Raw genomic sequence first — 57,671 nt, forward strand, 5'->3', positions numbered from 1 at the left:
TCTGCGGGACGTGCCCGACGCCGGCCAGCATCAACAGTCGACTGTCCGGGATCACCCGGGCCACCTGGGCCGGTACCCGGACGTCGACCAGCCGGTCCTGGCCGCCGCCGATCACCAGCGTCGGCGCGGTGACCAGGCCGGCGATCCGCCACAGCGAGCCGGACCCCGGCAGGTACGCCCGGACGAAACTGCCGACCAGCCCGCGCAGCGTACGCAGGTAGGCCGCCGCGTAGTGCTCGGCGGTGTAGCGGATCCGGATCTCCTCGATCGCCTCCAGGCGGCGCTGGTCACAGATCCGGTCGGTGTCGGCGACACACGCCTCCATCACCTGCCGGGCCATCTCCTCCGGCGGCAACTGGGTCAGCCAGCGCGACGCGAACCGTTCCGCCCCGGGCACCGCCAGCAGCGGGACCAACCGGCCCTGGAGCGACCGGCGCGGGTCGAGGAACGGCATCGCCGGTGAGACCAGGGTCAGCGTACGGATCAGGTCGGGGCGGAGCCCGGCGACGCGTACCGAGACGGCTCCGCCGAGCGAGTTGCCGAAGAGGTGCACCGGCCCCCGACCGGAGTGTTCGATGTACCGGATCACCCGGTCGGCGAAGGCCGGAATGGTGTACTTCCGGGCCGGGTCGCTCCGCCCGAAGCCGGGCAGGTCGATCGCGTGCCCGTCGAGCCGGTCGGCGAGCAGGCCGGCGAGGTCGGTCCAGTTCTGGGCCGAGCCGCCCAGCCCGTGCACGTAGAGCGCCGGTTCGGCGCCCTCCCGGGTGGCGGGGGTCTCCCGGACGTAGGTGATCGAGCCGTCGATCCGTACGCCCCGGCCGGGCCAGGGCGGCGGCATCTCGTCCGGGGCGATCGACTCGTCCGCCGTCAGCAGCGCACGCTTCATCGGTCAAGTGTGCCGCCGGTACGACGATCGCGGGGCCGGGCCGAACCCGACCAGGCCGGAAGGGGTCCCCGGCGGAGGCATCGATCGGATGCCTCCGCCCCGGTTTGCTCCGTTTGCACCGCTGATCGGAGCCGCCCGCGATCGGTTCGGGTGAGCAACGCCTCAACGGCGTCGGGTCAGGTGAGCAACGCCTCAAGCCGGCGGTTGACCGCCGCCAGGGTGGCCCGGACCACCGCCTGTCGCGGGTCGCCGGAGACCAGTGCCGAGCCGGCGAGCTGCTCGACCCAGCCGTCGCAGACCAGCAGCACCACCACGGTGGCCACCTCGCAGCTGCCGAACGGCACCACCGCCGCGTGCTCGACGAAGCAGCGGCCCCGCTCGGTGACCCGGGTGGAGGCGCTGAGCAGCTCGTCGATGGCGGCGGCCGCAGCCACGGCACAGAGCCGCAGCACGTACCCGTCGACGGCGGGCCCGGTGGCCAGCCCGGCCGCCGGCTGCTTCCCGGCGGCGAGCCGTACCTCGACGGTGGCGTCCAGCCCGAAGGTGCTCACCTGCACGTGATCGATGATTACCCGGGGGCCGGGTGGCGAGCCCGGGTTGAGCGGCCGGGACGGCGCGGTCTCGGTGGTGGTCACCGGGCTGCCGGAGTAGGAGCTGCCGACCGTGCTGGAGTTGCCGGCGGTGCTGGAGCTGGCGCCGAGCGGGGACCCGCCCCGGCCGCCCTCCGGGGGCGCCACCGTCGCCGGCTCGCCGACGGTGGCCCGGCCCCGGTGACCCGGCGCCTGGTGCCGCCGACGCGGCTCCTCGGTCGCCGGCTCGGTCCGCGGTTCCGGCTCGGCCGGCGGCGCGTGCCGGGGCTGCGCCGGCCCGGGGCGGGTCGGCGCGGCGGTCCCGGCGAAGCCCGGCGGGGTCGGTGCCGGCCCGGTGGGCAGGTTCTGCGGGGCTGCGGCGAGCCCCATCCGTTCCTGGAGCAGCCGCGCCACGTGCCGGCTCACCTCGGCGGGATCGGCACCGTCGGCGAGATCCAGGCGCAGGCTGTGCGCCCCGGCCGGGGTGGTACGCAGCGAGGCGTCCCGTACCCCGGCGACTCCCCGGACCGCGTCCAGGATCGCGTTGACGTCGAAGCCGTCCGGTCGCTCGCGCAGCTGTGCCGCTCCGTCCTCCCGACGCAGATGGGTGGCGATCCGGGCCAGTTCGGGCGTCTCGGCGGGCGGCTCCACGGCGGGTGGCTCCGGCACGGTGGGCACGTCTGGCTCGGCCGGTACGCGTTGCGGCAACACGTCACCGGGGTCCGCCGGCCGGGCGGCGGGCGCGGGCTCCGCCGGAACCGGCTCCGGATAGCGGTACGGCGCACCGGGGTAGCTCGGCCCGGTCGGCAACGCCAGGGCCTCCCGCCGGTACGGGTAGCCGGTCGCCGGCCCGACCGGCGGGTAGCCGACCGGCTCGGCGGCCGGCGGATAGCCGGTCGGCTCCACGGCCGGTGCCGGGCCGGGCGGCCCGGCCGGGCGGCCGGCGGGATCGGCGCCCGGGGTGGGTCCGGCCGCCGGGTGATCGGTCGGTTCCACGGCCGGGTCCGACCCGGGTGGCGGGGCCGGCGGCTCGGCGCCCGGGCCCGACGGGGCCGGGCCGGCGGGGCCGGCAAGGTAGTGGGAGTGCTCCGGCCCGGGCGGACCGGAGAGTCCGCCGGGGCCCGGCAGGTAGCCCGGCGCCTCCGGCCCGGGCGGCAGGTAGGCCGGGTTCTCCGGCCCGCCCGGCAGGTAGCCGGGGTTCTCCGGCCCGGGCGCGGCCGGCCCGGCGTAGCCGGTGTGCTCGTTGGGCGTGGCGCGGCGGGTCACGGTCTCGGGCGCCGTCGGGGCGTTCCGGGTGGCCGCCGGACCCGCCGCGAAGCCCGGCCCGGTCAGCGGCGACAGGACGGCGCCCTCCCGGGCGATCGGCCCGGTGGGCGGTTCGGCGACCCGCTGCGCCGACTGGTCGGCCCAGCTCGGTGACCAGTGCTGCTCCCGTCCGCCGGGGTTCTCGGGTTCCCGGGGCGGCTCGGCCGGTGCGACGGCCTCGGCCGGGTACTGGCTCTCCGGGTGCCGGCCGCCCTCCGGCTCCGGCACCGGGGTGGCCGGGGCCCACGGCGGGGCCCAGCCGGACGACCAGTTCGCCGGCTCCTGGGCACGGAGGTCGGCCGGCGGGGCCGGTGCCGGCCCGCGCTCGTCCGCTTCGGCCGGACGCCAGCCCGGTGCCGCCGGTCCGGCCTGCTCCGGACCGGCCGGCGGGGCCGCGGAACGGTCCGGCTGCCGGGGTACGGCGGGCATCAGGGCGGTCATCTCGGTCACCGGCGGGTGGTCGTGCTCGGACGGCGACCGGAAGCCGCGACCGCGCTCGAAGTCCGCCGCGACCAGGTGCTCGGGTGACGTCGGGCCGCCGAGCTGCCCGGGGGTCCCGAGCGGCGGCCCGGAGACGGCGGCCGGTGGACCGGAGACGGCGGCCGGCGGGCCGGAGACGGCGGCCGGCGGGCCGGATGCCACCACCGGCGGTACCGGCGCGGCGCTGGGCGGTCCGGAGACCGCTGCCGGCGGCGCCGAGGTCGGATGCGGGTGGACCGGTTGCGCCGGTTCCCCCCAGCGTGGTGGCTGGCTGGCCGGCCCGATCCCGGCGCGTTCCGGCTCCCCGTAACCGGCCTCGCCGAAGGCGTGCCGGGCGGTACCGGACAGATCCGGCTCGGCCGGTGGCAGCGGCCCCGGCTGTCCCGGGTAGTCCGGGCCGGCGCCGCTCGGGAAGTCCGGTACGGCCGCCTGCCGGCCGGCCGGGTCGCCCCCCTCCGGCTCGTACGGGTAGCCGGGTCCGCCGCTCCAGCCGCGCTCCGGCTCGGGCGCCTCGCCGAGGTGCACGCCGTTGACCGGCTGCCGCAGCTCGCGGATCGGGATGCCGGGTGACGCCGGTAGCGGTCGGGGGCTGTAGGCGGCGTGGTCCCCCCAGCCGCGACTCGCCACCGGCTCGACCGCCTGGTGCCACGGCCGTCCGCTCGGATCGACGCCGGTCTCGGCGCCGGACCAGCCCGGGTCGGCCGCCCAGCCGTTGGCCGGGCGGGCCGGGTCACCGTGCGGACCTGCCCCGTTGCCGTGCTCTCCCGGTGTGGGGGCTCCGGGTTGCCCTGTTTCGTCCACCGTGCGCTCCTTGGTCGCCCCCGCTGAGGCTACCGTGTGGTGGCAGTGCCGATAAGTTACAGCGGCGGGCTAATTCGGCGGTCGAGTGATCGATCCCTGCTCCGGTCGGAATGAGGTCGAGGGCGTGCGAGGTGAAGCGGAGGTGACCATGACCCAGGTGGGAAACGGCGCGCAGACGGCCGGCCGCCCAACACGTCTGCCGCGCTCGGCACGGCGTAAGCAACTGCTGGCGGCGGCTCAGGAGGTGTTCGTCGCCCACGGGTACCACTCGGCCGCGATGGACGACATCGCCGAGCGGGCCGGTGTCTCCAAGCCCGTTCTCTACCAGCACTTTCCCGGGAAGTTGGAGCTCTATCTGGCGCTGCTGGACACGCACTGCGACGCGATCGTGGCGAAGGTCCGGGAGGCGATGGCCGCGACCACCGACAACAAGGAGCGGGTCAGCGGCGCCGTCCGGGCGTACTTCGACTTCGTCGACCACGAGAGCGGCGCGTTCCGGCTGGTGTTCGAGTCGGACCTGCGCAACGAGCCGGCCGTACGCGAGCGGGTCGAGCGGGTGGAGCAGGGCTGCATCGCCGCCATCACCGACACCATCATCTCGGACACCGGGGTGAGCCGGTCCCGGGCCGAACTGCTCGCCTCCGGGCTGGTCGGCGCGGCCGAGACCGCGGCCCAGTTCTGGCTCGCGGGCGGGCGGCAGGTGCCGAAGGCCGAGGCCGAGGCGCTGCTCACCGGCCTGTCCTGGCGGGGAATCGCGAGCTTTCCGTTGCAGGGCGAGTCAGCCTGAACGTAACCGGCGCGGATCGGATAGCCTTTCCGACGGCGGATCTTTCGCCCCGAACGAGGAGGCCACGTGGAGGTCAAGATCGGCGTGCAGTACGCGCCGCGCGAACTGGTCCTGGAGAGCGCGCAGACGCCGGCCGAGATCGAGCAGATCGTGACCGACGCCCTCAGCACCAACGACGGGACGCTGTCACTGACGGACGAGAAGGGCCGTCGGGTCATCGTGCCGGTCGGCAAGGTGGCCTACGTCGAGATCGCCGAGGCCTCGCCCCGCGCGGTCGGCTTCGTCGCCCGCTGAGCCGGACCCGCTGAGCGGCAGCCGTTGGCTCGGCGCGCTGAGCGGTAGCCGCAGCCCGACCGGCTGACCCGTAGCCGGGTCGGTCGTCCGGCCGGGCGGCGCCGGGTCAGTTGTTGAGCCCGGCCGCCGCCATCCGGGCGGTGTGCGCGGCGGTCAGCCGCTTGAACAGCGCCTGCACCCCCACCTGGTCGTCGAAACCGGTCGCGATCAGGGCGGTCAGCGCCGCCCGCTCGCCGGCGGTCCGTCCGGCCTGGGAGAGTCCCTCCCCGACCAGCCGCCGGGCCCACATGGAGAGCCGGTTCGCGACCTTCGGGTCGGCCTGGATGGCGAGCCGGATCTCCTGACCGGCGAACTCGTCGTACCGGGAGCCGTGCAGCACGTCGAGCACGAGTTGCCGGTCCGGCTCGGTCAGCAGCGCCGCCATCTCCCGGAGGAAGTCGTCCGCGATGGCGTCCCCGACGTACGCCTTGGTCAGCGCCTCCAGCCAGTCCTTCGGCTCGGTCGAGTCGTGGTACGACTGGAGCGCCGGCACGAACGGGGCCATCGCCTCGCCGGGCGGTACGCCGAGTTCGGTCAGCCGGTCGGCGAGCCGCCGGTAGTTGGCGATCTCGACCGCCGCCATTTCGCTCAAGACGGCACGTCTGGCCAGATCAGGCGCCAACCGGGCGTCGGCGGCCATCCGGTCGAAAGCCATCAGTTCGCCGTACGCGACCAGGCCGAGCAGGTCGACGACGGCGCCCGGTACGGCCGGTTGCCGGGCGGGGGACGGGACGGGGGCGGGCTCTGCGGGGGCGGACACGCCCGCAGGGTACCGCCGGACCACCCGCACCGGGCACCGCGCCGGCACCGGCACCCGCCAAGCCGGCCCGCGCTCACCGGTCGGTGACCCGGCGGATCGGATGTGTAACGGATGTCACATCGTCGGACCCCGGTCGCCGGTGGTGTCCCCGGACTGGAGACGTCGTTTGCCGGGCTCAGGTAGCATGGATCAGTTGCCGAAGGAGGCAGAGGTCCGGAGGGTCTCCACCATTACCGGAAATTCTGCTCTGCGGCGCGCGCGTGCGGCCCGGTCTTCTACTCGGCGTTCAGCCGTCGACCGTGTGGCCCGCGCCATACCAGAATCGCGCCCTACGGACGAACGGGGCGCACCACGAGAGGGCACCCCCACAACCACATGAGCGATCACATCGAAAACATCATGGCCGGCCAGGCACTGGCCGCCGACGCACCGGTCCGACCGGAGGCACCCACCTTCGCCGAACTCGGCGCCCGGCGGGAGACCGTCGAGGCGCTTGAGGCGGTCGGGATCACCCGCGCCTTCGCCATCCAGGAATACGCCCTGCCGATCGCGCTGCGCGGCACCGACCTGATCGGCCAGGCGCCGACCGGCACCGGCAAGACCCTCGGCTTCGGCGTACCGCTGCTGGAGCGGGTCTTCGCGCCCGGCGAGGGCAGCGACGGGCTGCCGCAGGCGCTGGTCGTCGTACCCACCCGGGAGCTGGGGCTCCAGGTGGCGAAGGACCTCGCCGCGGCGGGCAAGACCCGGGGCGTACGGGTGCTGCCGATCTACGGCGGCGTGGCGTACGAGCCGCAGGTCGAGGCGCTGCGCAAGGGCATCGAGATCCTGGTCGGTACGCCGGGTCGGCTGCTCGACCTGGCCAAGCAGAAGCAGCTCCGGCTGGACCGGGTGCACGCGCTCGTCCTGGACGAGGCGGACCGGATGCTCGACCTGGGCTTCCTGGACGACGTCGAGAAGATCCTGGCGATGCTGCCGGAGGACCGGCAGACGATGCTCTTCTCGGCCACCATGCCGGACCCGATCGTCGCGCTGTCCCGCCGGTTCCTCCGGCACCCGGTGACCATCCACGCCGGGCACACCGCCGAGACCGGGCCGTCGCCGCAGACCGAGCAGTTGGTCTACCGCACCCACTCGATGAACAAGGTCGAGATCGTCGCCCGGATCATGCAGGCGCGGGGACGCGGCCTGACGATGATCTTCACCCGTACCAAGCGGGCCGCCGACCGGGTCGCCGAGGATCTCGACTTCCGGGGCTTCGCGGTCGCGGCCGTGCACGGTGACCTGGGCCAGGGCGCCCGGGAGCGGGCGCTGCGGGCGTTCCGGGCCGGCAAGATCGACATTCTGGTCGCCACCGACGTGGCGGCCCGGGGACTGGACGTCACCGGCGTCACCCACGTGATCAACTACGACTGCCCGGAGGACCAGGACACCTACACGCACCGGATCGGCCGTACCGGTCGGGCCGGCGCCACGGGTGTCGCGGTGACCTTCGTCGACTGGGACGACATGCCCCGCTGGCGGATCATCGACAAGACCCTCGGGCTGGAGATGCCGGAGCCGCCGGAGACGTACCACACCTCCGCCCACCTCTACACGGACCTGGACATCCCGACCGACGTCGCCGGCACCCTGCCCTCCGCCGAGCGGACCCGGGCCGGACTCTCGGCCGAGGTCGAGGAGGATCTCGGTGGCCGGTCCCGGAGCACCGGTGGCCGACGCGGGCCGGGGCGCGGCGAGAGCGCCGGCCGGTCCCGCGACCGGCGTGGAGGCGGCAGCCGCAGCGCCGGCACCGCCGCCCCGACCGTGCCGGAGACCGAGGTCGGCGGCGAGGACGAGCCGCGCCGCCGGCAGCGGCGCCGGCGCCGGGCGGGCGAGGTCGTCACCGGCTCGCAGGGCACGCCGGAGACGGTCGAGGCCGGGGTGACCCCGACCGAGGCCGGCACCGGTGGCGGCGCGTCGACCGCGGTCGACGCCGACGGGTCCGCCAAGCCGCGCCGTCGGCGCCGCCGCAGCCGCCGGGGTTCCGGCGCCGGTGGCGACGCCCCCGCCGGCGAGTAGATGCCGCAACAGCTCGACGCGGCGCTCGCGCAGGTGCGGGCGCTGCTACTCGATCCCGGGTTGACCCGTGCCGTCGCCGCCGGGCGGCGGCGCGGGCAGCTCCCCACCGTGGTACGCGCCGAACTGCGCCCGGTCGCCCTCAAGTCGGGCGCCCGGCTCCAGATCGTCACCGACGACGGCGCCCGACCGTTCACCCGGAACGTCTCCCCCGGCCCGGAGGCGGACGCGGCGGTCGACGCGCTGCTGGCCGAACCCTTCGGCAACTGGCACGTCGAGACCGAGACCGCCACCCTGCAACTGCGGGTGACCAAGCGGGGCGAGGCACAACTGCACCGGGTCGCCGCGCAGCGGCCCGGGGCGGCGGTCGGCTCGCACGACCGGGTCCGGGAGCACCTGATCGACCCCGGTGACCCGCTCTTCGCCGAGATCGGCGGCAGCGCGGCCAAGCGGCGGCAGGTCGACGCGTTCCTGCGCGCCCTCGCCGCCACCCTGCCGGAGGAGCTGACCGGCCCGCTCCGGGTGGTCGACCTCGGCTGCGGCAACGCCTACCTCAGCTTCGCGGCGTACCGGTACCTCGCCGGGCGGGGCATCGAGGTGGAACTGGTCGGCGTGGACGTACGCGAGGACCAGCGGCGCCGCAACACCGCGCTCGCCGAGCGACTCGGCTACGCCGACCGGGTACGTTTCGTCGCCGGCACCATCGCAGAGGCGACCGTGGAACCCGCCCCCGACCTGGTGCTGGCGCTGCACGCCTGCGACACCGCGACCGACGAGGCGCTGGCCCGGGCGGTGCGCTGGGGTGCCCGCTGGATACTCGCCGCCCCGTGCTGCCACCACGACCTCGCCGCGCAACTGCGGGCACACCCGGCCCCGGGGCCGTACGACGCGCTGGTCCGGCAGGGCATCCTCCGGGAGCGCTTCGCCGACGTACTCACCGACGCGCTGCGGGCGGCGCTGCTCCGGCTGCACGGCTACCGGGTCGAGGTGGTGGAGTTCGTCGACTCGCAGCACACCCCGCGCAACCTGCTGCTCCGGGCCCGGCACACCGGCGCCGAGCCGACCGACCGGCAGCGCGACGACTACCGGGCACTGATCGGCGACTGGCAGCTCACGCCACGCTTGCAGACCCTGCTCGGTTCACCCTGACCCGCACCGCCCGCCCCGGCGACGGCCCCGGGCCGGGGCGCCGACCGGCGGTTCATCGGCCGTACCGGCGGAACTCTCCGGACGATCGGGTACCCGGGGCCGATGCCGGCCGACCGATGGTACGGGCGGGGTGGGTGCGATCAGTCGGGTTGCCGGACGGGCTCGCGGATTACTCTCGAAGGGCCACCCGAGGTCCGGGCGAAAGGGTTTTCCGCTGAGCATCGGTGCCGCACAGGACTCGCCGCAGGCGGCCTTCGCCCGCTTCGTCCGGCGGGCCATCGACGACGCCAAGAGCGAGCGCGGCTGGACCGTCAGCGACGTCGCCGCGCACACCGGCGTGGGCCGCTCGACCCTGTTCCGCTGGCTCGCCGGGGACTGGCAGGACTATCCGGAACTGGCCAAGGTTCGCGGATTCTGCACCGCCCTGGACGTACCCGTCGGGGTGGCCTTCCGGGCGCTCGGCCTGCCCGACGGCGAGCAGCCCGGCCCGCCCCGGCGGGACCGGATCGAGTCGCCGGTGGAGGCCGACCTCCGGGTGATCATGACCCGGCTCGCCGATCCCGGGGTACCGCCGGAGGAGAAGAAGCTGATCCGGGACATGCTGCGCTACCTCGCCCACCGGCAGGTCCGCCGCGCCGGCTGACCCGGTCGGCCCGTTCGGCCTCAGGGCACCGTCAGGGTGAACTCGGCCGTGTGCACCGCGCCGGCCACCTGGAAGTCGAGGTACATCCGGTACCGCCCGGAACTCGGGGCGGCGAGCCAGAACTTCACCGCCCCGCCCGCCAGCTCGGTCTCCGGGTGCACGTGCACGTAGCCCAGGTCGCCCTCGCGCAGCGCCACCAGGTGCCCGTACGCGCCGAGGTACGGCTCCAGGGCGGTGACCGGGTTGCCGCCCGCGAAGACCCGGAACAGCAGCGGCTGGCTGGCCCCGACCTGCGGAGTGCCCTCGTAGGTGACGGTGAACTTGTCGACCGTCGCCTCCCGGGCTGGCGACGGCAGCGGTCGGGGGGCGTAGTCGCCGGCGACCACTAGGTCCACCCCGAGGGTCAGCGGCAGCTGCCCGCCACTGGCGTCGAGCGCGGTGAAGTCGGCGTACGCCCGCCAGATGCCCGGCGACGGCAGGGTCAGCGGCACGCTCCAGGTGCCGTCGGGGGCCATCGTCGGATGCAGGTGCTGGTAGCCGCTGAGATCCCGACGGGCAATGATCATGTGCAGCGGCTTCTCGTGCACCACCGCGTACCCGGTCACCGGCTGGCGGTCCGGGCCGCGCACCTGGAACCGGAAGTCCTGGGCCCGGCCGGCGGTCAGGGTGGTGCTGGTCGGTGCCAGGGTGTAGCCGGCGGTGCTGACGCTCAGGCCGCCCGGCTCGGCACCGCCGCCCGGTCCGGCGGGCGCCCCGGCGGGATGCTCGTGCGGCCCCGTCCCCGGCGGATGCGTGTGGTCCCCGGCGCTGGTCGCGGGCGGCGCGCCACCGCCGGCCGCCGGAGTGTCGCCGCTGTTCACCCGGCCGAGTCCGAAGCCGGCCAGCAGGGCCAGCACCAGCCCGCCCACGGTCAGCGCGAGCCGCACGGTGCCCCGGTCCGGCACGGCCGACTCGACGGGGTCGGCGGCCGGTCGGCGGTCCCGGGCAGGCTCGGGCGCCGTCCGCCGGGCAGCGCCGGACGCCCTGGTCCGCTCGGTCTCCGGCGCCGCCGGCTGCTCACCCGTCACGACCGGCAGGTTACCGTCCCGCCCCGGCGGCGCGGCAGGGCCGGTCACCGACAAGTTCCGGAGAGCGACGCCCGTCACGGTACGAAACCCAGCGGCTTCGATGCGTGGCCTACGGTCGGCATCGATCGTTAGATAGATCGTGTCGACCACCGCATTGCCAGGGCGCGCCGCGGCCCTCGCCGCCGGGATGACCATGGCGTTGTCGCTCGCCCCCGCACCGGGGCGGGCCGCACCGGTCACCGATCCCGCCGAGCGGATCGCCAGCGCCGCCGAGCAGTTGGAGATCGTCGTCGAGCAGTACAACGACCTGCGCGAGGCGCTGCGGGAGACCCGGGCGAACAGCGCGGCGATCCACGCCGAGATGGCGCCGCTGGAGCGCGCGATCGAGGCGCACCGGACCGAGGCGAGCATGATCGCCGCGCGGGCGTACCGCACCGGCGACACCCACGTGCTCGGGGTGCTCGGCACCCTGCTCGGCGCCGCCACCCGGGAGAACCTGGTGGACCCGCTGCTCCTGCTCGACCGGCTGAGCCGGGAGCAGCACCGGGTGATCGCCGCGCTGACCGCCGCACACGACCGGCTGGCCGAGGCCCGGCGCACCGTCGAGGCGCTCGCCGCCCGGCAACGGGGCCAGGAGCGGCAGCTCGCCGCCCGGAAGCTGGCGATCGAGACCGAGCTGGCCCGACTCGCCCAACTGCCCGGACCCGACGAGCCGCCCGCCGGGGCCGTACCCCGGCTGCCGGAGCCGGTCACCGGGGCCGCCGGCAAGGCGGTGCGGTTCGCGTACGCCCAGCTCGGCAAGCCGTACCGGTGGGCCGGGGACGGCCCGGACGGGTACGACTGCTCCGGGCTCACCTCGGCCGCCTGGGCGGCTGCCGGGGTACGGCTGCCGCACAACGCGGCTCGGCAGTACCGGGCGGTGACCCGGATCAGCCGCGCCGCCCGGCAAGCCGGTGACCTGGTCTTCTACTACCGCGACCTGCACCACGTCGCGATCTACATCGGCGGCGGGAAGATCATCCACGCGCCGCGTACCGGCACCCGGATCCGGATCGACCGGGTCGACTACCAGCCGATCGTCGGGTACGGCCGACCCGGCTGAGCCGCCCACGCCGGCTGAGCGGCCGGAGGAACGGGTCGGAGGAGCACGCCGGAGGAGGGGTCAGCCGGCGACGGCGAGGGCGAACGGGAGCACCCCCGGGGCACCGGCCTGACGCAGCAGCCGGGCGACGACCGTCATGGTCCAGCCGGAGTCGACGAGGTCGTCGACCAGCAGCACCGGACCGGTCAGCCCGGCCAACGCCCCGACCAGCGGTTCCGGCAACTCGAAGGCGTCGTGCAGCGCGCGTACCCGCTGGGCGCTGTTGCCGCGCGGCCCGGCGCCGGCCGCCGCGCCGTCCCGGGGCGGCACCTCGCCGAGCAGCGGCAGCCGGCCCACCCGGGCGATCCGGTCGGCCAGCCCGTGCACCAGCCGGGGCCGGCGCCGCGAACCGACCGCGACCACGGCGACCGGGCGGGCCGGCCACGGATCGTCGCCGTGCGCCCACGCCTTCAACACCTCGACCACCGCGGTCGCCACGTCCTCCGGCAGCTCGCCGTCCGACGCCTCCGGCCCGGTCAACGCGCGCAGCCGGCCACCCCAGCCGAGGTCGGAGAGCCGCCCGACGGCCCGCCCCGGGTACGCCTGCTCGGCCGGCCCGATCCTGCCGCGCAGCGCGACCCCGACCGCCTCCAGCCCGGTCGGCCAGAGCTTCTTCGCCGGGATCTCCACCCCGGGGCGGCCGAGGAACGCCTGCGCGGCGGCGAGCGCCGGTGCCGACACCTCGGCGTCGAAGCGGGCCCCGGTGCAGCGGTCGCAGCGCCCGCACGCGGTCGCCGCCGGATCGTCCAGGCAGCGGCGGAGGAACTCCATCCGGCAGCCGGCGGTCGCGGTGTATTCCCGCATGGCCTGCTGCTCGGCGGTACGCGCCTGCGCCACCCGGTGCAGCCGGGCCGCGTCGTAGTGCCACGGCTCGCCGGTGGCCAGCCAGCCGCCCCGGACCCGGCGTACCGCGCCGTCCACGTCGAGCACCTTGAGCATCAGCTCCAGCCGGGTCCGGCGCAGGTCGACGATCGGCTCCAGCGCCGGTGTGGAGAGCGGACGGTCCGGGTGCAGGGCGGCGAGGACGGCCCGGACCTGCTCCTCCGGCGGGAAGGCCAGCGAGGCGAAGTAGCGCCAGATCGCCTGGTCCTCGGCACCGGGCATCAGCAACACCTCGGCCGCCCCGACGGCCCGGCCGGCCCGGCCGACCTGCTGGTAGTAGGCGATCGGCGACGGCGGCGCACCGAGGTGCACCACGAAACCCAGGTCCGGCTTGTCGAAGCCCATGCCGAGCGCCGAGGTGGCGACCAGAGCCTTGATCTTGTTGTCCAGCAGGTCCTGCTCGGCGGCGCGCCGGTCGGCGTCGTCCGCCTGACCGGTGTACGACGCCACCGCGTAGCCCCGGCCGCGCAGGAACTCGGCGGTCTCGCCGGCCGCCGCCACGGTCAGGGTGTAGATGATCCCCGAGCCGGGCAGCCGGTCGAGCTGGTCGGCCAGCCAGCCGAGCCGGTGCGCCGGGCTCGGCAGCTCCAGCACGCCCAGCCGCAGCGACTCGCGGTCCAGCGGCCCGCGCAGCACCAGTGCGTCGCCGAGCTGCTCGGCCACGTCGTCGGTGACCCGGCTGTTCGCCGTGGCGGTGGTGGCCAGTACCGGCGTACCGGCGGGCAACCCGGCCAGGAAGGTACGCAGCCGCCGGTAGTCGGGGCGGAAGTCGTGCCCCCAGTCGGAGACGCAGTGCGCCTCGTCCACCACCAGCAGCCCGGTGGTGGCGGCGAGCCGGGGCAGTACGGCGTCCCGGAAGTCGGGGTTGTTCAGCCGCTCCGGGCTGATCAGCAGTACGTCGACCGTGCCGGCCCCGATCTCGGCGACGATCTCGTCCCACTCGTCGAGGTTGGCCGAGTTGATGGTCCGGGCCCGGATCCCGGCCCGGGCCGCCGCCTCCACCTGGTTGCGCATCAGCGCCAGCAGCGGCGAGACGATCACCGTCGGTCCGGCCGGCCCGGCTCCCTGACGCGCATCCGTCGACGTCGACGCGTCCTCGGCGGACTGCCGGAGCAACGCGGTCGCGACGAAGTAGACGGCCGACTTGCCCCAACCGGTCCGCTGCACGCAGAGCACCCGGCGCCGCCCCACCACCAGCGCCTCGATGGCCCGCCACTGGTCCTCGCGGAGCCGGGCGTGCTCACCGGCCAACCGACGCAGTACGGCCTCGGCCCGCTCGCGTACGACGCCGGCCGGCCCTCGGTCCGCCGGCTCCGCGCCGGTCCGCTCGTCCTCGTCCGGCGTCGGGTTTCCGTCCATCCGGCCTTTCTACCAGCAGGGCACGACGACCCGGCGCACCGTTACCCGGGTGAGGCCTGGCCGGCCTTGTCGCCGACCACGACACTGTGGTGATCTGTGCAACACGCATAGCAACGCCAGGAGGTGCGCATGCGTTCGGTCGCGACCCAGGGACAGCCGACCTCGGGCCGGGAACGGCTGCCGTCCGGAGGCTCGGAGTTCCTCGCCCTGCTGGCCCGGCTGGTGCGCCGGCCGCGCCGGGGGGACCGGCGGCTGCCGCTGGTCTGGCTGGTCCGCTCGGCGGCCTCGCCGGACCTGATCGCCCTGCTGCGCCGGGTACTCGGCCGGGGCCAGCGACGGCGGATCCCGCACGCCGTCCTCGACCTGACCGAGTCGACCGCCACCGACATCGCGGGCGAGTTGCGGGAGGTGCACCGGCAGCTCTCCCTGGAGGCGTTCGGCGGCGAGCGGCTGCGTTTCCGGCACTACCCGCTGGCCGACTGGCTGCTGCACCAGCCCGCGCCGGAGTCGGCGGAGGCGGGCGAGGACCGCCGGCCGGCCCTGGCCCGCCAGCTCCGGGACCGGCGGGGCGCCCGGCCCGGTGGCGAGCCGGCGGGTGCCGGCGACGGCGACCTCTTCTCCACCGCGTACCAGCTCGCCTTCTGGCTGGTCCGCCGGGCGATCCCGAGCGCCGTGTTCCGGGTCGCCGTCTCGGGTCGGGTGCCGCTGCTGGGGCCGCACTACCGGTGGTTCATGCGGCAGCAGTACCTGGCGCCCCGGCAGTCGGTGACCTTCCTCGGCTTCGCCGAACGGCTCACCGCCGGCTGGCGGGACGGGGAACAGCCGGACCAGGTGAACAAGCTGCTCGTGCACGCGTTCCTGGAGGACCTGCGGCAGGCGTACCGGCGCCGGCTCTGGCGGCCGTCGAGCTGGCGGCGGACGGCGTACCCGGTGCTGCTGCTGAACAACGTGACCACCGGCGATCCGGGGCACACCCTGGTCCGGCTGGTCAACGACGTCCGCAACGAGACCGGCCGCAACGACCCGCTGCTGGTGGTCGCGGCCGGCGCCGAACCGCCGCCGGAGCTGCCCGAGCCGTACGCCCTGGTCGACGCCGAGGAGGCGTACGACGAATGGGTGGACGTCCTGCCGGAGACCCGTCGGCTGCGCCGGCCGGCCGCCTGGCTGATCGCCCTGCTGCTCGGCGACCCGAACGCGGGCTCGGAGCCGAGGGGCGGGCTGCTGAACTTCACCCCGCCGGGCCCGCCGTGGTGGAGCCGCCGGTTCCTGCCCACCGCGCTCGCGCTGCTGCTGGTCGCTGGCGCCGCGCTGTGGGCGAGTTCGCGCTGGAACCTGGACTGCCACCCCCGGCCGTTCGACGGCGCGGTCTCGGTCGAGCTGGTCGGCGGCGAGTGCGTCGGCTACAGCGACACGGCCGGGCACGTCTTCAACCGCGACCCGGGGCAGGACCGGCTCCGGGCCGTGCAGCGCCGGATCTTCGCCCAGAACGCCGCCGCCGAACAGGTCTGGCAGCACAGCGCGCAGCGCCGTCCGCTGGTCACCCTGGTCTACCTCGGCACGCTGACCGGGAACCGGACCCGGGCCGACGAGGAGTCGTACGTCTCCGAGCGGGAGGAACTGGAGGGGATGGCGACCGCCCAGTACGCGCTGCTGCGCGAGTCGGCCGGCGCCGACGGTGCCGCGCTGCTCCGGGTGGTGGTCGCGAACGCCGGACAGCAGATGCGGCACGCCGGCCGGGCGGTGGCGATGCTCGAAGGACTCATCCGGGAGGACCCGACCGTGCTCGGCGTGGTCGGGCTGGTGGAGAGCCGGACCAGCACCGCGGCGGCGCTGCGGGAACTCAACCGGATCGGCCTGCCGGCGCTGGCACCGACGCTCTCCGCCGACGGCATGCACGAGAACTCCCGGCTCTATCTCCAGATCTCCGCACCGAACCGGGACCAGGCCGCGCTGATGGACGAGTACGCCCGCCAGGTGCTCCGGGTCGACGGCGCGCACGTCTACTACACCACCGGGGAGAACAGCTCGCTGACCGAGGACCTCTACGTCGGTACCCTCGTCGCCGACCTGCGGCAGCGGTTCGGCGACCGGCTGACCCGGGTCGAGGAGTGGCGTACCGGCCAGCGGATGACCCAGGAGTGCGGCTATGCCGGCGTGCTGGTCTTCGCCGGCCGGTGGTCCGAGTTCGACGGCTTCCTCCGGGCGCTCAAGGAGTGCGGCCCGAACCCGCCCCGGCACCTGGTCGGCGACGACTCGGTCAACCGGTACATGGCGAATCCGGCGCTACGGGCCAGCGCACCCGGCAACCTCCCGGTCACGTACGTCTCGAAGGCGGCCCTGGCCACCTGCGCCTCGCTGCGTGTCGCCCGGGACCAGCGCGACGACGTACGCGGCAGCTTCCTCTCCTGGATCCAGGCCGACGACCTGCTCGACCCGCCCCGCTGCCGGGACGACGGCCCGGCCGCCCAGGTCGGCGAACGGGTCAGTCTCGCCTACGACGCGGCGACCATGGTGGTCCGCGCGGTGGAGAGCCTCGCCGCCCGGCTGCGGCACGGCAGTCCCCGCGAGACCTGGGATCCCCGGGCCGTCAACCCGGCCGGCGTGCACACCGAGGTGCTGCGGCAGAACGCCGAGAACGGCTACCCGGGGGTCAGCGGCCTGATCCGGTTCGCGGCCGACTCGGGCGAGCCGGTGGCGAAGCGGCTCTCCCTGGTCCGGGTCGACCGGGTGACCGACGTCGACACCGAACCGGTCGAGGTCTTCCACTGCGGTACGGCAGACGACCCCGCCGACCAGCGCTGCCGACCGGCCCGCCCCGGCCCGGCCTGACCGCCCTGACCCGGCTGACCCGACGGACCCGGCTGACGGGGAGGGGTCAGCCGTCCCGCTCGGCGTTGGCGGGCCGGCCGAGCGGGGGCAGGAAGACGAGCACCTCGCGGAGCGAGTCGGCCACCTCCATCGGCAGCAGGCAACGCGCGACCAACTCCTCCATCGAGGCGTACGGCCCGCGTACCAGGCGGTCCACCAGGATGTGCCGGCTCTGCTCCGGGGACGGCCCGGGCAGCCCGAGGACGACGTGTTCGGCGACGGCGTTGATGTCGATCAGACCGCCGTCGTCGAAGTTGCGCGGCAGGTCCGGCCGACCGATCCCCAGCTCGGTACGGGCGGTCGGGTAGTGGTAGAGCAGGTACCGGGCATGCTCCCGGCGTACCCGCTGGTCGGTGGCGCTACGCGGGACCGCCGGGGCGGGCTGGCGCCGCCCGCCGCCGAGTACGCGCTGCACGCCACGGTTGAGCAGGATCACGTGCAGGATGCCGCCGAGCCAGTTCACCAGGAAGAGGCCGAGGATCGCGAACATCTGGCCGGTACTCGCCGGAGCCGCCGGGTCCGGATCGCCGCTCTCCATCCCGAGGACGAATCCGACCACCACCGCGAGGTATCCGACGCCGGCCGCCACCAGCCACCTGCTGCGCCGTCGCCAGGCGTAGACGAAGACGACCAGCCAGGTGAGGAGTCCGAAGGTGAGCAGGATGCCGACCGCGCCGAGTACCGTGCCGACGGTGCTGGTCCAGTGCCGTCCGCCCGGCTCGCCGGCTCCCGGCGGCGGCGCGATCGGCAGCAGCGGCGGTGGCAGCAGCACCGGCGGGGGCACCGCCACGGGTACCGGAGGCGGCGCCACGGGCTCGACCGATCCGAGCCGACCGGCCGGCGTGGCGGGTCCGGCCACCGCAGACCGGCCGTCCGGAAAATTCTGCGAAGCCGAAGCCGAAGCCGGAGCCGGAACCGGAACCGGAACCGGAACCGGATCGGCGGCGGTGACCGGTGACGGATCGGCGGGGACCGGAGCCGGGTCGGCGGCGTGGATGGGTGGCGGGGCGGCGGCCGGGACGGGTGGCGGGGCGGCGGCGGGGCGCTCGGCCGCCGTCGCGGTGACCTGCGGTGGCGCGGGACGCGCGGCCGGATCGGGGACGGCCAGCGTCGGGTCGGAGCGCAGGATCCGGCGGTGCAACTCCTGGAGCTGCTCACCGGGCTCCAGCCCGTGCTCGTCACGGAGCAGGGTACGCACCTCGCGGAACGTGTTGAGCGCCTCCGCCTGCCGTCCCTCCCGATAGAGCGCCAGCATCAGCAGGCCGCGCAGCCGCTCCCGTACCGGAAACTCGGCGGCCAGCCGGGCCAGCTCGCCGACCACCTCGTGATGGTGGCCAAGTCGCAACTCGAGTTCGGCCCAGACCTCCAGGGCGCCGGTACGCATCTCCACCAACCGGTGCCGGGCCGAGTCGAAGTACGGCCCGGTCAGGCCGGGGAACGGCTCGCCGCGCCACAGGTCGAGCGCGGCGCGCAGCCCGGCCGCCGCCTCCGGCCACCGGCCGGCGTCCCGGGCCGCCGTCGCCTGCCGGGTAGCCCGCTCGAACCGCAGGGCGTCGACGTCGTCCCGGTCGACCCGCAACAGGTAACCGGCGTCGGTCAGGCTCAACACCTGACCGGGGGTACGCGGCGACCGGCCCGGCTCCAGCACCCGGCGGAGCCCGGCGACGTACTTCTGCACCACGTTGGGACCGTTCGCCGGGGGCTCCTCGGCCCACACCGCGTCGACGATCCGACCGGTCGGGACCGGGCGCCCCGCGTTCAGCAGCAACACGGTCAGGACGGCTCGTTGCTTGCCCGGCCCGAGTTCGAGTTCGCGGTCGGCGTGCCAGGCGCGCAACGGTCCGAGGATCTCGAAGCGCACCGCCTCCTCCACCATGCGCCCATCACCCCCCGGCTGCTCGCGGACCAGCGCACGGCAGTCCGACGGCAGCATAACGGCAGTGGCCGGGTGCAGGTACGCAGTGACTGGTCAGTACGGCGGCAGTCCCGGGGGGCAGCATTTCCGGCGTCGAACCACGGCCCCCGGTGAAGGGAAAGCAATGAACAGAGATATCCGCGCGGCACGCTGGGTCCGGCGTACCGCCGGCCCGACGGCCGCACTGCTCGGCGTGGCGGTCCTGCTGGGCGGCTGCGGGAAGCTACAGGAGGAAGTCGCGACCGTCACGGCCAAGCAGACGCTGCTGGAGACGGTGCCGGACGGCAGCGAGGGACCGTTCCGGTTCAGCGGCAAGGACGGTACGGACGACGTCTCCGGCTCGGTGGACCCCGCGGCGAAGGGGCTGGAACTCTCCACCGCGATCAAGGATCCGGAGCACGGCTTCACCACCACCATCGCGTTCCGAGTCGTCGGTGAGGACATCTGGACGAAGATCTCCTTCACCGGCACCGAGGGACTGACCGGGCTGCCGAAGCTCCCGAACAAGTGGCTGAAGCTGGACCCGGCGAAGCTCACCGACTCGGAGAACGTGCCGAAGTACGAGGGGACCGACCCGGGCAACGCCGGCCCGCTGCTCCAGGCGGCCACCTCCGTCACCGAGGCCGGCAGCGGCAAGTACTCGGGCAGCATCGACCTCACCTCCGGCGAGGCGGCGAAGGTGCTGTCCGCGGAGCAGATGACCGCCCTCGGCGAGGCGGCGAAGCAGGTGCCGTTCACCGCGTCGGTCGACGGTGAGCAGCGGCTGACCTCGCTCACCCTCGACGTGCCGGCGGCCGGCAGCGCCAAGCCCTTCCAGTACGTCGTGAACTACCGGGACTTCGGCAGCACGCCGAAGGTCGCCGCACCGGCGGGCGGGCAGGCGCAGAACGCGCCGGAGCTGGCGTACGAGCTGCTCAACGGCTGAGCGTAGCGGGGCCTGCGGGCCGGGTGGTGGCCACGGGGGACACCACCTGGCCCGTACGCGTCTTCCCGGCCGGGACGCCTCGTCGGGGCCCGCTCGCGGAGGTCGGCTCTCTCTTCCCTCGCCGGGTCAGCGGCCGAGGACCGATCCGCCGTTCACCCCGAGCACCTGCCCCGTCACATAGCCGGCGGCCGGGCTGGCCAGATATCTGACCGCCGCGGCGATGTCGGCCGGCTCGCCGGCCCGCCCCACCAGGGTCGCGTCGACCCGCCGCTGGTGCCCCTCCGGAGTCATCCGGTCACCGAAGAACTCGGTGCCGGCGACGTAGCCCGGGCTCACCACGTTGACCGTGATCTGCTCCGGCCCGAGTTCCTGAGCGAGGTCGTACGCCCAGCCGTGCAGCGCCGCCTTCGCCGCCGAGTACGGCCCACCGCCGCCCCGTTGCGCGGCGATCGAGCTGAGCAGCACCACCCGGCCACCGGGCCGGCGCAGTGCCGGGCGGAGCGCCTCGGTCAGCAGTACGGCGGTGAGCACGTTGCTGTCGAGGTTGGCCCGCCACTGCGCGGCCACACCATCCAGTGTGGACGGGTCGCCGCTCAGGTAACCACCGGCGTTGTTCACCACCACGTCGACGGCGCGTCCGCCGACCGCCTCGGTGACCCGGCCGAGCTGCGCCGGGTCGGTCAGGTCCGCCGGCACCGCCTCGACCGAGCCCGGTCGGCCGAGCCGCTCCCCGATCCGTTCGGCGGTCCTCGCCAACGGTTCGGCTCGGCGGCCGACCACGATGACGTCGTACCCGTCCTCGGCCAGGCCCTCGGCGACCGCCGCACCGATTCCGGTCGCGCCGCCGCTGACCACCGCCAGTTTTTCCGGCATCCGTTCTCCCCGCTTCCCGTCGTGCCCACGCGCGCCGGCCGGGTCGGAGCTTTCGCGGCCGCCCGGCGTGGAACGCCACGCCCCGGAGTCGTCGACCCGGACCGACGAGCCACGCTACCCCGCTACGGCATCACGGAATTGAGCCTGTGGATGAAGCTGGGGGTTGTCCACAGGCGGGGTGGATGGGGTGGCGGGAGGTGGGGGTCGAGGGTTGGCTCGGTGGCATGTCCGAGGAGTCGGTGCGGCCGTTCGAGGAGTTGGTACGGCCGTTCGAGGAGTTGGTGCGAGGGCGGTGCGGGGCCGTAGCGTCCGGCCGGTCAGCACGAGCCGGACGCTACGGGATCAACGGAAGGGTCAGCGGGGTGGGCGGGAGCGGGTGGGTAGGGCAGCGCGGAGCGGGCCCAGGCGGGTGGAGAGGCTGGCCAGGCCGCCGGGGAAGAAGTAGACCGCCAGGATGAAGACCGTGCCGAGCACGAAGAGCGGCTGCGACAGCGGCCCGCTCAGCACCCCGGGCAGCGAGTCCACCGCCGAGGAGGTGCCGAAGGCGGTCAGCCGGTGGTCCAGATACATGTAGAGCATGCCGCCGAGCACCGGGCCCCACCGGGTACCCGGCCCGCCGAGCACCACCATGACCAGCAGCGAAAGGGTCAGCTCGGAGGAGGTCACGTGCGGCGAGGCGCCGCCGACCAGCAGGCAGTAGATCGCCCCGCCGGCGGTGGCCAGCCCGCCGGCCAGGGTGAAGGCGAGCAGCTTGAACCGGTACGGGTCGAGCCCGAGCACCCCGACCCGGCGCTCGTCGTCGCGCAGCCCGGCGAGTACCCGGCCGGTGGGCGAACCGGCCACCCGGTGCACCACGAAGACGACCAGGGCCAGGTAGGCGAGTGCCAGCCAGTACAGGTTGACGGTGTTGCCGACCCCGACCAGCATCGCCGGCAGCCCCGACACGTCCAGCGACAGCCCCTCCTCGCCGCCGGTGAGCCCGCCGAAGTCCCGGGCCACCAGGATCGCGCCGACCTGGGCGAACGCCAGCGTCACCATGGCGAACGCGATCCCGGCGGTACGCAGCGCGATCGCGCCGAGCAGCCCGGCCAGTACGGTGCCGCCGACCAGGGTCAGCAGCGCCGCCTGCCACAGTGGCAGCCCGGCCCGGGTGACCAGGATGTCGGTGCCGTAGACGCCGGCCGCGAAATAGAGGGCGTGCCCGAAGGAGAGCATGCCGGTCCGGCCGAAGAGCAGGTCGTAGCCGGCGGCCAGGCCACCGAAGACCAGACAGATGGCGAGCAGTTGCAGCGTTCCCGGCCCGTTGAGCGGCCCGTCGAAGACCCCCGGTACGGAGATCGTCGAGTACGGCAGTACCGCGAAGACCAGCAGTACCAGCAGCGGTGACCAGGCCCGCAGGGCCGACCGCCGGTCCCGGCGGGGTGCCGGCGCGGCACCGGCGGTCGGCGGTGCGGCCGGCGGGTTGTCCGCCGCCGCCGTCTTCAACCCGGTCATGCCCGTCTCCTCGCCCGGCGCGGTCGTGCCCGTCTCCTCGCTCGGCGCGGTCGTGCCCGTTCGCTCGCTCGGCGCGGTCACGTCGTCGCCGCCCTTCCGGCGATGCCCTGCGGGCGGAGCAGCAGCACGACCGCCAGCAGCGCGACCACGCAGATGTCTCCGGCCCCGGAGGTGCCGTAGTAGTTGACGAACTGTTGGAGCAGCCCCACCGCGACGGCGGCGTACGCGGACCCGACGACCGAACCCATCCCGCCGATCACCACCACGATGAAGGCGAAGATCAACAGGGAGCCGCCCTGGCTCGGCGAGACCGATCCGAAGTAGACCCCGCCGAGCGCCCCGGCCAGCGCGGCGGCGGCCCCGCCGATCGCGAAGACCAGGGTGAACGCCTTCCGCACGTCGATGCCGAGCGCGGTGACCATCTCCCGGTTCTCCACCCCGGCCCGGATCACCAGGCCGTAGCGGGTGTAGCGGAGGAAGCCGAGCAGCGCGGCCAGCACCAGCGCGGCGGCGAGGATCAGCAGCAGACCGGAGTTCGGCACCTTGGCGCCGAGGATCGAGGTGACCCGCTGGGTCCAGTCCGGGCGCGGGAAGGGGCGCGGGTCGGCACCCCAGGTCGCCTGGAGCAGTGCCACCCCGGCCAGCGAGAGCCCGACCGTGACCAGCACCTGTTCGATGGTGCGGGAGTAGAGCGGGCGGATCATCACCAGTTCGACCGCCATCCCGACCACCGCACCGGCGACGACGCCGAACGCGACCGCGAGGACGAAGCCGAAGCCGGACGGGCCGGCACCGGGCAGGTTCCCCGCCGCCCACCAGGTGGCGTACGCCCCGACGGAGAGGAAGAGCCCGTGCGCGAAGTTGAGCACGTCGGCGAGGCCGAACACCAGGGAGAGGCCGGAGGCGACCAGGAAGTAGAGCGCGGCCAGGCCCAGCCCGGTCAGCGTCAGCAGCACGATCGTGCTCATCCGGCCGGCACCTCCCGGGCGGGCTCGGGATGTGACCCGGCCACGCCGACGCCGAGCAGGGATCTGGTCAACTCCGCCTCCCGCAGCAGTTCGGCGGCGGCGCCGGACCAGGCGACCCGGCCGGCGGCGAGCACCACCGCGTCGCTGGCCAGCCGGCGTACCACCGCGAGGTTCTGTTCGACCAGCAGTACCGGCACGGCGACGGCGACCCGCTCCAGCACCTCGGCCACCTCGGTGACCACCTTCGGCGCCAGCCCCTTGGTCGGCTCGTCGACCAGCAGCAGCCGGTTGTCGTTGAGCAGCACCCGGCCGATCGCCAGCATCTGCTGCTGACCGCCGGAGAGCGAGCCGGCCCGCTGCCGCCCGCGCCGCTTCAGCTCCGGAAACAACTCGAAGACCCGGTCGTACGCCGGGGTGCCGCCACGCCGCTCGGCGAGCCGCAGGTTCTCGGTGACGGTGAGGCCGGCGAAGACGCACCGGTCCTCGGGTACGTAGCCGAGACCGTCCCGGACCAGCCGGTGGGTCGGCTCGCCGGCCAGCGACCGGTCGCCGATGCGCACCGTGCCGCGTACCTCGCCGCCGCGCGGGGTCAGCCCGAGGATCGCCCGCAGGGTGGTGGTCTTACCGACCCCGTTGCGGCCGAGCAGCACCGTCACCCCGCTCGGTGCCACGGCGAAGGAGACGCCCTGCAGGATGTGCAGCCCGGCGATCCGTACCGACAGGTCTGCGACGGTCAGGATGGGACTCTCAGTCACAACGACTCACCTAGGTACGCCTCCTGCACCACCGGGTTGGCCATCACGGTCGCCGGGACGTCGCAGGCGAGCAGCGCGCCGTGGTGCATCACCGCGATCCGGTCGGCGAGCCCGAGGATCACGTCCATGTGGTGTTCCACCATGAGTACGGCCCGGCCACTGTCGCCGGTCAACGACCGGATCACCGCGACCAGCTCCGGTACGTCCTCGGCGCTCACCCCGGCCATCGGCTCGTCGAGCAGCATCACCCTCGGCTCGCCGGCCAGCAGCAGCGCGATCTCCAGTTTCCGCTTCTCGCCGTGTGCGAGGGTGCCGGCCAGCGCGTCGGCCCGGTGTGCCAGGCCGACCCGGTCCAGTGCCGCGTCGGCGGCGGCGACCACCTCCCGGTCGGCCGCCGCCCGCCGCCACAGCCGCATCGAGCCACCCCGGTGCGCCTGTACGGCCAGCCGCACGTTCTCCCGCACGCTCAGCGAGCCGAAGACCGAGGACGCCTGGAACGTCCGGCCCAGCCCCAGCCGGGCCCGCTTGTGCGGCGGCAGTGCGCTGATCTCCGTACCGTCCAGCAGCACCTGGCCGGCGGTGGGCCGGCGCAGGCCGGAGACCAGGTTGAACAGCGAGGTCTTGCCGGCGCCGTTCGGACCGATCACCCCGAGGAACTCCCCGGGGGCCAGCTCCAGGTCGACGCCGTCGACGATGGCGACCTCGCCGATCCGCCAGGTCAGGTCGCGGGTGGCGAGCACACCTCAGCCCTTCATCGCCACGGCCGGCGGCGCCGTCTCGTCCGGGGTGAGCACCTTCTGCGACTCCGCCTTCATCGCGTCGCCGGTGCCGCTCAGCCTGGCCTGGAACATCGGCTGGAGCAGCGCGTGGTCCTCGGCCCGGACCGTCATCTTGCCCTTGACCCCGTCGAAGCTCCAGCCCTCCAGGCCGGTGACCATCTTGTCGACGTCGTCGCCGCCCTCCTGCACCGCGCGGACGATCATCTGGGCGGCGGTGAAGCCGTCCGGGTGGAAGAGGTCCAGCACCCCGCCGGGTACGGCCTGCTTGGCCGCCTGCGCGGCCGGGTTGTCGGCGGCGCCGTCGAAGAAGTGCGACAGGAAGGAGATCTTGGTGCCGGCCGCCCCGAAGGTCGGCCAGGAGGCCCGGATGTCCAGCCCGGTGACCACGGTGGTGGCGCCGAGTACGCCCTGCTGGTCGAGGGTCTGCCACATCGCCGGGGCGGTGGTGCCGGCCCAGGCGACGAAGAGCAGGTCCGGCTTGGCCGCCGTCAACTGGCTGGCGAACGGGGTGAAGTCGGTGGCGCTGGCCGGGGCGAGCACGCTGCTCACGGTGGCACCGGCGCCGCCGATGACCGCCTTGACCGCCGCCTCGTTGCTCTTGCCGAACGCGCTGTCCTGGGCGAAGACCACGACCTTCTTGCCGGCCGCGTTGCCGATGAAGGACTTCGCGGTCTGCACGTCCTGGTACGACTGCCGCCCGGACCGGAAGGTGTACCTGTTGACCCCGGTCGCGCCGTCGGTGGCGGCCGGCCCGGAGATGAAGAGCACCTTGTTCTGCGCGGCGATCGGCGCGACCTGGAGCGCGACGCCGGAGGCGGTCGAGCCGGCGAGGATCCTGTGACCCTTGCCGATCAGGTCCTTCGCCGCCGAGACCGCCTTGGCGGGGTCGCCCGCGTCGTCGACCTCGGTCACCTCGACCGTACGGTCACCGATCTTGTTGGTGCCGTCGGTGGCGTACGCCAGTCCGGCCCGGAACCCTTCGATGTACTGCTTGCCGTAGCTGGCCAACGCGCCCGACTGGGAGTACACCAGGCCGACCTTGACCGGTGCGGCGCTGTCGCCACCGCCGCTCGCGGTCTCCTGCGGGCTGCCACAGGCCGTCGTGGCGAGCGCCCCTACCAGCAGCGTGGCGGCGGTGACCAGTACCCGCCGCGTCGTCCGGACCGTCATCATCGCTCCACGTGGGGGTGAAGGTGGGAGAAGCATCGTCGGCCCACGGTAGAAGTGACGTCACGCACGTGCTATGTGGCTGCAACCCACAAGTAACCGGCAGGGGATGGCCCGCGCAGCCAGGCCACCGGGTGGATCGGCTGGGTCAGTGCTTCGGGCCCTTGCCCTTCGGCGGCTTGCCCGGGCCCTTGCCCTTCGAGCCGGCGCGTTCCGGCCCGGCGCCGGAGGACTCCGCACCCTTCGAGCCGGTGTTCTTCGCACCGGCGCCGGGTCCGGGCTGACCGGCTGACCGATCCGGCGGGGGCGGGGTCGCCGGTGCCACCGCGCCGACCGCCCCGCCGGCCGCCGCACCGCCGGTCTCGCCCGGCACGGTGGAGACCCGGGCCGCACAGGCGGTCTCGCCGAGCCGGAACTCGACGGGCAGCGGGTTGCTGCCGGCGTGGCTGCCCACCAGCCCGAACCGGGTCGCGCCACCGGCCGGCAGGGTCGTCTCGGGGCCGGACGCGGGCCGGAGCAGCACCTCCCGGCCCTGCTGTCGGGACTCCGGCGACGGGTGCCGGGTGAGCACCTGCTCGGCCGGGAAGGCGAAGCGCAGCGTCCAGTCCCGGACCGCCGTGACGCCGAGGTTGGTGACCGTGACCTCGGCCTGGAACGACCGGCCGGTGTCCACGCGCAGCACGTAGTCGACCCGGCACGGTGCGGTGCCGCCCATCGCCAGGTTCGTCGCCCCGCCGGCCGGTTCCGAGCCGTTGGCGGCGCCCGCCCAGACCGCCCCGCTCACCGCGAGCAGGCCGACCCCGACCGCCGCGACCCGGACCCGGTTACCGCGCCGGGCCGACGGCCGGCGCAGCCGGACCGGCAGCGGCAGCGGGTCGGTCGCCGACCGGGGCAGCATCGCGGTGTCGGAGTGCGCCGGCGCGACCTGCTGGCGCTCGGCCGGCGCCGGTTCGTCCCGCTCGGCCCGCCGGGACGGCGTGGCCGGGGTCGGACCGACGGTCACCGGCAGCACCACCCCGGCCGCCCGGGCCAGGGTACGGGCCAGCTCGGCGCTCTCCGGCCGCTCCTCCGGCACCTTCACCAGGCAGCGCGCGACGAGTTCCGCCACCTCGGCCGGCAGCCCCGGTACCGGTGGCATCGGCGCCGGCTCGGCGTAGAGGTGCGCCCGCAGCGTCTGGGTACGGGTCGACGCCCGCCACGGCATCCGGCCGGTCAGCGTCCGGTAGAGCAGCAGGCCGAGCGCGTACACGTCGGTGGCCGGACAGACCTCGCCCAGGTTGAGCCGCTCCGGAGCCACGTACGCGGGCGTGCCGTAGAGCCCGCCGTCGCCGTCGCCGTCCCGCTCGCCGACCAGCGCGGAGATTCCGAAGTCGACGACCTTGGCGCCCATCGCGGTGAGCATGACGTTGCCCGGGGTGATGTCGCGGTGCACCACTCCCCGGGCGTGCGCGGTGGCCAGCGCGGCCGCCACCTGGACGCCGAGCACGACCGCGTCCCACCAGGGCATCGTGCCCTCGCGGTCGAGCCAGTTCGCCAGCGTCTCGCCGTCGACCAGCTCCATCACCACGTACGGCACGGTCCGGCCGTACCGCACCGACTCGCCGTAGTCGTAGACCCCGGTGATGTGCGGGTGGCAGAGCCGGGCCGCGGCCCGGGCCTCGGTGCGGAGCCGGTGCCGGAAGGACCGGTCGGTGGCGAGTCTCGGGGCGAGCATCTTCACCGCCACCGGTCGGCCCAGCACCTCGTCGTGGCCCCGCCAGACCACCGACATGCCGCCCTCGCCGAGCTCCTCGATCAGCCGGTAGCGGTCACCGACCAGTTCCGTGCCGTACCGCTGCGACCCGCCCCACCTGCCCCACCCGGTCATGAGGATCTCTCTTGCCCGGACGGCGCCCGGCTACACCTACCGGAGGGGATTCGTCTCCGTCGGTGGTCGACCGGTCGCGCGGCGCGGCGCCGCCCAGCACCGGACTGAGCGGCGGGTCAGGCGGTGGCGAGGAGCTGGTCGACCGGGGCGTACTCGTCGGTCAGCACCATCGCGTCGTCGACGAACTCGTCGAGCGCGGGGCCGGAGAGCACGGTGACGGGTTCCTCCGCCGAGGTGATCAGGCGTTCCCGTACCTGCTGCACCGGCAGCGGCCGGTCGGAGGCGAGGATCACGAAGTTCGCGCCCTGCGAACCGGCCAGCGCGGCCGGCGGTGCGACCAGCGCGATGTGTGGGAACTCGGCCGCCACGGTGGCGACCTCGGCCCGGATGAAGCGCAGCGGCGGGTGGTCGATCACGTTCTGCGCGTAGATGCCGCCGGGGCGGACCACCCGGCGGACCTCGGCGGCCATCTCCCGGGTGGCCAGGTGCCAGGGCACCACCAGGTGCCCGAACGCGTCCCCGACCACCAGGTCGGCGCTCTGTCCGGCCCGCTCCCCGATCAGCATCCGGGCGTCGCCGACCCGGGCCGACAGCTCCGGGCCGATCCGCACGTCCAGCTCGCGGCGGCCCAGCTCGACCAGCTCGCCGTCGATCTCGTAGACCTCGTTGCGGGTGCCGGGCCGGGTCGCGGTCAGGTAGCGCGGCATGGTGAAGCCGCCACCCCCGAGGTGTACGGCCTGAAGCGGTGCCCGGGCCGGTGCCATCACGTCGGCGACCGCCCCGATCCACTTGGTGTACTCGAACTCCAGGTGCCCCGGATCGGCGAGGTCCACATAGGAGTGCCAGGCCGAGTTGAGCACCAGCAGCCGGCCGGTGGAGTTCTCCGGGTCCGGCTCGACCGAGGCGCAGTGGTACGCCGTCTCCACGTCGCACGGGGTCGGCGCGACGGCGGTGAGCGAGGCGCCGGCCAGGCCGAGCACGGCCGCGGCGGCGGTGAGCCGGGACGGCTTCGGCAGCGTGTCACGGAGCTGCCGGCGCAGGTAGCCGGCGAGCACCAGCCCGGTCACCCCGAGCAGGACCGCCAGGCTGATGATGATCACGGTACTCGGCAGGGCGGCGACCAGCACGAAGCCGGTACCCAGCGTCGCGGTGATCGCGCCGAGCGTGCCGATGCTGGAGAGCCGCCCGACCACCTGCCCGGTCTGCCGCAGGTCGCCGAGTTGCAGCTTCACCACCAGCGGGGTGATCGAGGCGAGCAGGGCCGCCGGCAGAAAGATCGCCAACGCGGTGAGCAGCAGGATGCCGACGGCGGCACCGCCGCGCAGCACCTCGCCGGCGTACCGGACGATCGGCAGGGTCAGCGCGGTGCAGATTCCGGCGAGGATCAGGGCCGGGGCGAGCAGCCGGCGCGGGTCCCGGCGGTCGGCGAGCCACCCGCCGACCCAGGCGCCGTACGCGATCGCGGCCAGCGCCACCCCGATCACCGAACTGGTGACCTGGAGGGTGACCCCGACGTACGGGCCGACGAGCCGCAGCGACGCCGTCTCCAGGACGAGTACGGCACCGCTGGAGACGAAGACCAGGGTGGCCGCCAGGCCCGTCGGCAGGGCCCGGGCCGGTGATCCGGGTGGCTCGTCGGCGACGGTGGTGGCCGCCACCTCAGGTGGTGAAGAGTCCATCGCAGCGATGGTACGCATCCCACCGGCGGCTCCGGGCTACAACATCGACAGATGAACGTGGTTCGTGTGGTCGGAGGCCGGATCACCGTTGCCGTTGTACGCCCGCCAGCCGTTGCCGGGCATCCAGATCTGCCTGTACCAGATCACGTAGAGCACGCCGAGCCGGTCGGCGTTCTTCACGTAGAAGGCGGCGAGGTTGTTGCCGTAGGTGCGGTCGCCGCCGCTCGCGTCGACGTTCTCGAAGCCGCCGGGCGCGGCGGAGAAGTCGCAGGCGCGGCCCTTGGGGTGCTCACCGCCGCCGCCGCTGCGGTGGCAGGAGGCGTGCCGCTTGAAGTTGTTCGCCTTGGCCTGGTTGAGCGCGTGCAGGGTGCGCGGCGTGATGCACCCGCTGGTGGTCGGGTCCTTGATGCTGCACGACTCCTTGGGCCAGGAGCCGTCGGAGTTGCGCGGGGCGGGCTTCGCCAGCGGCGAGTTGGCGCTGATCAGCCCGCCGGACTGGCCGCCGCCGACGGCGGCGAGGGCGCGCTCGGCGTCCTTCTTCTTCCGGGCGATGACCTCGACCTGCCGCTGCTGCTCGCGGACCTCGGCGTCGATCGCGTTCTTCGCCCTGGTCGCCTGGTCGAGCGCGTCGGCCAGCTCGCGGAGCTTCCGGTCGTCGCGCTGGGCCAGCACTTCGAGCCCGGCGGCCCGCTCCACGAACGACTGCGGCGAGGCGCTGTTGAGCAGGGCCGAGATCGGGGTGAGCCGGCCCCGGCGGTACGTCTCGGCGGCGATCACCCCCACCTCCTGGGTGAGGGTGGTGATCCGGGCCTGGACCTGCTTGAGCTGCGTGCCGAGCTGGCTCTGCCGCTTCTTCGAGCTGTTCAGCTTGGCGGTCGCCTCGATGTGCCCCTTGGAGGCGGACTCCAGGGCGTCCCGGAGCTTCTTGGTGCCGCCCTCGTCGCCGGGCGAGCTGGGTGCGGCGGCCGCCGGGGCGGCGGCCGGGCCGACCAGGGCCGCGGGGGTGCCGACGAGGAGCGCGGCGGCGACGAGCAGCGCCGCGGATGGACGCCGCAGCCGGGCGATGGCCGTTGTGCGCACGAAAGCCGTTCCTTTCGTAGGCCGCCGACCCCGAGGGGTCCACACTGACCAGTGAACCGTTCTCGACCTGCCCGTGTGCTCGGACGGACCGCACGGTCGGACGCGGTCCGTGAGCGCCGCTCGGCTCAGGTGGGGAACGGTTCGTTCGGCGGCGGCCACCGCCGGCACCCTCGACGGTGCCACCTGGCGGAGACCGCCGGTCAGCCTACCGGAAGCCGGCCGCGCTGTCGGCCCACGGACGAGGCACCGCAATACCATAGAAAACGGATTATAGCCGGCGAACGGATATTCCTGCCTGAACCGCCGCCGGTCCCACCGCTCCGGTCAGGATTCGGCCAGCAGGGCGTGCTGCACGGTGTCCCAGATCGACTCGTTGGCGGCCACCAGCAGCCCGGTCCGCCCGTCGGCCGGGTCGTACGGGCTGCCGTCGAGCCGCCGTACCACCCCGCCGGCCGCCTCGACCAGCAGCGCTCCCGGGGCGTGGTCCCAGGGCAGCGTCCGCCAGAAGATCGCGAACTGCTGCCGATTGTCCACAATATCCGTATATTCCTGACCAGCACAGTGTTGTCCATGCAGCACCGCACCGATCCGGTCCGCCCCGGCGGCCACCCGGCCCTGGAGTTCCACCGGCAGGAACCGGGTCGCCACCACACCGCGCAACGACCTGGCCGGCAGCGGCTCGGCGGTGGTCCGCACCGGTTCCCCGTCCCGGTACGCCCCGTCCCCGGCCCGGGCCACCAGCAGGCGGTCCGCCATCGGGTCGAGGATCCAGGCCGCCTCGGTACGCCCGGCCCGCCGCCGCGCCACCATCACCGCGAACGGCTCCCGCCCGGCCGCGAAGTTGGCCGTACCGTCCAGGGGATCGACCAGCCACACCTCGGCCGGCCCGCTCAGCCGCTCCAACACCGCCGGATCGGCCGCCACCCCCTCCTCGCCGACCACCTCGGAGTCCGGCCGGAGCCGGCGCAGCTCGGCGCCGATGATCTCCTCGGCCCGGCGGTCGGCGACCGTCACGACCTCGCCGGGAGCCTTCTCCGAGACGTCGGCGTCGGCCAGGTGCCGGAACATCGGCAGGATGGCGTCGGCGGCGGCCCGCCGGAGCAGCGCACCGACCTCCTCCACCAGCCGCGAATCGGGGTCAGCCACGCGGCGGAAGCTTCACGACGCTGACGAAGAACTCGTCGATCTGCCGCACCACCGAGATGAACCGCTCGAAGTCGACCGGCTTCGTCACGTACGCGTTCGCGTGCAGTTGGTAGCTGCGCAGGATGTCCTCGTCCGCCTGCGAGGTGGTCAGCACCACCACCGGGATCCGGCAGAGCTGCTCGTCCCGCTTGATCTCGGCCAGCACCTCCCGGCCGTCCCGCCGCGGCAGGTTCAGGTCGAGCAGGATCAGGTCCGGGGGGACGGCGTCGGCGTACTCGCCCTCCTGACGCAGGTAGGCCAGCGCCGCCGCGCCGTCGGAGACCACGGTCAGCCGATTGCGCAGCTTGTGCTCGTCAAAAGCCTCCTGCGTCATCAGCACGTCGCCCGGGTCGTCCTCGACCAGCAGCACCTCGATCGGGCTCCTGCCGTCCGCCGGTGCCGTCATCGGCCCCTCCTCGTCGATCCGCTCATCCGTCAGACAGTCTGCTTCATGTCGCCGGCCGGCCGGGCCGACTCACCCGCCGGTGTGGCGTCGGCCTCGCTCTCGGCCGGCGCCTCGGCCTCCGGCGCCGACGGGGTCGGCTCCGCCCCGTCCACGCCCGGGGCCTCGGACGGCTCGACCGACTCCCGCAGCTCCGGTGGCACCGGAAGGGTGAACCGGATCATCGTGCCCTCGGTGACCGCCTCGGGATCGACCCAGACCCGGCCACCGTGGTACTCGACGATCTTCTTCACGATGGCCAGCCCGATCCCGGTGCCCGGATAGGCGTCCTTCGCGTGCAGCCGCTGGAAGATCACGAATATCTTGTCGGCGAACTCGGGCTCGATGCCGATCCCGTTGTCCTGACAACTGATCTCCCACTCGTCGCCCAGCCGCCGGGCCGAGACGTGCACCTTCGGCGCGACGTCCGGGCGGCGGAACTTGAGCGAGTTGCCGACCAGGTTCGCCAGCAGGTTGGTCAGCAGGGTCTCCTCGCCCCGGATGACCGGCAGGTCCGACCAGGTGAGCTCGCCGCCGACGTACTGCCGGGTCGGCTCGGTCTGGCCGGCGACCTCGCTCATCACCGCGTTCAGGTCGACCTCGGTGAACCCGCTGGTGAGCCGGCCGATCCGGGAGAACGCCAACAGGTCGTTGATCAGCCGCTGCATCCGCTGCGCCCCGTCCACCGCGAACGCGATGTACTGGTCGGCGCGCTCGTCGAGCTTGCCCGCGTACCGGCGTTGCAGCAGCTGGCAGAAGCTGGCCACCTTGCGCAGCGGCTCCTGGAGGTCGTGCGAGGCGACGTAGGCGAACTGCTCCAGGTCACGGTTGGACCGGACCAGCTCCTCGGCCTGCCGCTCCAGTTGGCTGTTGACCCACTCGATCCGTTCCCGCGCCTGCCGTACCTCGTCCAGGTCGGCGGCGATCCGGCGGCGCATCCCGTCGATGTCGCCGGCCAACGCGGCCAGCTCCGGCGGACCGACCTGCTCGATCTCCCGCTGGTACGCCCCGCCGGCCACCTCCCGCACCTGGCCCGCCAGCGTGGTGACCGGCCCGATGACCAGCCGGTTCAGCGAGGTCATCAGCGCGAGCCCGGCCAGCACCACCACGATCGCGGCCAGGATCAGCAGCAGCACCAGGGTGTTGCCGGTCGCCCGGGCGTTGCGCGCGACGCTGTTGCGCAGCTCCAGGATCGACCCCTGCAACGCCTCCACCTCGCCGCGCAGCTCGGTGAAGCGGGCCCCGGTCTGGGCGGTCAGATGCGCCTGTGCGGCCTCCGGCCCGCTCCGCACGGTCAGCTCGATCGCCGGCTCGGCCACCGCCTCCCGCCACTGCTGGGCGTGGTCCCGCACCGTGTGCAGCTCGCGGCGGATCTCCGGCTGGTCGGTCAGCAGCGCGTCCATCGAGGCGATCAGCGCCGTCTCCCGCTTCAGCCCCTCCCGGTACGGCGCCAGGTCGGCGTCGTTCGCGGTGACCGCGTAGCCGCGTACCCCGGTCTGCTGGTCGACCAAGGCGCTGAGCAGCGCCTGACCGTCGGTGCGCAGCGGACCGGTCTTGGTGAGCAGGGTGTCCAGGTGTTGCCGGTTGCTGGTGGCGACGACCGCCGCGCTGACCGCCAGCATGCCGAGCACCACACCGACGACCACGCACAGTACGGCGACCCGACGCCGCAGCGTCCAGCGAACCCGTGCCTTCACCGCCCCTCCCCCCGGCAGACCAGCAGCATCGCCACGTCGTCGGAGAGCGGGCCGCCGTTGTGCTCCTCGGCCCGCTCCACCAGCCAGCCGGGCAGCTCCGGCAGGCCCACCCCACGGGCCCGCGGATCAGCCACCAGCCCGCTCAGTCCGGGTACGTCCAACCGCTCGTCGCCGTCGCCGATCCGGCCCTCGACGAGCCCGTCCGTGTACATCAACAATGACCAGTCCTCGGTGTCGAAACGCAACTCGTGGGCGACCGGCGGCCGGGGCCGTACGCCGAGCAGCAGCCCGTGCGGGGCCGGTACCGGCGCCACCCGGCCCCCGGCGAGCAGCAGCGGCGGCGGATGCCCGGCGAGCCGTACGGTGGCCCGGTTGCCGGCCAGGTCCAGCCGGACGGCGGCGACGGTGGCGAAGATCTCCCGCCTCGACCGCTCGCTCATCAGCACCTGCTCCAGCGCCGGCAGCACCTGCTCGTCGGGCACCCCGGCGAGCACCAGGGCCCGCCAGGCGACCCGCAGCTCGACACCGAGCGCCGCCTCGTCGACACCGTGCCCGCAGACGTCCCCGACGATCAGGTCGATCCGGTCCGGGGAGGTCTGCACCACGTCGTAGAAGTCGCCGCCGATCAGGGCCTCGTGCCGGCCGGGGCGGTAGAAGGGGTGCACCTGCACCAGGTCGGTGTCGATCAGGGGCTGGGGCAGCAGGCCGCGCTCCAACCGGGCGGACTCGGCCTGGCGCAGCTCCACCTCGCGCAGCCGGCGGGTGTTCTCGTCGGCCCGCTTGCGCTCCACCGCGTAGCGCAGCGCCCGGGCCAGCAGCACCCCGTCGACCTGGCCCTTGACCAGGTAGTCCTGGGCGCCCTCGGCGACCGCACCGATGCCGAGGTGCTCGTCGGAACGGCCGGTGAGCACGCAGACGGCGGCGTTGCTGGACATCCCGAGCACCTGGCGGAGCCCGTCCAGGCCCTGCGCGTCCGGCAGGCCGAGGTCGAGCAGTACGCAGTCGACGCCGGAGATCTTGGACCGGGCACCGTTCAGGCTGTTCGCGACGAGCAGGTCGATCCCCTCGCCGGTCTCGGCGAGCAGCTCGCCGACCAGGAAGGCGTCGGCGTCGTCGTCCTCGATCAGCAGCACCCGCAGCCGCTCCCGGGGCGGCAGTTTGGCGTGCCGCCCGAGCCCGCCGTGCGGGTACGACGGCGCGGGTACGACGGACGACCCGGTCACCGGGCCGCCCCCACCCATCCGGTCACGACGCCTCCTCGCTCCGTTCCTCGCCGCCCCGACCGTCCCGCTCCGGCACGGGGTCCTGCGTGCCCCGTGCGGTCGTGCCCGGCCCACGCCGACGATCCGCGCCGATCCTGTACCACCCAACGCTGCCACACAACACAGGTAGCGCCGACACGGTGCCCGGACGTCACCTCGGGGCTTCCGCCGCTCCGGGGGCGTCGCGCAGGCGTACCCGTTCGGCCTGCTCCGCGATCACCTGACCGAGCACACCGTGTAGCCGGCCGCAGTCGAGGCAGTGCAGGTTCTCGTCCAGCCGCCGGCTCCCGCAACTCGCGCAACCGCCCCGGTCGGCCCGGTCCCGGTAACCGGCCAGCGCCTCGGCCAGGGCCCGGGCCAGATGCGGGGTGAGCGTGATCGTCGCAGCCTCGCCGCCGGAGCGGACGTCGACGACGCCGACCGGTGCCGCCGCCGGCTCGGGGTCGTACGGCGCCACCCGGGCGACGAAATCGCGCAGTACGGCGACGGGATCGGTCACTCGGTACGTGGACATGGGTATCACGCTATGCGACCGGCCGCCAGCAGGGTGACCCGGCCGGGCGGGCGGCGGCCGAACCGCGATGATGGCAGTCGCTGCCGACCCCTGGAGGCACCCGTGCCCAGCCCCGACACCCCTCACTCCCCCGTCCGTCTGCCCGCCGCCGAACGGGCCCTGGCCCGGCCCCGGCGCCGGCTGACGGCCGCGCTGGCCGCCGTGGCCGCGCTGGCGGCGGTCGGCGTGCTCACCGTGTTCGGCGTGGGTACGCCCGACCCGGCCGGCCTGGACGCGCCGGCCGACGAGTTCAGCGCGGACCGGGCGTACCAGCACCTGCGGACCGTCGCGGCGGAGACGCATCCCGCCGGCAGCCCGGCCGCGGAGCGGGTACGGGGCCACCTGGAGCGCACCCTGCGTGACCTCGGTCTCACCCCGGAGTCGCAGGACACCGTCGCCGAGGAGGCGGGGCAGCTCAGCGGCGGGTCGGGCGGCGCGACGCTGGCCCGGGTCCGCAACGTGGTCGCCCGGATCCCCGGCACCGATCCCACCGGCCGGGTCTTCCTGGTCGCCCACTACGACTCGGTGCAGGTCGGGCCGGGCGGCAACGACGACGGGGCCGGCACCTCCGCACTGCTGGAGGTGGCCCGCGCGCTGACCGTGGGCGAGCGCCCCCGCAACGACGTCGTACTGGTCTTCACCGACGCCGAGGAGGCGTGTCTCTGCGGCGCCTCGGCGTTCGCCGCGGACCATCCGCTAGCCGCCGACGGCGGCGTGGTGCTCAACCTGGAGGCGCGGGGCAGCACCGGTCCGGTGATCATGTTCGAGACCTCGCTGCGCAACGCCGGGCTGGTGGAGGTCTTCGGCCGGGCCGCGCCGTACCCGGTGGGTACCTCGTTCGCGGTCGAGGTCTACCGGCTGCTGCCCAACGACACCGACTTCACCGCCTTCCTCGACCACGGCTTCACCGGGCTGAACGCCGCCTACATCGACGGTGCCGCGCTCTACCACACCCCGTTGGACACCCCGGCCAACGTCGACCGGGGCAGCCTGCAACAGCACGGTGCGAACGCCCTCGGGCTGGCCCGGGAGTTCGGCGCGGTCGACCTGACCCGGCTGGACGCCGACGGGGACGCCACCTACTTCCCGCTGCCCGGCGGGCTGGCCCGGTATCCCGGCTGGCTCACGCTGCCGCTCGCGCTGCTCGCCCTGGCCGGGGTCGGCGTACTCGGCTGGGCCGTCCGGCGGCGCGGACGGGCGAGCTGGCCCGGGCTGGCCGCCGGGTTCGGGCTGGCGCTGCTGCCGATCGTGCTCGCCCCGGTCGGGGCGCAACTGCTCTGGGCCGGGATCACCGCGATCCGGCCGGGCTACGCGACGCTGCTCGACCCGTACCGTCCACTGTGGTATCGACTGGCGGTGGTGGCGCTCGCCGCCGCCGTGCTGTTCGGCTGGTACGCGCTGACCCGCCGACGCGTCGGCCCGGCGGCCCTCGCCGTCGGCGGGCTGGGCTGGCTGGCCGTACTCGGGGTGCTGCTCGCGGCCGTGGCGCCCGGCGGGGCGTACCTGGCCACCCTGCCGGCGCTGGCCGGCGTACTGGCCGGGCTGGTGGCCCTGGCCGTACCCCACAACGGCCCGTGGCCGGTGGTCGCGGTGACCGTCGGCGCGGCGGTCGGGGTACTCGTGCTGCTCCCCACCGTCGTGCTGCTCTTCCCCGCGCTGGGGATGGCGATGGGCGGGGTCGGCGCGCTCTTCGCGGTGCTGCTCGGGCTGGCCGCGCTGCCGGTGGTGGACCTGCTGCACCCGGCGGCCGGCGGCCAGCGCGGGATGGCCGCGCTCCGGGCCCGGCGACGCGGCGCGCTGCCCGCGCTGGCCGCGCTGCTCGGCGCCGTGCTCTGCGCCGGGACCGGCCTGGCCGTCGACCGGTTCGACGCCGGGCACCCGGTGCCGACCCACCTGATGTACGCGCTGGACGCCGACACCGGCACCGCCCGCTGGCTCACCGAGGAGACCGACCCGCAGCCCTGGACCGACCGGTACGTCGACGCCCCGACCCGGATCGACGACAGCTTCCCGTTCTTCGGCGACGAGGAGCTGCGCGCCGGCCCGGCCGAACCGGCCACCCTGCCCCCGCCCCGGCTCGACCCGCTCGCCGACGTCACCGAGGCCGGGCTGCGTACGCTACGCGTCCGGCTGGTGCCGCAACGCCCGGTACGGTTCGCCGCGCTGCACGTCGACCCGGCGACCGCCGACGTCGTCTCGGCCCGGGTCGCCGGCCGCGAGGTCCGGGTCGACGGTCCGGAGCCGTTCGGTGTGGTGTTCCACGCCCCACCGGCCGGGGGGATCGAGATCGAGCTGCGGTTGCGCCCGACCGGCGGCGGTCCGGTGCGGCTGCGGGCGATGGACGGCAGCGACGGCCTGGCCGGACTGCCTGGCTTCCGGCCGCGGCCGCCCGGCGTCGGCATCGTCGGATCGCACAGCTCGGAACTGGTCGCGGTGGCCCGGACGTATCCGCTCTGAGCCGATTCCCGGCGCGGATGTGACGCCGGAGGCGGGTCCGGCGCTGTAATAGCCGAGAGATGGAAAGTCGGCGGCCGGAACCGCCCACCGACGAACGCCTGCCCTGCGGCGGGCGGTTCCGGCCGCGCACAGGTTTGCGGCCCGGACCGAGCCGGCGAAACGCCGGTCGGCCGGGTCGAGGACCCACCGACCCACAACGGGCCAGGTGCGGTGGGGCGGTCCCCGGCCGGCGGTCACCCGCCGACCGGGGGCTTCGCCCGTCGGGCGGTCAGTGCCGGCGGTTGCCGGCGTCGCCGTTGTCCTGGTCGGCGATGAAGGCCGCGATCCAGGCCAGCGGGGCGTTCCAGTTGATGGTCAGCTCGTTCGTCGACCAGGACTCGATGTCGTCGATGTAGCAGAACTGCGGCGCGCAGCCGCGCAGCTTCTGCTGGGCGACCGGGTCCTGGATGGCCGAGTTCGGGCCGCCGGAGAGGGTGCCCCGGGGCGGGTTGGGCAGGTCGGGGTTGAGCTGGCGGGCGTACCAGCGGCTGTGCTGGTTGCGCGAGGCCACCTCGCCGTAGCCGGTCACGTACGACTGGTTCAGGGCGTTGCGGCCGAGGATGTAGTCCATCGTCTCCAGTACGCCGTCCCGGTAGCGGTCCTTCCCGGTCAGGTCGAACGCGGTGGCGAGCACGATGGCGTTGTTGACGATCAGGTTGTTGGAGCCCCAGTCGAAGAGGTTGTCCGACGGGCTGTACGGGATGCCGTACGGGTGCGCCCGCAGCGTGGCCAGGTAGCGGTCGGCGCCCTGGGCGACCGAGGCGCGTACCCGGGCCCGGTCCGGCAGGTTGTTCGGCACCGTCGCCAGTTGCAGCCGGCCGAGCGCTGCGGTGTTGCCCCAGTCCATGCCCCGCTCCCGCCAGACGTCGCCGGTGTGGTGCGGCGAGGCGAGCACGAAGTCGCGGTACTCCTTCGCCCCGGTGCTCAGGTAGAGCTCGGCGGCGGCCCAGTAGAACTCGTCGGTGACGTCCGCGTCGTTGTACGCGCCGCCGCCGTTGGCGTCGGCCGGGTCGGCGTACCGCTCGGGGTTGGCCAACGCGGCCGCCCAGGCCGTCTTGGCGGCGGCCAGGTTCCGCTCGGCGAACCTCCGGTCGTACGGCTTGAAGACCCGGGCCGCCTGTGCGGCGGTGGCGGCCAGGTTGAGCGTGGCGGCGGTGGACGGCGGGTGCAGTTCGCGCCGCTTCTCGTCGAGGTGCGGCAGCAGCGGCAGGCCGGTCCAGGAGTCGTCGTGGATCTTGTGGTGGGCCATCCCGGCCAGCGGCTTACCGGCCGGCACCTGCATGCTGAGCAGGAACTCCTGCTCCCAGCGCGCCTCGTCGAGGATGTCCGGCACCCGGTTGCCGCTCTCCGGCAGGTTCAGGGTGCGGTCGCCGAGCCGCCACGGCTGCCCGGTGCGGGCCCGGGTCGAGCGCTCGTACTCGCTCATCAGCTGGTGCACCGAGATGCCGCCGTTGACCACGTACTTGCCGTGGTCGCCGGCGTCGTACCAGCCGCCGGAGACGTCCAGGGTGTAGTCGCAGACGCCGGGCTGGCAGGGTACGGCCGTGTCGCCCTGGTTGGGCGCCACCCCGACGTGTCCGGCCGGCCGACCGTAGCCGGGGCGGAGCGCGTCGGAGATCTCGATGCCGCTGCGCTGGGTGTAGTAGAACTTCAGCGCGTCGGTGCGGAGCTGCTCGTAGAAGTCGACGCCGATGTCGAACGGCCGGCTGGTCTCGCCGTCGGCGGTCAGCGTGTAGCCGGTGCCGGGGCGGGTGAAGTGCCCGAAGTCGATGGTGTGCACGTTCTGCCCGGAGGAGCTGTCCAGGCCGCGCGGGGTCGTCCGGCCCTGCTTGACGAGCCGGCCGGCGCCGTCGCGGAGCTGGTAGGGCAGCGGGCCGGTCGCCTCGGTGACCACTGTGGCGTTCTTCGGCCCCTTCGGCAGGTAGCCGACCTGGTTGACCCGGACCCTCGGGCCGGTGTCCGGGACGTAGACGTCCGGCTCGGCGCCGCCGGTCAGCGAGACGTTGTCCAGGCAGACCGTCCAGGGTTCGGCGCTGCCGCCGAGCTGGAAGACGACCTGGGCGTTCGGCAGGTCGACCGGGGAGGTGAAGGTGTAGCGGTACTCGTTGCCGGAGACGCTCAGCTCGGGGCTGGCCGACAGGTACTGGGTGTACGGGTCGACCGGCAGCTGGACCAGCGCCCGGCCGACCCTGTTCGGGGTGGCCTGGCCGAAGAACCGGAACTCGTACGACTCACCGGCGACCAGCGCGACGTTGTCCTGACCGATGATCACGTCCCAGGGGTTGACGGTGCCACCCGGTATCCCGGCGCAGAGCTGGCCGGTGCTGGAGTCGAGGGTGAGGTTGGCCGTGCCCCACCAGGGGGCGTGACCGTCGTCGAAGGTGCCGTTGACGATCTGCTCCGGCGCCTCGTCGGCCGGGGCGGCGACGGACGCGACGGGTGCGGTCAACACGGTGGCGGCGAGGGCCGCGACGGTGGCCGCGGCGAGCGGAACGGTACGCGGCGAGCGGGGTCTGAGCACGTCATTCCTTCCGGTGGGCGCGGTGACCGGTGGCCGGCACCGCCGGGCGGGGTGGTACGACGTGGAGCAAGATCTATGGAAGCGCTCCCAGTCCGAGAATACCGGGAGATTGACATCGAGTTTCCGGCCTGTCAACCGGCTCCCCACCGCCACCGCAGCGGATGACCACGATAAATCCCGCCGAAGCGGGACAGCCCGGCTCCGTCCACCCCGGACGACGGACCGATCGGCCGACCGACCGCCCACCGACCGGCACCGGCGGGCCGGCACCCGCGCCGACCGGCGTACCGGCCGACCCGCGCGGCACCTCGGGCCGGGCCGGCCACCACAACCACACGAAGCCCTACGACTACTAAGGGTAGTCGTGGCCGATCGCAGTCGAATGAACTCCCTGGTCTCCGCGAATTCGGCCGACCCGCTCGCCCGGAGTTCCACCACCGACGGTAATTCACACCCGCAATTTCCAGCTTCCGCGCGCCTCGGCGAATCCGTATTGACGCGTCGAGCTGTCGAGCGGTGCCCGCGCAACCAGGTATCCGCCAGCAGCCGACCGCTCGACGGGTAAGACCTCCGTTAATATGGCCTAATGGCAACATCCCGACGGCCCGACGTTCTGGTTATCGGCGCGGGCGTCATCGGACTGTCCACCGCGGTCCGACTCGCCGACGCGGGGCTCTCGGTCCAGATCCGGGCCGCCCGGCCGCCACAGGAGACCACCTCCGCCTCCGCCGGGGCGAGCTGGGGGCCGTACGAGCTGACCGACGAACGCGTCCTGCACTGGAGCGAACAGACCCGGCTGACCCTGGAGAAGATCGCCGAGGACCCGACGGCCGGGGTACGACTCGTCCGTGGCCTGGAGGTGGCACCATTCCCGCTGGAGCCGCCGGCCTGCGTCCGCGACCTGAGCGACTTCGAACTGTGCACCCCCGACGAACTCCCACCCGGTTACGTCAACGGCTGGCGTTACACCAGTCCACTGGTGAACATGCCGACCTATCTGGAATATCTCACCGAGCGCCTGATCGGTCAGGGCGGCGATATCGAAATCGGCACCATCGGCTCTTTCAAGGAACTCGCCGGGGCCGCCGAGGTACTGGTGAATTGCACCGGACTCGGTGCCCGCTATCTGGTCCCGGACGACCAGGTCTATCCCACCCGGGGCCAATTGGTGGTCGTCGACAATCCGGGAATAGAGACGTTCTTCCAGGACTGGGCCGAGCACGAGGACATGACCTACATCCTGCCGCACGGCAACCACGTCGTACTCGGCGGCAGCGCGACGCCCGGCTCGGAGGACCTCACCCCGGACCCGGCCCGGGCAGCGGCGATCGTCGAACGCTGCGCCGCCGTCGAGCCGCTGCTCCGGGACGCCCCGATCCGGCGCATCATGGTCGGGCTCCGGCCGAGCCGGCCGAGCGTACGGATCGAACGCGATCAGGTCGACGGCACCGTCCTCATCCACAACTACGGTCACGGCGGCTCGGGGCTCGCCCTTTCCTGGGGATGCGCCGACGAGGTGCTGGCGCTGAGCGAGTTGGCCTGACCGGAGCCACGAAATCGCCCCCGTTCGGAATGGACCGCGGAAATGCCGGTCACACCCGTGCCGTCCGGGCGGGAAGTCGACCGCAGAGCCGCCGATATCCGACTGACAGACAGGGCGGACTGTTAAACGATGACGGCACGACAGCCGGTAGGGTCCGCGCGGTTGACCCCGCCGCCGCAGAGCCACGGTCCGCCACGGGAGAGGCACGGTGAGAAACCCATGATCCGCAAGTACGGAAAGGCCCTCGCCGCCGTCGCCGGGGCGGCGCTCACGGTCGCGTACGGCGCGCTCTCCGGCGACCAGCGCGTCGAGCCGGACGAGGCGGTGCAGATCGCCATCGCCGCCGCGACCGCGATCGGTGTCTACCTGGTGCCGCTGACCCCGCAGTACCGGTGGGGCAAGACCGCCGTCGCCGTGGTGCTGAGCGTGCTCCAGGTGCTGGCCACGGTGATCCTCGGTGGACTGGACTCCAACGAGTGGATCGCGCTGCTGCTCGCCGCGCTCACCGTGCTCGGTGTCGGCGCGGCGCCGGCCGTCTCCAACAACGGGACCAGCAACTCGACGCCCCGCCAGCCCACCCCCACCAGCAGCCAGCCGGCCTGACCGACCAGGTCGGCGCCGGGCGCGGCCCGTCCTGGACCGGACGGGCCCGCCGCCCGGCACCGGTCGCCCGGGATTACGGCCCGCGTCGACGGTCCGTCACGCGACCGTGGCGGTCCGGTCACGATGATCGGTTACGTTGATCTCTCCCGTACCCCCAGAGCCTTCGGGAGGCATCCGTGCCGTTCATCCGCCGTCGCCGTATCCGGCGCACCCTCACCGCCACCGCCGCCGTCACGGCGATCACCGCGTCCCTGCTGGTCGCCACCCCGGCCGGCGCCGCCCCGCCCGGCATCCCCGCCAAGGCCACCGCCCAGTCCAACCTGAACGCGCTCACCGTCGCCACCCAGGGGTCGATGACCGGCTACAGCCGCGACCTCTTCCCACACTGGAGCACCGTCAGCGGGGCCTGCAACACCCGGGAGACGGTGCTGCGGCGCGACGGCAGCGGGGTGGGTGTGGACAGCTCCTGCTACCCGACCTCGGGTAGCTGGTACAGCCCGTACGACGGGGCGACCTGGAGCGACCCGGCCGACGTCGACATCGACCACGTCGTGCCGCTCGCCGAGGCGTGGCGTTCCGGGGCCAGCTCGTGGACCACCAGCCGCCGGCAGTCCTTCGCCAACGACCTGAACGGGCCGCAACTGATCGCCGTCACCGACAACGTGAACCAGGCCAAGGGCGACCAGGACCCGTCCACCTGGAAGCCGAGCCGCACCGCCTACCACTGCACGTACGCCAAGATGTGGATCCGGACCAAATACAACTGGGGCCTGCGGTTGCAGTCGGCGGAGAAGAGCGCCCTGCAGACCATGCTGAACACCTGCTCCTCCTGACCGACCTGACGATGTTGGCGAACGTCGCCGCCGTGGCGGCGACGTTCGCCCGCGACTTCCGTAGCCTGGGTCGGTGCGATTCGGGGTGTTGGGGCCGCTGGCCGTCTGGACCGACCACGGTGCGCCGGTCACCATCCCCGGCCGGAAGGTGCGGGCCCTCCTGGCCGACCTGCTGATCTCGCCGGGACGCCCGGTCTCGATGGACCGGCTGGTCGAGGACCTCTGGGGTACGGCGGCGCCGGCCGACCCGACCGCCGCGCTGCACGTACGGGTCTCGCAACTGCGCCGGGCACTGGCCGGAGCCGAGCCGGCCGCCCGCGATCTGGTCGTCTCGCGGCCACCCGGGTACGAGCTGCGGGCCGGCCCCGACGCGGTCGACGCGGCGACCTTCACCACACTGCTCGGACAGGCGCAGGCGGCCGACGACCCGGGTACCCGGGCCGGGCTGCTCGCCGACGCGCTGGCCCTGTGGCGGGGTCCCGCGCTGGCCGACTTCGCCGACGAGGAGTTCGCCCGTACCGCCGTGGCGCGCTGGGAGGAGCAGCGGGCCACCGCCGTGGAGGCGTACGCGGAGGCGCGGCTCGAACTCGGCGAGCACGCCGAACTCGTCGGCGAGCTGACCGAGCAGGTGGCCCGGCACCCGTACCGGGAACGGCTGCGCGCGGCGCAGATCCGGGCGCTGCACCGCTCCGGCCGCACCGGCGAGGCGCTGGAGAGCTTCCAGGAGCTGCGGCGCGGCCTCGCCGACGAGCTGGGACTCGACCCGGGGCCGGAGTTGGCGGCGCTGCACCGGGCGATCCTCGCCGGTGACCCGGCCGAGGACCCGCCCGCACCGGCCCGGCGGCGGTTGCGGGCCGGCACTGCCCTGCCGGCACCGGTGACCGAGCTGATCGGCCGCGACCACGCCGTGCGGCGGGTACGCGAACTGCTCACCGCCGGCCGGCTGGTCACGCTGACCGGGCCGGGCGGGGTGGGCAAGACCAGCGTGGCGACCGAGGTCGCCCGGACGCTGACCGAGGCGTACCCGGACGGGGTCTGGCTGGTCGACCTGACCACCTGGGACGGGTCGGGCGAGCCGGCCGAGCCGCTCCTCGGCGTACTCCGTATTCCGGACGGTCCGGACGGTGCGGAGCCGCCGGGCGAACGGCTGGTGACCGCCCTGCGGGAGCGGCGGACGCTGCTGGTGCTGGACAACTGCGAACACGTCGTCGAGCCGGTGGCCGGGCTGGTCGGCGAGCTGCTGCCGGCCGCACCCGGGCTGCGGGTGCTGGCCACCAGCCGGGAACCGCTGCGGCTGCGCGGCGAGACCCGCTGGGAGCTGCCGCCGCTGGACCTCCCCGACACCGACGACCCGGACCGGCTGGCCGGGTCCGCCGCCGTGCGGCTCTTCCTGGCCCGCGCCGGCCTGGAGCCGGCACCGGAGACGGTCGCCGAGGTGGCCGAGGTGTGCCGGCGGCTGGACGGCATCCCGCTGGCGCTGGAGCTGGCCGCGACCCGGGTACCGGTGCTGGGCGTGGCCGAGCTGGCGGCCCGGTTGCAGGTGCCGCAGGACCGGTTCGGGCTGCTCGCCACCGGCCCGCGCGACGCACCGGCCCGACAACGCACCCTGGCCGCGGTCATCGACTGGAGCTGGCAACTGCTGACCGAACCGGAGCGGGCGGTACTGCGCGGGCTGGCCGTGCACTCCGGCGGCTGCACGCTGACCGCCGCCGAGGCGGTCTGCGCCGGAGACGGCACGCCGGCCGGTGAGGTGCTCGAACTGCTGGCCGGGCTGGTCGACCGTTCGCTGGTGGTACGCGCCAGCGCGCCGACCGGCGGCGACGGCCCACGGTTCCGGCTGCTGGAGTCGGTCTCCGCGTACTGCCTGGTGCGGCTCCGCGAGGCCGGCGAGGAGGAGTCGCTGCGACGCCGGCACGCCGACCACTACCTGGCGCTGGCCGAGCGGGCCGACCCGGAACTGCGCGGTCCCGGCCAGCGGGAGTGGCTGCGCCGGCTGGACGCCGAGGCCGCGAACCTGCGGGCCGCCGGGGAGACGTTCCGGCGCGAGGGTGCGGCCGAACCGGCGCTGCGGCTGGCCAGCGCCCTGGTCTGGTACCGGTTCCTGCGCGGCCGGCTCACCGAGGCCCGTCGGGCGCTGGCCGGCGCGCTCGGCGTACCCGGTGAGGTGCCGGACGTGGTCCGGGCCGGCGCCGAAGCGTGGCACGCCGGCCTGGCGATCCGGCAGGGTCAGGCCGGTCCGGAGCTGGCGGCGGAGGTGCTCCGCGGCTACGACAAGGTGCCGGACCCGCTCGGCCGGGCCCGGGCGGAATGGTTCCTCGCCATGTCGACGATCGACTTCGGGGATCTGACTGGCACCGGCGAACTGCTGGCCCGGGCGCTGGAGACGTTCCGGGCCGCCGGGGACCGGTGGGGCGAGGCGGCGGTGCTGAGCAACCGGGCGATGCTCGGGCACATCCGGGCCGACCCGGCCGCGCTGGAAGCCGACGCACGGCGCGGCGCCGAACTCTTCACCGAGATCGGCGACGACTGGGGGTTGCTGCAAGCGACCGACTGGCTGATCGGCCTCGCCGACCTGACCGGCGACCGGGCCGAGGCGGCCCGGCTGAGCCGGCAGGGCCTGCGGATCGCCGAGGAGCTGGGGCTCTGGTCCGATGTGGCCGGTCGGCTCGGCTGGCTCGGTTGGATCTCGACGCGGCTCGGCGACCACCCGCGCGCGATCGAGTACGCCGAGCAGGCGCGGCGGTTCTCCGCCGAGCAGGGGCAACCCTCCGGCGAGGTCTTCGCCACCATCACGCTGGCCTTCGCCGCCCGCCGCGACGGCCGGCTCGACCTGGCCGACCAGCATCTGCGCTGGCTGCTCGCCACCGGCCGGCAACAGCAGAGCGGGGACGGGCACCCGCCGTACCTGGCGATGGTGCTGATCGAACTGGGCCTGTTGACCGGCGAGCGCGGTGATCCGGCGGCGGCGCTGGCCTGGCACCGGGAGGCGTTCGACGTGGCCCGGGCGCAGGATTCGGGGCCGGAGATGGCGTCCGCGCTGGCCGGCATGGCCGACGCGCTGGTCCGGGCCGGGCGGGCCGAGCAGGCCGGCCGACTGCTCGGCGCCGCCGACGCCGCCCGCCGGGAGTCCGACTACCGGCTCGCCGACCCGGACCGGGCCGAGCTGGACCGGCTCACGGCGGCGGTCCGGGCCGCCACCGGACCGGACTTCGACCGGCTCTTCGCGGACGGTGGCGGTCTCACGACGGCTCAGGCCCGGTCCCTGGTGGACGGGGACCGGGCCTGACGTCGGCTGCCGGGCCTACTTGGGTACGTAGATGTGCACGACGATGCCGGAGTCGAACCGCTCGACGTCGGCGAGCTTCAGGTGCGTGGTGTCGAACCCGGCGCCCTCGAAGAGGTGCTTGCCGGCGCCGACGACGACCGGGAAATACCAGAAGTGGAACTCGTCGACCAGGCCGTGCTGCACCAGCGTGCGGTCGAGCTCGCCGGTGCCCCACTTCAGGATGTTCCGGCCGGGCTGCTCCTTCAGCTTGGCCACCTCCTCGGCCACGTCACCCTTCAGCAGGGTCGCGTTCCAGGTGGTCTCGGTGAGGGTGCGCGAGGCGACGTACTTCGGCATCGCGTTCATCACGTCGGCGTGCGGGTCGCCGGCTTGGGAGGACCACGCCTCGGCGAACCCCTCGTACGTCACCCGGCCCAGCAGCATCGCGTCGCCGGACTCCATCAGCTTCTGGGCGTAGCCGGCGTGGTCGGCGTCCCAGTACGGCTGGCCCCAGTGCTGTGGCTGCGCCCGGGACGCCGTCGAGGGGCGGGTGTCGTCGATGATCCCGTCCAGCGAAACGAAGGTCGACTCGATGATCTTGCGCATGGTCTCTGCTCCCTGTGGTCCGTGCCGGCGTTTCCCGTTGCCGCCCGCCCGATGACCTCACTCTGCCGCCGACGCCTTACGGTTTCCTTCCGCCGGCCCTACGGTGCCGCAGGCCGCCCTTACGGTGCCGCAGGGCCGCCCTTACGGTGCCGCAGGCTGTGACCTACGGTGCTTCCCGTGGCTGACGTGACCCTGCGGACGGCGGATGCCGCCGACGTTCCGGCCGTACTCGACCTGTGGCAGAGGGCGGCCGAGGACGCGCACCGGCCGGTCGACACGGCGGCGGCCGTGCACCGGCTCGTCGCGCGCGACCCCGAGGCGCTGATCCTCGCCGTACGCGGCCCGGCGCTGGTCGGCTCGGTCGTCGCGGGATTCGACGGGTGGCGGTGTCACCTCTACCGGCTGGCGGTGGTGCCGGAATGCCGTGGCCAGGGGGTCGGGCGGCTGCTGGTGGAGACGGCGGAGGAACGGTTCCGGCAGCTCGGCGCTGGCCGGGTCGACGCGATGGTGCTCGACGACAACGCGCTGGCGCACCGGGCCTGGCGGGCGCTGGGCTACCAGCCGCAGGCCGAGTGGTCGCGCTGGGTCAAGCCACTGTGAGTGCCGGTGATGTCAAGCCACCGTGAGTGCCGGCGATCCGAGAACGCCGCCCCCTACTTCCAGCGGAAGTGTACGAAGAGGCGGCCGAAGTTCTTGGAGTCCTTCTCGACCCGGTGGTAGAGCTGCTTGATCTCCTTCTGGTCGAGGAAGCGCAGCACCCGCTTCTTGAGCTGCCCCGACCCCTTGCCCGGGATGATCTCGACCATGGTCGCCTTCTTGGCCACCGCCTCGTCCATGATCCCGCGCAGCGCCCGGTCGATGTCGTGACCCTTGTTGAAGATGTCGTGCAGGTCGAGCTTGAGTTTCATCGGCGGGTCACCGGCCGGGCAGCGTCCATGGCACCCGATCGTAGGCGCAGCAGCGGACCGGCGGTCACCGTCGACCGCCGACCCGGGTCTCGACCCGCTCCAGGGCGATCCGGTAGTCGTCGTTCTCCGCGTACATCGCGGCGGCGATCCGGAGGTGCCGGAGGGCCTCCTCCGGGCGGCCGACCCGCTCCAGGGTGCGGCCCAGCACGTGGTGCGCGTAGTGGTCGCTCGGGTCGCGCTGCACCAGGGTGCGCAACTGCTCCTCGGCCCGGGCGAGCTGGGCCGTCTGGAAGTACGCCCGGGCCAGCAACTGGCGTACGGAGGCGTTGTCCGGCTCGGCCTCGACGATGGGCTCCAGCAACCGGGCAGCCCCGGACGGGTCCCCGGTCTCGAAGTACATGGTCGCCCGCCGGTACTCGGCCAGAAGATCCACTAGACCCACCTCCTCGTGTCGCGACTACTTTCCCCCGACGCTGGCACAACACCGCCAGTACCGCGACTGTTCCGATCCACGAGATCGTGAGGCCGGCGGCCTGCCCGCCGCCGCGCTCGGGCGCCCGCTGTCGACCTGGACATCCGGTGCGTCATCCGCGCCGGATAACGCCCTTGGTGTCCAGGTCGACAGCGGCTCGGGTACCGCGGCAGCCGGAGCGTCGTGATCGTCTAGGCGCGCCGGCAGCCCGCCTTCGCCGCGCTGCCGGTGGAAGGCCAGGTGAGCTCCGTCAACGCCAGCCGGGGCGCAGCTCCCAGGCGCGTACCCCGCCGATGATGCCGGCGCTGTTCGGCACCACCACCACGTCGTCGCCCATCCGGGCCAGCTGCTCCGGCCGGACCAGCCGGGAGTTGCCGCCGCCCAGATAGAGCCGGTCCCAGAGGAAGACCGGGCGCAGCCCGTCCACCACGCCCCGGACCCGGCGGGACCAGAACGCGTCGCCGAGCCGGCGCCGCTCGTGCTCACCGATGTAGGTGTCGTAGCTCATCCCCCACCGCACCGGCGCCTGCGACAGCTCCAGGTGCGGGGCGAGCTGCCCGCCGTCGAAGAGCGCGCAGCCCAGCCCGGTGCCGAGGGTCAGCACCAGTTCCAGGCCAGTCCCGGCGACCACCCCGGCGCCGTGCACCTCGGCGTCGTTGAGCACCAACGTCGGCAGCCCGAACGCGTCGGTGAGCGCACTGCGCACGTCGAAGCCGGACCACTCGGCGACCAGCTCCGGGTCGGGCTTCGTGCGCGGCCCGGCCCGGGTGACGTAGTGCGGGGTGGCCACCACGACGCCGTGCCGGAGCATCCCGGGCATCCCGACGGTGACCCGGTCCGCCGCCGGCAGCCGGCCGCCGAGCGCGAGCAGGGTCTTGACGAAGAGCGCGGTCGGCAACGGGTACGGGGTCGGCACCCGCAGCGGCCGGGTACGCATCGTGCCGGCGTCGTCGAGTACGGACGCCTTGATGCCGCCACCGCCGCAGTCGATCGCCAACGTGGTCATCACAGGGATCAGTCTGCTCCTCCACCGCCGGGTCGCACCTGCCCGGGCGGATAGCATCTGAACTCTCATGAGCGCCACACTGATCGCCAAGGACCTCGCCGCCGGACACGGCGACCGGGTCCTCTTCGCCGACCTCGAACTCGTCGTCGCCCCCGGTGACGTGATCGGGGTCGTCGGGGTCAACGGCGCGGGCAAGTCCACGCTGCTGCGTACCCTGGCCGGGCTGCAACCGCTCGAACACGGCACCCTGGCCCTCAACCCGCCGTCGGCGAGCGTCGGCCACCTGCCGCAGGAACCCGACCGGCGCCTGGGCGAGACGGTCCGGGCCTTCCTCGGCCGGCGTACCGGGGTGACCGCCGCGCAGGCCGAACTCGACGCCGCGACCGAGGCGCTGACCGACGGCGTCCACGGGGCCGACGACCGGTACGCGACCGCGCTGGAGCGCTGGCTCGCCCTCGGCGGCGCCGACCTGGCCGAGCGGGCCGACCAGATCGCCGCCGAACTGGGGCTGGCGGTCGACCTGGAGCAGCCGATGACGGCGCTCTCCGGCGGTCAGGCGGCCCGGGCGGGACTGGCGTCGCTGCTGCTCAGCCGCTACGACATCTTCCTGCTCGACGAGCCGACCAACGATCTCGACCTGGCCGGCCTGGACCGGCTGGAGGAGTTCGTCACCGGGCTGCGCGCCGGCACGGTACTGGTCAGCCACGATCGCGAGTTCCTGACCCGGACGGTGACCCGGGTCCTCGAACTCGACCTGCACCAGCAGCAGGTACGGCACTACGGCGGCGGCTACGCGGCCTACCTGGAGGAGCGCGAGGTGGCGCGCCGGCACGCCCGTGCCGACTACGAGGAGTACGCCGACACCCGCGCCGCACTGGAGGCCCGGGCCCGGTCCCAGCGGGCCTGGATGGAGAAGGGCGTCAAGAACGCCCGGCGGAAGGCGACCGACAACGACAAGATCGGCCGGAAGTTCCGGACCGAGGCGACCGAGAAGCAGGCCGCCAAGGCCCGGCAGACCGAACGGCTGATCGAGCGGTTGGACGTGGTCGAGGAGCCGCGCAAGGAGTGGCAGCTCAAGATGGAGATCGCCGCCGCGCCCCGGGCCGGTGCGGTGGTGGCGGCGCTGCGCGGTGCCCTCGTCCGGCGCGGCGACTTCACCCTCGGCCCGGTCGACCTCCAGGTGGACTGGGCCGACCGAGTGGTGATCACCGGCGCCAACGGCTCGGGGAAGTCGACGCTGCTCGCCGCCCTGCTGGGCCGGCTGCCGCTGGACGACGGGCACGGCTCGCTCGGCCCGGGGGTGGTGGTCGGCGAGGTCGACCAGGCCCGGGGACTCTTCGTCGGCGGCGAGCCGCTGCTGGACGCCTTCGGCGCCGCCGTACCGGAGCTGAACCCGGCCGACGTGCGGACCCTGCTGGCCAAGTTCGGGCTGCGCGCCGCGCACGTGCTGCGGCCCGCCGACACCCTCTCGCCGGGCGAGCGGACCCGGGCGGCGCTGGCCCTGCTCCAGGCCCGGGGAGTGAACCTCCTGGTCCTGGACGAGCCGACCAACCACCTCGACCTGCCGGCGATCGAGCAGCTCGAATCGGCGCTGGAGTCGTACCCGGGAACGCTGTTGCTGGTCACCCACGACCGCCGGATGCTGGAGACGGTCCGGGCCGACCGGCACGTCCGGGTCGACGGCGGCCGGGTCACCGAGGAGATCCGGCGCGCGACCGCCGAACGGCGGCGCCGCCGCTGAACGAGAGTCCCGGCGAGCGCCGCATCGATCCCCGTTTCTGCCGCCGCCCGGCTGGGCAAGAACTACTCCATGCTCAGATGGGAGTACGCCCTGTTGGTGCGTCGGCGCCAGCCCCGGCTCGACGACACCGGCTGGGAACTCGCTTACACCTGGTACGGCCCGGATGGCGCCGTGCTCGACGTCTCCCCGTACGGGGACACCGCGCTCGCCCACCTCAACCGGGCCGGTGCCCAGGGTTGGGAGCTGGTCTCGGTGACCGAGGACGGCAACATGCAGGGCAGCGCCGAACTGCACCGTTACCACCTCAAACGGGTACTCCGGGCGGTCGCCTCCCGGCCGAGGATGCGCAACCTGGGGCGGGCCGGCCGACGCGCCAGCACCGGGTGAGGCGTGCACCCTCCACCGGGTGAGGCGTGCAGCCGCCACCGGATCAGGCGTGCAGCCGCCAGCGGGTGAGGCGAGGCGTAGACCGGACGATTCCGGGTAGCCGGCGTCCGGGAGGTGGTGATGGTCGCGCAACTGCACAGGGCGCCCTCCGGGGAACGGTTGCGGGCGATCGACGAGTTCCTCGGCATGGCCTACGCCGACCTCGTCAAGCACGACGACCGGCTGCGCGGCACGGCGGTGGAGGTACGGTTCGACCGGGGCGTCGCACACCTGACCGGCGATGCGGCCGACCGGGACGAGCTGGCGCTGATCCGGCGACTCGTCGGCCGGCTCGACGGCGTACTCGCCGTCTGGTCCCGGGTACGGGTGGCCGGCCGGGACCCGGTGGTGATGGATCTCGGCTGCGGCGCCGCGAAGCAGTACCCCGGCAACCTCGGTCTCGACCTGCGGGTGGCCCCGGGGGTGGACGCCCAGGCCGATCTCTCCGGCCCGTTGCCGCTGGCCGGCGACTCGGTCGACGTGATCTTCACGGTGCACATCCTGGAGCACCTGATCGACTTCCTGACCCTGGTCGACGAGTGCCATCGGGTACTCCGGCCCGGTGGCGTACTGCACGTGATGAGCCCCTGGTGGGGCCATGTCAACGCGGTCGCCGACCCGACCCACGTACGCCTGCTGGACGTGCAGACGATCAAGCACATCTGCCAGCGCCATCCCGGTGCGCCCCGGTGGTATCCGCTGCACGCCGGCTGCGACGGCGCGTCGATCTTCGCCGACCTGACTCCGCTGGGCCCGGACGACCCCGGCCCGGACCCCGGCCACCTGGCCCGGTTCTTCGACTGAGCCGGCCGGCTCCAGGGCCGCCGGTCGCGGATCTCGTACCCGTCGGTCGCCGAGACGGTCCACGTCGTCGCTGGCCGGGGCCGGACCGGCCTGGCCCGCCGTCGTCTCCGGCCCGCAGCGCGCAGGTACCGGGCGAGCCGGAAGGCATGTAGCGCAGCCCGGCGGGAAAGCACCGGTGTCGGAGCGGGTGAAGCGTTCGGGGGAGGGCCGGTAGATGCGTGCCGTGATGTCTGAGTCCTTTGGGGCCATGCCGGAGGTCCGGGAGATGCCGGAGCCGACGCCCGGGGACGGCGAGGTGAAAATCGAGGTACAGGCCTCGTCCCTGAACGGCTTCGACGCCAAGCTCGCCGGAGGCTTCCTGGCGGGCGAGATCGAGCACCAGTTTCCGGTGGTGCTCGGCCGGGACTTCTCCGGCATCGTGACCGAGGTCGGTCCGGGCGTCAGCGGGTTCATGCCCGGCGAGAAGGTCTTCGGGGTGGTGGCCAAGCCCGGGCTCGGCGACGGCTCGTTCGGCGAGTACGTGGTCGTACCGGAGGAGATCGGCCTCGCGCCGCTGCCCGCCGGGGTCGACTACCGGGCCGCCGGGGTGCTCGGCCTGGCCGGGGTCGCCGCGCTGGCCAGCGTGGACGCGGTCACGCCGGGGCACGGCGAGACGGTGCTGATCTCCGGGGCCACCGGCGGGGTGGGCCACTACGCCGTCCAGCTCGCCGCCGCCCGGGGAGCCACGGTGATCGCCACCGCCGAGGCCGGCCCCGCCGCCGACCTGCTGCACGAACTCGGCGCCGCGCACACCGTGGACCACCGGGCCGACCTGGCCGCGCAGGTCCGCCAGCTCGCCCCGAACGGCGTGGACAGCGCCGTGCACCTGGCCGGTGACCCGGAGCTGATCGCCGACCTGGTCACCCCGGAGGGCAAGTTCTCCTCCACCCTGGGGGTGAGTGCCGAGCAGCTCGGCGACCGGCCGCTGAACGTCACCGCGATCGAGGCGATCCCGGACCGGATCGTGCTCGACCACCTCGCCACCGAGGCCGCCGCCGACCGGCTGCGCCCCTCCATCGCCCGCACCTATCTGCTGGACGAGGTTCCGCAGGCGTTCGCCGACTTCAACAACAGCGGTACCGTCGGCAAGCTCGCCGTGGCGATCGGCTCGGCCGGATAGCGGCCCGACCGACCCGGCACCCGCCAGCCGCGCACCGCGCCGGCCCACCGTCGCACCGGCCTGTGCGCCTCCCGGGCACGCCACCACCGGCCTGTCGCTCGCCAGCCGCGTCGTCGCCGGCCTGGCGCCCGCCAGCCGCGCCACCGCCGGCCCGTCGCTCGCCAGGCGGCCCGTTGCCAGCCTGTCGGTCGGGGCCGGCCGCGGCACGCCCGTCAGCTCGCCGCCGTGGCGCGCGCCGCCAGGAGTTCGGGTGCCAGCACCACCACCGCACCCGGCTCGACCCGGACCAGCCCGGCGTCGGCGAGGGTCCGCAGCGCCCGGTTGACCGTCACCCGGGTCATCCCGACCGACTCCGCCAGCCCCTGCTGCGCGCCGGGGAGCGGCACCCGGCGCCCGCTCCGGCCGGCCGCCGCGACGAGCCAGGCCGCCACCCGGGTCCCGGCATCGGCGTACGAGGTGCGCACCAGCTCCGCCTGCCGGTCCCGCAGCCGGCCGGCCAGGTGTCCGAGTACGTGCCGCCGCACCGCCGGTACGTCGTCGATCAGCCGGAGCAGCTCGCCGGCCGGCACCAGCCGGTAGCGCAACACGGTGGCGGCCAGCCAGGTCGCCGTGTACCCGCCGCCGTCCAGCACCGCGCTCTTGTCGACCGCGCACGGGCCGACGAAGTCGCCGAGCCGCAGCCGCTTCCCGTCGGCCGTCTCGTGCACCCCGGTCAGGGTGCCCGCCTCCACCACGATCACGTGCTCGGCGGGCTGTCCGCGTACCGCCAGCACCACGCCGGGCCGGACGGTTCGCGGCGCGGAACGGTCGAGCAGCCGGCGTAGCCGCGCCGGCCCGAGCCCGGCGAAGACGGGTACGTCGGCGAGTCGTCGCAGGTCCGTCGCTTCCATCCCTGAATTCTTCCCGACGGGCCGGGACGGCGCCGCGCCCGGTGTGGAGCGGCTGTATCAGCGGTTACTGCGGCCACCCCTCGGGCGGCCGTAGGGTCTGCACATGATCGTTGTGGAACTGCGCTTCACCGGCGACCCCTCCGCCCGACTGGCGGCCCGGCCGGCCCACCGGGAACTACTGGCCCGGCTGCACGCCGAGGGCGGCCTGCTGGCGGCCGGCCCGTGGGCGGACGACTCCGGCGCCCTGCTGCTCTTCGACGCGGACGAACCGGCGGTACGGGAGGCTCTGGACGCCGACCCCTACTACCGGGCACCCGGGGTCAGCGTGGTCGCGGTGCGGCCCTGGACGCCGGTCGTCGGCGGCCCGGCGAGCCTCGGGGGCGCCGCCTGAACCACGCCGTCCGCTACCGGCCGGAGCGCGGCTGGCCGGACTGCGGCTGGCCGGACTGCGGCTGGCCGGACTGCGGCTGGCCGGACTGCGGCTGGCCGGACTGCGGCTGGCCGGACTGCGGCTGGCCGGACTGCGGCTGGCCGGACTGCGGCTGCCTCGGCTGCGCGGCCGACACGGCCCAGTTGAGCGCGTAGTCGGCGACCTCTTCCCAGCCGGGCTGGCCCACCGTGTAGTGCGGCCGGCCGGGAAACTCCTTGTACCCGGTGACCGCGGTGGACTTCCGGTAGCGGCCGGCGGTCGCCTTGGTGACCGACGGCGGTACCACCCGGTCGGCGCCGCCGGCGATCAGCAGCAGCGGCGCCCGCCGCTCGTTGCCGAAGTCCACCCGCATCGCGGCCCGGGGGTTCAGGTTCGCCAGCGCCGCCTCGAAGAGCACGTGTCCGGCGGCCGGTACGTGGTAGCGCCGGTAGACCCGTTCCGCCTCGGCCCGGGACATCGTGTTGGTGAAGGCGTAGTGGAACTCGTCCAGACTCAGCGGTACGGCCCGGTGCCGGTTCGCCGGGTTGCGCAGCACCGGCAGGCTGGCCCGGAGCGTGGAGAGCGGCAGCCGGACCACTCCCTTGACCGCCGCCGAGTCGATCGCGACTCCGGCCGCACCCAGCCCCCGGTCCAGCAGCATCTGGGCGAACGCGCCGCCGAACGAGTGCCCCATGATGATCGGCGGGGTGGGCAGGTCCCGGATGATCCGCTCGTAGTGGTCGACGATCTGGTCCGAGGTCAACTCGGCGATCGGGGCGGAGTCGCGGCGCAACGCCTCGACGTCGGAGTCCATGCCGGGCCAGGCCGGCGTCAGCACCTGGAACCCGGCGGCGCGGTACCGGTCGGCCCAGTGCTCCCAACTCCGGGAGGTCAGCCAGAGGCCGTGGATCAGCACGACGGTGTCGGGTCGGGTCGGTTCAGCGGGGAGAAGGGGCATGATGTCCTCTTCCGCGTTCGGTGGCCGCTTCGCTTCCGGCCTGGCTGGTCCTGTTCCGATCTCGGCGCTTGCCGTCCGGTGACGGCGGTTCGCGATCTCGCCGCGGCTCGACCGTCCGCTGCCGGATACCCCTGACCGGCTGCCCCAACCCCGGCCGAGCCGGCCGTACGACCGCGCGTGGCGGACCGTACGGCCGGCGGGCCACCGGCTAGTGGTCGAGCTGCCGGTAGCGACGTACCGAGAGCGGCAGGAAGATCGCAGTCAGCAGTACCGGCCAGCCCAGCGCCAGCGCGACGGCGTGCCGACCGGTCCAGGAGTCACCGCCCCAGCCCGGGTTGCCGAAGAGTTCCCGGGTGGCGGAGATCGTCGCGGAGAGCGGGTTCGCCTCGGCCACCGCCCCGAGCCAGCCCGGCATGGTCTCCGGCGAGACGAGTGCGTTGGAGAGGAACAGCACCGGCCAGACCAGGATCTGCATCGCGACCACGGCCTCCGGGTTGCGCAACAGCAGCGCGAGGTAGATGCCGGCCCAGAGCACCGCGAACCGGAGCAGCAGGAGCAGTCCGAAGCCGGCCAGTGCGGAGGCCAGGCCACCGTGCCAGCGCCAGCCGACCGCGAGTCCACAGCCGACCATCACCGCCAGGCCGAGGGCGGCGTTGAGCAGGTCGGCGGCGCAGCGGCCGACCACCACCGCCGAGCGGGCCATCGGCATCGCCCGGAAGCGGTCGGTGATCCCCCGGGACGCGTCGGTGGCGACCGCGGTGTAGGTGGACTCGATGCCGAAGAGCATGGTCATCGCGAACATGCCCGGCATCAGGAACTCCCGGTAGTCGCCGCCGCCCGGCAGCGCCATGCCGCCGCCGAACAGGTAGCCGAACATCAGTACCACCATGATCGGGAAGAGCAGTCCGAGGACGACCTGCACCGGTTGCCTGGCCCAGTGCGCCAGGTCGCGGCGGGTGATCGTCCAACCGTCCGCGACCGCCCAGCGCAGCCGGTGCCGGCCCTGCCCGGGCGGGGACGGGATCGTCGTCGTCGTGGTCAAGGTGCCACCTTCCGCTGCTCGTCGTCGGTCCGCCCGCCGGGCCCAATGTGGAGTTCGCCGGGCTTTGGATTCGAGGGTCGGGTGCCGGTGCTGGTGCGGCTGCCGGTGAGGTGCAGGAAGACCTCGTCCAGGGTCGGCCGGCGCAGCGCGATGTCCTCGGCCGCGATGCCGTGCTCGTCCAGGCCGCGTACCAGCGCGGTGAGGGTGCCGATCCGGTCCCGTACCGGCGCGCTGATCCGCCGCTCGTCGTCGTCGCGTTCGAC

The 57,671-nt window shown here is 73.9% G+C and carries 47 protein-coding genes and 1 pseudogene (2 of these 48 cut by a window edge); 19 read left to right on the plus strand and 29 right to left on the minus strand.

Annotated elements, in window-relative coordinates:
• Both C6361_RS27050 and C6361_RS27055 read right to left on the minus strand, forming a co-directional pair.
• Window positions 1-886 carry the 5' portion of an alpha/beta fold hydrolase gene (locus tag C6361_RS27050; protein WP_107269411.1) on the minus strand. It extends 80 nt beyond the left edge of the window, so only the first 886 of its 966 coding nucleotides appear in the window; it begins with the start codon at window positions 884-886; its stop codon lies off the left edge, out of view.
• A 176-nt stretch (window positions 887-1,062) separates the two neighbouring features.
• Complete coding sequence (locus tag C6361_RS27055; RefSeq protein WP_107269412.1) at window positions 1,063-4,041, minus strand: hypothetical protein; 2,979 nt, start codon at window positions 4,039-4,041, stop codon at window positions 1,063-1,065.
• A 148-nt stretch (window positions 4,042-4,189) separates the two neighbouring features.
• Here C6361_RS27055 and C6361_RS27060 point away from each other — a divergent pair, with 148 nt between their 5' ends.
• On the plus strand, window positions 4,190-4,828 hold the full coding sequence (locus C6361_RS27060) for a TetR/AcrR family transcriptional regulator (protein ID WP_107264262.1): 639 nt from the start codon (window positions 4,190-4,192) through the stop codon (window positions 4,826-4,828).
• 66 nt (window positions 4,829-4,894) lie between these two features.
• Window positions 4,895-5,122 (plus strand): DUF3107 domain-containing protein, encoded by a 228-nt coding sequence (locus C6361_RS27065; RefSeq protein ID WP_101368237.1) that lies wholly within the window; start codon window positions 4,895-4,897, stop codon window positions 5,120-5,122.
• A gap of 106 nt (window positions 5,123-5,228) precedes the next feature.
• On the opposite strand, the gene C6361_RS27070 is transcribed toward C6361_RS27065, so the two are convergent.
• Window positions 5,229-5,921, minus strand: coding sequence for a ferritin-like fold-containing protein (locus C6361_RS27070; RefSeq protein WP_234359027.1), 693 nt, complete (start codon window positions 5,919-5,921; stop codon window positions 5,229-5,231).
• Between the two features lie 375 nt (window positions 5,922-6,296).
• Here C6361_RS27070 and C6361_RS27075 point away from each other — a divergent pair, with 375 nt between their 5' ends.
• The 3 genes from C6361_RS27075 to C6361_RS27085 all read left to right on the plus strand — a co-directional run bounded on the left by C6361_RS27075 (window position 6,297) and on the right by C6361_RS27085 (window position 9,768).
• The gene (locus C6361_RS27075) at window positions 6,297-7,979 is read left to right on the plus strand and encodes a DEAD/DEAH box helicase (RefSeq protein ID WP_107269413.1); all 1,683 of its coding nucleotides are present in this window, start codon (window positions 6,297-6,299) and stop codon (window positions 7,977-7,979) included.
• Window positions 7,980-9,125 carry an SAM-dependent methyltransferase gene (locus C6361_RS27080; protein WP_107269414.1) on the plus strand — a complete coding sequence of 382 codons (1,146 nt, stop codon included), beginning with the start codon at window positions 7,980-7,982 and terminating at the stop codon, window positions 9,123-9,125. It begins immediately after the preceding gene.
• 220 nt (window positions 9,126-9,345) lie between these two features.
• Window positions 9,346-9,768 (plus strand): helix-turn-helix transcriptional regulator, encoded by a 423-nt coding sequence (locus C6361_RS27085; protein WP_107264264.1) that lies wholly within the window; start codon window positions 9,346-9,348, stop codon window positions 9,766-9,768.
• A 20-nt stretch (window positions 9,769-9,788) separates the two neighbouring features.
• On the opposite strand, the gene C6361_RS27090 is transcribed toward C6361_RS27085, so the two are convergent.
• Window positions 9,789-10,835, minus strand: a complete 1,047-nt coding sequence (locus tag C6361_RS27090; RefSeq protein WP_369930560.1) for a hypothetical protein — start codon at window positions 10,833-10,835, stop codon at window positions 9,789-9,791.
• Window positions 10,836-10,974: 139 nt separating this feature from the next.
• Here C6361_RS27090 and C6361_RS27095 point away from each other — a divergent pair, with 139 nt between their 5' ends.
• Window positions 10,975-11,937 (plus strand): C40 family peptidase, encoded by a 963-nt coding sequence (locus C6361_RS27095; RefSeq protein WP_159079496.1) that lies wholly within the window; start codon window positions 10,975-10,977, stop codon window positions 11,935-11,937.
• Window positions 11,938-11,997: 60 nt separating this feature from the next.
• Here C6361_RS27095 and C6361_RS27100 read toward each other — a convergent pair whose 3' ends face one another.
• Window positions 11,998-14,217, minus strand: a complete 2,220-nt coding sequence (locus C6361_RS27100; protein ID WP_107269416.1) for a RecQ family ATP-dependent DNA helicase — start codon at window positions 14,215-14,217, stop codon at window positions 11,998-12,000.
• 129 nt (window positions 14,218-14,346) lie between these two features.
• Here C6361_RS27100 and C6361_RS27105 point away from each other — a divergent pair, with 129 nt between their 5' ends.
• Window positions 14,347-17,046: a hypothetical protein gene (locus C6361_RS27105; RefSeq protein ID WP_107269417.1), complete on the plus strand. Its 2,700-nt coding sequence runs from the start codon at window positions 14,347-14,349 to the stop codon at window positions 17,044-17,046.
• 46 nt (window positions 17,047-17,092) lie between these two features.
• Here C6361_RS27105 and C6361_RS37695 read toward each other — a convergent pair whose 3' ends face one another.
• On the minus strand, window positions 17,093-18,961 hold the full coding sequence (locus C6361_RS37695; protein ID WP_234359028.1) for an AfsR/SARP family transcriptional regulator: 1,869 nt from the start codon (window positions 18,959-18,961) through the stop codon (window positions 17,093-17,095).
• Between the two features lie 163 nt (window positions 18,962-19,124).
• On the opposite strand from C6361_RS37695, the gene C6361_RS27115 reads away from it, so the two are divergent.
• Window positions 19,125-19,925 (plus strand): hypothetical protein, encoded by an 801-nt coding sequence (locus tag C6361_RS27115; RefSeq protein ID WP_107269418.1) that lies wholly within the window; start codon window positions 19,125-19,127, stop codon window positions 19,923-19,925.
• 126 nt (window positions 19,926-20,051) lie between these two features.
• Here C6361_RS27115 and C6361_RS27120 read toward each other — a convergent pair whose 3' ends face one another.
• The 14 genes from C6361_RS27120 to C6361_RS27185 all read right to left on the minus strand — a co-directional run bounded on the left by C6361_RS27120 (window position 20,052) and on the right by C6361_RS27185 (window position 35,687).
• On the minus strand, window positions 20,052-20,798 hold the full coding sequence (locus tag C6361_RS27120) for an SDR family NAD(P)-dependent oxidoreductase (RefSeq protein WP_107269419.1): 747 nt from the start codon (window positions 20,796-20,798) through the stop codon (window positions 20,052-20,054).
• A gap of 354 nt (window positions 20,799-21,152) precedes the next feature.
• On the minus strand, window positions 21,153-22,292 hold the full coding sequence (locus C6361_RS27125) for a branched-chain amino acid ABC transporter permease (RefSeq protein WP_107271210.1): 1,140 nt from the start codon (window positions 22,290-22,292) through the stop codon (window positions 21,153-21,155).
• 77 nt (window positions 22,293-22,369) lie between these two features.
• Entirely contained in the window at window positions 22,370-23,260 is an 891-nt protein-coding gene (locus C6361_RS27130) for a branched-chain amino acid ABC transporter permease (protein ID WP_107261084.1), read from the minus strand.
• Window positions 23,257-24,015, minus strand: a complete 759-nt coding sequence (locus tag C6361_RS27135) for an ABC transporter ATP-binding protein (protein ID WP_107269420.1) — start codon at window positions 24,013-24,015, stop codon at window positions 23,257-23,259. The genes C6361_RS27130 and C6361_RS27135 overlap by 4 nt, the downstream gene beginning before the upstream one ends.
• Window positions 24,012-24,755 (minus strand): ABC transporter ATP-binding protein, encoded by a 744-nt coding sequence (locus tag C6361_RS27140; protein ID WP_107269421.1) that lies wholly within the window; start codon window positions 24,753-24,755, stop codon window positions 24,012-24,014. The genes C6361_RS27135 and C6361_RS27140 overlap by 4 nt, the downstream gene beginning before the upstream one ends.
• A gap of 3 nt (window positions 24,756-24,758) precedes the next feature.
• Window positions 24,759-25,964 (minus strand): substrate-binding domain-containing protein, encoded by a 1,206-nt coding sequence (locus tag C6361_RS27145; protein WP_107271211.1) that lies wholly within the window; start codon window positions 25,962-25,964, stop codon window positions 24,759-24,761.
• 145 nt (window positions 25,965-26,109) lie between these two features.
• Entirely contained in the window at window positions 26,110-27,828 is a 1,719-nt protein-coding gene (locus tag C6361_RS27150) for a serine/threonine-protein kinase (protein ID WP_107269422.1), read from the minus strand.
• A gap of 116 nt (window positions 27,829-27,944) precedes the next feature.
• Window positions 27,945-29,507, minus strand: coding sequence for a fused MFS/spermidine synthase (locus C6361_RS27155; protein WP_199853095.1), 1,563 nt, complete (start codon window positions 29,505-29,507; stop codon window positions 27,945-27,947).
• A 36-nt stretch (window positions 29,508-29,543) separates the two neighbouring features.
• Entirely contained in the window at window positions 29,544-30,587 is a 1,044-nt protein-coding gene (locus C6361_RS27160; RefSeq protein WP_107269424.1) for a hypothetical protein, read from the minus strand.
• 324 nt (window positions 30,588-30,911) lie between these two features.
• Window positions 30,912-31,733 (minus strand): inositol monophosphatase family protein, encoded by an 822-nt coding sequence (locus C6361_RS27165; RefSeq protein ID WP_107269425.1) that lies wholly within the window; start codon window positions 31,731-31,733, stop codon window positions 30,912-30,914.
• Window positions 31,726-32,178: a response regulator gene (locus C6361_RS27170; protein WP_107261098.1), complete on the minus strand. Its 453-nt coding sequence runs from the start codon at window positions 32,176-32,178 to the stop codon at window positions 31,726-31,728. Before C6361_RS27170 ends, C6361_RS27165 begins: the two co-directional genes overlap by 8 nt.
• A 29-nt stretch (window positions 32,179-32,207) precedes the next feature.
• A complete protein-coding gene (locus C6361_RS27175; RefSeq protein ID WP_107269426.1) occupies window positions 32,208-33,911 on the minus strand; it encodes an ATP-binding protein in 1,704 nt (567 codons plus the stop codon).
• Entirely contained in the window at window positions 33,908-35,134 is a 1,227-nt protein-coding gene (locus tag C6361_RS27180; RefSeq protein WP_369930567.1) for a PP2C family protein-serine/threonine phosphatase, read from the minus strand. Before C6361_RS27180 ends, C6361_RS27175 begins: the two co-directional genes overlap by 4 nt.
• 190 nt (window positions 35,135-35,324) lie before the next feature.
• Complete coding sequence (locus C6361_RS27185) at window positions 35,325-35,687, minus strand: hypothetical protein (RefSeq protein ID WP_107269427.1); 363 nt, start codon at window positions 35,685-35,687, stop codon at window positions 35,325-35,327.
• A 102-nt stretch (window positions 35,688-35,789) separates the two neighbouring features.
• On the opposite strand from C6361_RS27185, the gene C6361_RS27190 reads away from it, so the two are divergent.
• Entirely contained in the window at window positions 35,790-38,183 is a 2,394-nt protein-coding gene (locus C6361_RS27190; RefSeq protein ID WP_234359029.1) for a M28 family peptidase, read from the plus strand.
• 268 nt (window positions 38,184-38,451) lie between these two features.
• On the opposite strand, the gene C6361_RS27195 is transcribed toward C6361_RS27190, so the two are convergent.
• Window positions 38,452-40,743 carry a glycoside hydrolase family 9 protein gene (locus tag C6361_RS27195; protein WP_107269429.1) on the minus strand — a complete coding sequence of 764 codons (2,292 nt, stop codon included), beginning with the start codon at window positions 40,741-40,743 and terminating at the stop codon, window positions 38,452-38,454.
• 586 nt (window positions 40,744-41,329) lie between these two features.
• Here C6361_RS27195 and C6361_RS27205 point away from each other — a divergent pair.
• The 4 genes from C6361_RS27205 (at window position 41,330) to C6361_RS27220 (ending at window position 47,008) form a co-directional block, all read left to right on the plus strand.
• Complete coding sequence (locus C6361_RS27205; protein WP_107269431.1) at window positions 41,330-42,286, plus strand: FAD-dependent oxidoreductase; 957 nt, start codon at window positions 41,330-41,332, stop codon at window positions 42,284-42,286.
• A gap of 219 nt (window positions 42,287-42,505) precedes the next feature.
• On the plus strand, window positions 42,506-42,889 hold the full coding sequence (locus C6361_RS27210; protein WP_107261112.1) for a hypothetical protein: 384 nt from the start codon (window positions 42,506-42,508) through the stop codon (window positions 42,887-42,889).
• A gap of 176 nt (window positions 42,890-43,065) precedes the next feature.
• Entirely contained in the window at window positions 43,066-43,722 is a 657-nt protein-coding gene (locus C6361_RS27215) for an HNH endonuclease family protein (protein WP_107269432.1), read from the plus strand.
• A 73-nt stretch (window positions 43,723-43,795) separates the two neighbouring features.
• Window positions 43,796-47,008 (plus strand): BTAD domain-containing putative transcriptional regulator, encoded by a 3,213-nt coding sequence (locus C6361_RS27220; RefSeq protein ID WP_107269433.1) that lies wholly within the window; start codon window positions 43,796-43,798, stop codon window positions 47,006-47,008.
• 15 nt (window positions 47,009-47,023) lie between these two features.
• On the opposite strand, the gene C6361_RS27225 is transcribed toward C6361_RS27220, so the two are convergent.
• Complete coding sequence (locus tag C6361_RS27225; protein WP_107269434.1) at window positions 47,024-47,593, minus strand: dihydrofolate reductase family protein; 570 nt, start codon at window positions 47,591-47,593, stop codon at window positions 47,024-47,026.
• A gap of 177 nt (window positions 47,594-47,770) precedes the next feature.
• Here C6361_RS27225 and C6361_RS27230 point away from each other — a divergent pair, with 177 nt between their 5' ends.
• Entirely contained in the window at window positions 47,771-48,193 is a 423-nt protein-coding gene (locus tag C6361_RS27230; RefSeq protein ID WP_107269435.1) for a GNAT family N-acetyltransferase, read from the plus strand.
• 53 nt (window positions 48,194-48,246) lie between these two features.
• On the opposite strand, the gene C6361_RS27235 is transcribed toward C6361_RS27230, so the two are convergent.
• The 3 genes from C6361_RS27235 to C6361_RS27245 form a co-directional block, all read right to left on the minus strand.
• Complete coding sequence (locus C6361_RS27235; RefSeq protein ID WP_101368268.1) at window positions 48,247-48,501, minus strand: Smr/MutS family protein; 255 nt, start codon at window positions 48,499-48,501, stop codon at window positions 48,247-48,249.
• A gap of 64 nt (window positions 48,502-48,565) precedes the next feature.
• The gene (locus tag C6361_RS27240; protein ID WP_107261122.1) at window positions 48,566-48,934 is read right to left on the minus strand and encodes a M48 family metallopeptidase; all 369 of its coding nucleotides are present in this window, start codon (window positions 48,932-48,934) and stop codon (window positions 48,566-48,568) included.
• Window positions 48,935-49,223: 289 nt separating this feature from the next.
• Window positions 49,224-49,982 (minus strand): ROK family protein, encoded by a 759-nt coding sequence (locus C6361_RS27245; RefSeq protein WP_107269436.1) that lies wholly within the window; start codon window positions 49,980-49,982, stop codon window positions 49,224-49,226.
• 64 nt (window positions 49,983-50,046) lie between these two features.
• On the opposite strand from C6361_RS27245, the gene C6361_RS27250 reads away from it, so the two are divergent.
• The 4 genes and pseudogenes from C6361_RS27250 to C6361_RS27265 all read left to right on the plus strand — a co-directional run bounded on the left by C6361_RS27250 (window position 50,047) and on the right by C6361_RS27265 (window position 54,109).
• Entirely contained in the window at window positions 50,047-51,720 is a 1,674-nt protein-coding gene (locus tag C6361_RS27250) for an ABC-F family ATP-binding cassette domain-containing protein (protein ID WP_107269437.1), read from the plus strand.
• A gap of 69 nt (window positions 51,721-51,789) precedes the next feature.
• Window positions 51,790-52,038 (plus strand): annotated as a pseudogene (locus tag C6361_RS27255) (hypothetical protein); the annotation flags it as partial.
• 189 nt (window positions 52,039-52,227) lie between these two features.
• A complete protein-coding gene (locus C6361_RS27260) occupies window positions 52,228-52,950 on the plus strand; it encodes a methyltransferase domain-containing protein (RefSeq protein ID WP_107264270.1) in 723 nt (240 codons plus the stop codon).
• A gap of 226 nt (window positions 52,951-53,176) precedes the next feature.
• Window positions 53,177-54,109, plus strand: coding sequence for an NADP-dependent oxidoreductase (locus tag C6361_RS27265; RefSeq protein ID WP_107271212.1), 933 nt, complete (start codon window positions 53,177-53,179; stop codon window positions 54,107-54,109).
• A gap of 212 nt (window positions 54,110-54,321) precedes the next feature.
• Here the strand turns inward: C6361_RS27265 and C6361_RS27270 are convergent, their stop codons facing one another.
• Window positions 54,322-54,999, minus strand: a complete 678-nt coding sequence (locus tag C6361_RS27270; RefSeq protein WP_107261132.1) for a Crp/Fnr family transcriptional regulator — start codon at window positions 54,997-54,999, stop codon at window positions 54,322-54,324.
• A 103-nt stretch (window positions 55,000-55,102) separates the two neighbouring features.
• Between C6361_RS27270 and C6361_RS27275 the strand changes: the two genes are divergently transcribed.
• Complete coding sequence (locus C6361_RS27275; protein ID WP_107261134.1) at window positions 55,103-55,390, plus strand: YciI family protein; 288 nt, start codon at window positions 55,103-55,105, stop codon at window positions 55,388-55,390.
• A 13-nt stretch (window positions 55,391-55,403) separates the two neighbouring features.
• Here the strand turns inward: C6361_RS27275 and C6361_RS27280 are convergent, their stop codons facing one another.
• The 3 genes from C6361_RS27280 to C6361_RS27290 all read right to left on the minus strand — a co-directional run.
• On the minus strand, window positions 55,404-56,366 hold the full coding sequence (locus C6361_RS27280; RefSeq protein WP_107269438.1) for an alpha/beta fold hydrolase: 963 nt from the start codon (window positions 56,364-56,366) through the stop codon (window positions 55,404-55,406).
• A gap of 208 nt (window positions 56,367-56,574) precedes the next feature.
• Window positions 56,575-57,408, minus strand: a complete 834-nt coding sequence (locus C6361_RS27285) for an ABC transporter permease (RefSeq protein WP_107269439.1) — start codon at window positions 57,406-57,408, stop codon at window positions 56,575-56,577.
• Window positions 57,405-57,671 carry the final stretch of an ATP-binding cassette domain-containing protein gene (locus C6361_RS27290; RefSeq protein WP_107269440.1) on the minus strand. It continues 774 nt past the right edge of the window, so only the last 267 of its 1,041 coding nucleotides appear in the window; the start codon falls outside the window, past its right edge; its stop codon occupies window positions 57,405-57,407. The genes C6361_RS27285 and C6361_RS27290 overlap by 4 nt, the downstream gene beginning before the upstream one ends.

This window comes from Plantactinospora sp. BC1 (assembly GCF_003030345.1).
Taxonomy (GTDB): domain Bacteria; phylum Actinomycetota; class Actinomycetes; order Mycobacteriales; family Micromonosporaceae; genus Plantactinospora.

Excerpts from the sequence above, each read along its gene's own strand:
- C6361_RS27100 (WP_107269416.1), bottom strand. The coding sequence starts at position 14,217 with ATGGACGGAAACCCGACGCCGGACGAGGACGAGCGGACCGGCGCGGAG.
- C6361_RS27170 (WP_107261098.1), bottom strand. The coding sequence starts at position 32,178 with ATGACGGCACCGGCGGACGGCAGGAGCCCGATCGAGGTGCTGCTGGTC.
- C6361_RS27115 (WP_107269418.1), top strand. The coding sequence starts at position 19,125 with ATGAACAGAGATATCCGCGCGGCACGCTGGGTCCGGCGTACCGCCGGC.
- C6361_RS27155 (WP_199853095.1), bottom strand. The coding sequence starts at position 29,507 with ATGGACTCTTCACCACCTGAGGTGGCGGCCACCACCGTCGCCGACGAG.
- C6361_RS27275 (WP_107261134.1), top strand. The coding sequence starts at position 55,103 with ATGATCGTTGTGGAACTGCGCTTCACCGGCGACCCCTCCGCCCGACTG.
- C6361_RS27125 (WP_107271210.1), bottom strand. The coding sequence starts at position 22,292 with ATGACCGGGTTGAAGACGGCGGCGGCGGACAACCCGCCGGCCGCACCG.
- C6361_RS27105 (WP_107269417.1), top strand. The coding sequence starts at position 14,347 with ATGCGTTCGGTCGCGACCCAGGGACAGCCGACCTCGGGCCGGGAACGG.
- C6361_RS27280 (WP_107269438.1), bottom strand. The coding sequence starts at position 56,366 with ATGCCCCTTCTCCCCGCTGAACCGACCCGACCCGACACCGTCGTGCTG.
- C6361_RS27120 (WP_107269419.1), bottom strand. The coding sequence starts at position 20,798 with ATGCCGGAAAAACTGGCGGTGGTCAGCGGCGGCGCGACCGGAATCGGT.
- C6361_RS37695 (WP_234359028.1), bottom strand. The coding sequence starts at position 18,961 with ATGGTGGAGGAGGCGGTGCGCTTCGAGATCCTCGGACCGTTGCGCGCC.
- C6361_RS27130 (WP_107261084.1), bottom strand. The coding sequence starts at position 23,260 with ATGAGCACGATCGTGCTGCTGACGCTGACCGGGCTGGGCCTGGCCGCG.
- C6361_RS27060 (WP_107264262.1), top strand. The coding sequence starts at position 4,190 with ATGACCCAGGTGGGAAACGGCGCGCAGACGGCCGGCCGCCCAACACGT.
- C6361_RS27270 (WP_107261132.1), bottom strand. The coding sequence starts at position 54,999 with ATGGAAGCGACGGACCTGCGACGACTCGCCGACGTACCCGTCTTCGCC.
- C6361_RS27185 (WP_107269427.1), bottom strand. The coding sequence starts at position 35,687 with ATGTCCACGTACCGAGTGACCGATCCCGTCGCCGTACTGCGCGATTTC.
- C6361_RS27210 (WP_107261112.1), top strand. The coding sequence starts at position 42,506 with ATGATCCGCAAGTACGGAAAGGCCCTCGCCGCCGTCGCCGGGGCGGCG.
- C6361_RS27145 (WP_107271211.1), bottom strand. The coding sequence starts at position 25,964 with ATGACGGTCCGGACGACGCGGCGGGTACTGGTCACCGCCGCCACGCTG.
- C6361_RS27205 (WP_107269431.1), top strand. The coding sequence starts at position 41,330 with ATGGCAACATCCCGACGGCCCGACGTTCTGGTTATCGGCGCGGGCGTC.
- C6361_RS27235 (WP_101368268.1), bottom strand. The coding sequence starts at position 48,501 with ATGAAACTCAAGCTCGACCTGCACGACATCTTCAACAAGGGTCACGAC.
- C6361_RS27265 (WP_107271212.1), top strand. The coding sequence starts at position 53,177 with ATGTCTGAGTCCTTTGGGGCCATGCCGGAGGTCCGGGAGATGCCGGAG.
- C6361_RS27260 (WP_107264270.1), top strand. The coding sequence starts at position 52,228 with ATGGTCGCGCAACTGCACAGGGCGCCCTCCGGGGAACGGTTGCGGGCG.
- C6361_RS27080 (WP_107269414.1), top strand. The coding sequence starts at position 7,980 with ATGCCGCAACAGCTCGACGCGGCGCTCGCGCAGGTGCGGGCGCTGCTA.
- C6361_RS27250 (WP_107269437.1), top strand. The coding sequence starts at position 50,047 with ATGAGCGCCACACTGATCGCCAAGGACCTCGCCGCCGGACACGGCGAC.
- C6361_RS27075 (WP_107269413.1), top strand. The coding sequence starts at position 6,297 with ATGAGCGATCACATCGAAAACATCATGGCCGGCCAGGCACTGGCCGCC.
- C6361_RS27150 (WP_107269422.1), bottom strand. The coding sequence starts at position 27,828 with ATGACCGGGTGGGGCAGGTGGGGCGGGTCGCAGCGGTACGGCACGGAA.
- C6361_RS27225 (WP_107269434.1), bottom strand. The coding sequence starts at position 47,593 with ATGCGCAAGATCATCGAGTCGACCTTCGTTTCGCTGGACGGGATCATC.